Source organism: Bordetella petrii, from assembly GCF_017356245.1.
GTDB classification, from domain to species: Bacteria; Pseudomonadota; Gammaproteobacteria; order Burkholderiales; family Burkholderiaceae_B; genus Bordetella_A; species Bordetella_A petrii_D.
On sequence record NZ_JAFMZZ010000001.1, the window covers coordinates 1,169,076 to 1,224,247 of the forward strand.

General features: G+C 67.3%; 57 protein-coding genes (2 of these 57 cut by a window edge). 26 read left to right on the top strand and 31 right to left on the bottom strand.

Going from position 1 to position 55,172, the window contains the following annotated elements; translation table 11 throughout:
• Nucleotides 1-36 carry the 5' portion of an MFS transporter gene (locus J2P76_RS05665; protein WP_207405151.1) on the bottom strand. It extends 1,407 nt beyond the left edge of the window, so 36 of the gene's 1,443 nt are visible here — the first part of the coding sequence; the start codon lies at nt 34-36; the stop codon falls past the left edge of the window.
• Between the two features lie 37 nt (nt 37-73).
• Nucleotides 74-640 (bottom strand): CoxG family protein, encoded by a 567-nt coding sequence (locus J2P76_RS05670; RefSeq protein ID WP_207405153.1) that lies wholly within the window; start codon nt 638-640, stop codon nt 74-76.
• A 279-nt stretch (nt 641-919) separates the two neighbouring features.
• On the opposite strand from J2P76_RS05670, the gene J2P76_RS05675 reads away from it, so the two are divergent.
• Nucleotides 920-2,131, top strand: a complete 1,212-nt coding sequence (locus J2P76_RS05675) for an O-antigen ligase family protein (RefSeq protein WP_207405155.1) — start codon at nt 920-922, stop codon at nt 2,129-2,131.
• Between the two features lie 34 nt (nt 2,132-2,165).
• On the opposite strand, the gene J2P76_RS05680 is transcribed toward J2P76_RS05675, so the two are convergent.
• Entirely contained in the window at nt 2,166-3,065 is a 900-nt protein-coding gene (locus J2P76_RS05680; RefSeq protein ID WP_207405157.1) for an NAD-dependent epimerase/dehydratase family protein, read from the bottom strand.
• Between the two features lie 230 nt (nt 3,066-3,295).
• Between J2P76_RS05680 and J2P76_RS05685 the strand changes: the two genes are divergently transcribed.
• Genes J2P76_RS05685 through J2P76_RS05715 form a run of 7 tightly spaced genes read left to right on the top strand, consistent with a single transcriptional unit; the run spans nt 3,296 to nt 12,450 of the window.
• A complete protein-coding gene (locus J2P76_RS05685; RefSeq protein ID WP_242697303.1) occupies nt 3,296-5,218 on the top strand; it encodes an ABC transporter ATP-binding protein in 1,923 nt (640 codons plus the stop codon).
• A gap of 58 nt (nt 5,219-5,276) precedes the next feature.
• Nucleotides 5,277-6,548 (top strand): hypothetical protein, encoded by a 1,272-nt coding sequence (locus J2P76_RS05690; protein ID WP_207405160.1) that lies wholly within the window; start codon nt 5,277-5,279, stop codon nt 6,546-6,548.
• Entirely contained in the window at nt 6,541-7,797 is a 1,257-nt protein-coding gene (locus tag J2P76_RS05695) for a glycosyltransferase (protein ID WP_207405162.1), read from the top strand. The genes J2P76_RS05690 and J2P76_RS05695 overlap by 8 nt, the downstream gene beginning before the upstream one ends.
• Complete coding sequence (locus tag J2P76_RS05700) at nt 7,794-9,059, top strand: glycosyltransferase family 4 protein (protein ID WP_207405164.1); 1,266 nt, start codon at nt 7,794-7,796, stop codon at nt 9,057-9,059. Before J2P76_RS05695 ends, J2P76_RS05700 begins: the two co-directional genes overlap by 4 nt.
• Nucleotides 9,059-10,141, top strand: coding sequence for a non-hydrolyzing UDP-N-acetylglucosamine 2-epimerase (gene wecB, locus J2P76_RS05705; protein ID WP_207405166.1), 1,083 nt, complete (start codon nt 9,059-9,061; stop codon nt 10,139-10,141). The genes J2P76_RS05700 and wecB (J2P76_RS05705) overlap by 1 nt, the downstream gene beginning before the upstream one ends.
• A 31-nt stretch (nt 10,142-10,172) precedes the next feature.
• Nucleotides 10,173-11,237, top strand: coding sequence for a hypothetical protein (locus J2P76_RS05710; protein ID WP_207405168.1), 1,065 nt, complete (start codon nt 10,173-10,175; stop codon nt 11,235-11,237).
• On the top strand, nt 11,209-12,450 hold the full coding sequence (locus tag J2P76_RS05715) for a glycosyltransferase (protein WP_242697304.1): 1,242 nt from the start codon (nt 11,209-11,211) through the stop codon (nt 12,448-12,450). Before J2P76_RS05710 ends, J2P76_RS05715 begins: the two co-directional genes overlap by 29 nt.
• A 34-nt stretch (nt 12,451-12,484) precedes the next feature.
• Here J2P76_RS05715 and J2P76_RS05720 read toward each other — a convergent pair whose 3' ends face one another.
• The 10 genes from J2P76_RS05720 to J2P76_RS05765 form a co-directional block, all read right to left on the bottom strand.
• Nucleotides 12,485-14,368 carry a polysaccharide biosynthesis protein gene (locus J2P76_RS05720; RefSeq protein WP_207405170.1) on the bottom strand — a complete coding sequence of 628 codons (1,884 nt, stop codon included), beginning with the start codon at nt 14,366-14,368 and terminating at the stop codon, nt 12,485-12,487.
• A 36-nt stretch (nt 14,369-14,404) separates the two neighbouring features.
• Nucleotides 14,405-15,673 (bottom strand): hypothetical protein, encoded by a 1,269-nt coding sequence (locus tag J2P76_RS05725; protein ID WP_242697305.1) that lies wholly within the window; start codon nt 15,671-15,673, stop codon nt 14,405-14,407.
• The gene (locus J2P76_RS05730) at nt 15,648-16,349 is read right to left on the bottom strand and encodes a lipid II flippase family protein (protein ID WP_207405172.1); all 702 of its coding nucleotides are present in this window, start codon (nt 16,347-16,349) and stop codon (nt 15,648-15,650) included. Before J2P76_RS05730 ends, J2P76_RS05725 begins: the two co-directional genes overlap by 26 nt.
• Nucleotides 16,346-17,446, bottom strand: coding sequence for a glycosyltransferase (locus J2P76_RS05735; RefSeq protein ID WP_242697306.1), 1,101 nt, complete (start codon nt 17,444-17,446; stop codon nt 16,346-16,348). Before J2P76_RS05735 ends, J2P76_RS05730 begins: the two co-directional genes overlap by 4 nt.
• A gap of 229 nt (nt 17,447-17,675) precedes the next feature.
• Nucleotides 17,676-18,938 (bottom strand): glycosyltransferase family 4 protein, encoded by a 1,263-nt coding sequence (locus tag J2P76_RS05740; RefSeq protein ID WP_207405176.1) that lies wholly within the window; start codon nt 18,936-18,938, stop codon nt 17,676-17,678.
• 30 nt (nt 18,939-18,968) lie between these two features.
• Entirely contained in the window at nt 18,969-19,997 is a 1,029-nt protein-coding gene (locus J2P76_RS05745) for an MraY family glycosyltransferase (RefSeq protein ID WP_207405178.1), read from the bottom strand.
• A gap of 51 nt (nt 19,998-20,048) precedes the next feature.
• Nucleotides 20,049-21,143: a non-hydrolyzing UDP-N-acetylglucosamine 2-epimerase gene (gene wecB / locus J2P76_RS05750; protein ID WP_207405180.1), complete on the bottom strand. Its 1,095-nt coding sequence runs from the start codon at nt 21,141-21,143 to the stop codon at nt 20,049-20,051.
• A 13-nt stretch (nt 21,144-21,156) separates the two neighbouring features.
• On the bottom strand, nt 21,157-22,257 hold the full coding sequence (locus J2P76_RS05755) for a DegT/DnrJ/EryC1/StrS family aminotransferase (protein WP_207405182.1): 1,101 nt from the start codon (nt 22,255-22,257) through the stop codon (nt 21,157-21,159).
• Between the two features lie 8 nt (nt 22,258-22,265).
• Nucleotides 22,266-22,838 carry an acyltransferase gene (locus tag J2P76_RS05760; protein WP_207405184.1) on the bottom strand — a complete coding sequence of 191 codons (573 nt, stop codon included), beginning with the start codon at nt 22,836-22,838 and terminating at the stop codon, nt 22,266-22,268.
• A gap of 2 nt (nt 22,839-22,840) precedes the next feature.
• Nucleotides 22,841-23,893 (bottom strand): Gfo/Idh/MocA family protein, encoded by a 1,053-nt coding sequence (locus J2P76_RS05765; protein WP_207405185.1) that lies wholly within the window; start codon nt 23,891-23,893, stop codon nt 22,841-22,843.
• Nucleotides 23,894-24,032: 139 nt separating this feature from the next.
• Between J2P76_RS05765 and waaC the strand changes: the two genes are divergently transcribed.
• Together waaC and J2P76_RS05775 are read left to right on the top strand one after the other, a co-directional pair.
• Nucleotides 24,033-25,055: a lipopolysaccharide heptosyltransferase I gene (gene waaC / locus J2P76_RS05770; protein ID WP_207405187.1), complete on the top strand. Its 1,023-nt coding sequence runs from the start codon at nt 24,033-24,035 to the stop codon at nt 25,053-25,055.
• 47 nt (nt 25,056-25,102) lie between these two features.
• Complete coding sequence (locus J2P76_RS05775) at nt 25,103-26,404, top strand: 3-deoxy-D-manno-octulosonic acid transferase (protein WP_207405189.1); 1,302 nt, start codon at nt 25,103-25,105, stop codon at nt 26,402-26,404.
• 143 nt (nt 26,405-26,547) lie between these two features.
• On the opposite strand, the gene J2P76_RS05780 is transcribed toward J2P76_RS05775, so the two are convergent.
• From J2P76_RS05780 to J2P76_RS05790, 3 genes are read right to left on the bottom strand one after another with little or no spacing between them, the layout of a single operon-like run.
• A complete protein-coding gene (locus tag J2P76_RS05780) occupies nt 26,548-26,700 on the bottom strand; it encodes a hypothetical protein (RefSeq protein WP_207405191.1) in 153 nt (50 codons plus the stop codon).
• Nucleotides 26,701-26,710: 10 nt separating this feature from the next.
• Entirely contained in the window at nt 26,711-27,505 is a 795-nt protein-coding gene (locus J2P76_RS05785) for a type III pantothenate kinase (protein ID WP_207405193.1), read from the bottom strand.
• Nucleotides 27,502-28,362 carry a biotin--[acetyl-CoA-carboxylase] ligase gene (locus J2P76_RS05790; protein ID WP_207405195.1) on the bottom strand — a complete coding sequence of 287 codons (861 nt, stop codon included), beginning with the start codon at nt 28,360-28,362 and terminating at the stop codon, nt 27,502-27,504. The genes J2P76_RS05785 and J2P76_RS05790 overlap by 4 nt, the downstream gene beginning before the upstream one ends.
• 91 nt (nt 28,363-28,453) lie before the next feature.
• Between J2P76_RS05790 and J2P76_RS05795 the strand changes: the two genes are divergently transcribed.
• From J2P76_RS05795 to lipA, 6 genes are all read left to right on the top strand, one after another.
• Nucleotides 28,454-29,107: an alpha/beta hydrolase gene (locus tag J2P76_RS05795; protein WP_207405196.1), complete on the top strand. Its 654-nt coding sequence runs from the start codon at nt 28,454-28,456 to the stop codon at nt 29,105-29,107.
• A gap of 137 nt (nt 29,108-29,244) precedes the next feature.
• Nucleotides 29,245-30,489, top strand: a complete 1,245-nt coding sequence (locus tag J2P76_RS05800; protein ID WP_207405198.1) for a D-alanyl-D-alanine carboxypeptidase family protein — start codon at nt 29,245-29,247, stop codon at nt 30,487-30,489.
• Between the two features lie 71 nt (nt 30,490-30,560).
• Nucleotides 30,561-31,427, top strand: a complete 867-nt coding sequence (locus J2P76_RS05805; protein WP_207405201.1) for a D-amino acid aminotransferase — start codon at nt 30,561-30,563, stop codon at nt 31,425-31,427.
• A 21-nt stretch (nt 31,428-31,448) separates the two neighbouring features.
• On the top strand, nt 31,449-31,724 hold the full coding sequence (locus J2P76_RS05810) for a YbeD family protein (protein WP_207405202.1): 276 nt from the start codon (nt 31,449-31,451) through the stop codon (nt 31,722-31,724).
• A 22-nt stretch (nt 31,725-31,746) separates the two neighbouring features.
• Nucleotides 31,747-32,388 (top strand): lipoyl(octanoyl) transferase LipB, encoded by a 642-nt coding sequence (lipB, locus tag J2P76_RS05815; RefSeq protein WP_207405204.1) that lies wholly within the window; start codon nt 31,747-31,749, stop codon nt 32,386-32,388.
• 64 nt (nt 32,389-32,452) lie between these two features.
• Entirely contained in the window at nt 32,453-33,451 is a 999-nt protein-coding gene (gene lipA / locus J2P76_RS05820) for a lipoyl synthase (protein ID WP_207405206.1), read from the top strand.
• Between the two features lie 11 nt (nt 33,452-33,462).
• Here the strand turns inward: lipA and rfbC are convergent, their stop codons facing one another.
• The 4 genes from rfbC to J2P76_RS05840 are packed head-to-tail and all read right to left on the bottom strand — an operon-like array spanning nt 33,463 to nt 36,567.
• Entirely contained in the window at nt 33,463-34,008 is a 546-nt protein-coding gene (rfbC, locus tag J2P76_RS05825; protein WP_207405209.1) for a dTDP-4-dehydrorhamnose 3,5-epimerase, read from the bottom strand.
• The gene (gene rfbD, locus J2P76_RS05830; RefSeq protein ID WP_207405210.1) at nt 34,005-34,916 is read right to left on the bottom strand and encodes a dTDP-4-dehydrorhamnose reductase; all 912 of its coding nucleotides are present in this window, start codon (nt 34,914-34,916) and stop codon (nt 34,005-34,007) included. Before rfbD ends, rfbC begins: the two co-directional genes overlap by 4 nt.
• Nucleotides 34,913-35,974: a dTDP-glucose 4,6-dehydratase gene (rfbB, locus tag J2P76_RS05835; protein ID WP_207405212.1), complete on the bottom strand. Its 1,062-nt coding sequence runs from the start codon at nt 35,972-35,974 to the stop codon at nt 34,913-34,915. Before rfbB ends, rfbD begins: the two co-directional genes overlap by 4 nt.
• Nucleotides 35,975-36,006: 32 nt before the next feature.
• A complete protein-coding gene (locus tag J2P76_RS05840; protein WP_207405214.1) occupies nt 36,007-36,567 on the bottom strand; it encodes a cob(I)yrinic acid a,c-diamide adenosyltransferase in 561 nt (186 codons plus the stop codon).
• Between the two features lie 142 nt (nt 36,568-36,709).
• Between J2P76_RS05840 and J2P76_RS05845 the strand changes: the two genes are divergently transcribed.
• The 3 genes from J2P76_RS05845 (at nt 36,710) to J2P76_RS05855 (ending at nt 39,020) form a co-directional block, all read left to right on the top strand.
• The gene (locus tag J2P76_RS05845; protein WP_207405215.1) at nt 36,710-37,045 is read left to right on the top strand and encodes a copper-binding protein; all 336 of its coding nucleotides are present in this window, start codon (nt 36,710-36,712) and stop codon (nt 37,043-37,045) included.
• A 136-nt stretch (nt 37,046-37,181) separates the two neighbouring features.
• A complete protein-coding gene (locus J2P76_RS05850) occupies nt 37,182-38,153 on the top strand; it encodes a Bug family tripartite tricarboxylate transporter substrate binding protein (protein WP_207405217.1) in 972 nt (323 codons plus the stop codon).
• A gap of 57 nt (nt 38,154-38,210) precedes the next feature.
• On the top strand, nt 38,211-39,020 hold the full coding sequence (locus tag J2P76_RS05855) for an aspartate/glutamate racemase family protein (protein ID WP_207405219.1): 810 nt from the start codon (nt 38,211-38,213) through the stop codon (nt 39,018-39,020).
• Here the strand turns inward: J2P76_RS05855 and J2P76_RS05860 are convergent.
• The 6 genes from J2P76_RS05860 to J2P76_RS05885 form a co-directional block, all read right to left on the bottom strand.
• Nucleotides 38,968-39,927 carry a LysR substrate-binding domain-containing protein gene (locus tag J2P76_RS05860; protein WP_207405221.1) on the bottom strand — a complete coding sequence of 320 codons (960 nt, stop codon included), beginning with the start codon at nt 39,925-39,927 and terminating at the stop codon, nt 38,968-38,970. The genes J2P76_RS05855 and J2P76_RS05860 overlap by 53 nt on opposite strands.
• A 63-nt stretch (nt 39,928-39,990) precedes the next feature.
• Nucleotides 39,991-41,325: an ATP-dependent protease ATPase subunit HslU gene (hslU, locus tag J2P76_RS05865; RefSeq protein ID WP_207405223.1), complete on the bottom strand. Its 1,335-nt coding sequence runs from the start codon at nt 41,323-41,325 to the stop codon at nt 39,991-39,993.
• Between the two features lie 38 nt (nt 41,326-41,363).
• Nucleotides 41,364-41,903 (bottom strand): ATP-dependent protease subunit HslV, encoded by a 540-nt coding sequence (gene hslV / locus J2P76_RS05870; protein WP_207405225.1) that lies wholly within the window; start codon nt 41,901-41,903, stop codon nt 41,364-41,366.
• 164 nt (nt 41,904-42,067) lie between these two features.
• Complete coding sequence (gene dksA / locus J2P76_RS05875) at nt 42,068-42,532, bottom strand: RNA polymerase-binding protein DksA (protein WP_207405227.1); 465 nt, start codon at nt 42,530-42,532, stop codon at nt 42,068-42,070.
• 56 nt (nt 42,533-42,588) lie between these two features.
• Nucleotides 42,589-43,695 (bottom strand): CobW family GTP-binding protein, encoded by a 1,107-nt coding sequence (locus J2P76_RS05880; RefSeq protein WP_207405229.1) that lies wholly within the window; start codon nt 43,693-43,695, stop codon nt 42,589-42,591.
• A gap of 263 nt (nt 43,696-43,958) precedes the next feature.
• A complete protein-coding gene (locus tag J2P76_RS05885; protein WP_207405231.1) occupies nt 43,959-44,465 on the bottom strand; it encodes a Fur family transcriptional regulator in 507 nt (168 codons plus the stop codon).
• 154 nt (nt 44,466-44,619) lie between these two features.
• Between J2P76_RS05885 and J2P76_RS05890 the strand changes: the two genes are divergently transcribed.
• From J2P76_RS05890 to J2P76_RS05920, 7 genes are all read left to right on the top strand, one after another.
• Nucleotides 44,620-44,769 (top strand): hypothetical protein, encoded by a 150-nt coding sequence (locus tag J2P76_RS05890; protein ID WP_207405233.1) that lies wholly within the window; start codon nt 44,620-44,622, stop codon nt 44,767-44,769.
• Nucleotides 44,766-45,494: a metal ABC transporter ATP-binding protein gene (locus J2P76_RS05895; RefSeq protein ID WP_207405235.1), complete on the top strand. Its 729-nt coding sequence runs from the start codon at nt 44,766-44,768 to the stop codon at nt 45,492-45,494. Before J2P76_RS05890 ends, J2P76_RS05895 begins: the two co-directional genes overlap by 4 nt.
• Complete coding sequence (locus tag J2P76_RS05900) at nt 45,491-46,381, top strand: metal ABC transporter permease (RefSeq protein WP_207405237.1); 891 nt, start codon at nt 45,491-45,493, stop codon at nt 46,379-46,381. Before J2P76_RS05895 ends, J2P76_RS05900 begins: the two co-directional genes overlap by 4 nt.
• A gap of 87 nt (nt 46,382-46,468) precedes the next feature.
• Nucleotides 46,469-47,503, top strand: coding sequence for a metal ABC transporter solute-binding protein, Zn/Mn family (locus tag J2P76_RS05905; RefSeq protein ID WP_207405239.1), 1,035 nt, complete (start codon nt 46,469-46,471; stop codon nt 47,501-47,503).
• Between the two features lie 41 nt (nt 47,504-47,544).
• Nucleotides 47,545-48,135: a DUF1007 family protein gene (locus J2P76_RS05910; RefSeq protein ID WP_242697307.1), complete on the top strand. Its 591-nt coding sequence runs from the start codon at nt 47,545-47,547 to the stop codon at nt 48,133-48,135.
• Nucleotides 48,132-49,175, top strand: coding sequence for a nickel/cobalt transporter (locus J2P76_RS05915; RefSeq protein WP_207405243.1), 1,044 nt, complete (start codon nt 48,132-48,134; stop codon nt 49,173-49,175). Before J2P76_RS05910 ends, J2P76_RS05915 begins: the two co-directional genes overlap by 4 nt.
• Nucleotides 49,176-49,275: 100 nt before the next feature.
• The gene (locus J2P76_RS05920) at nt 49,276-51,330 is read left to right on the top strand and encodes a TonB-dependent receptor domain-containing protein (RefSeq protein WP_207405245.1); all 2,055 of its coding nucleotides are present in this window, start codon (nt 49,276-49,278) and stop codon (nt 51,328-51,330) included.
• Between the two features lie 12 nt (nt 51,331-51,342).
• Here the strand turns inward: J2P76_RS05920 and xerC are convergent, their stop codons facing one another.
• The 5 genes in view from xerC to J2P76_RS05945 are tightly spaced (at most 48 nt apart) and all read right to left on the bottom strand, a layout consistent with a single transcriptional unit that may run on beyond the window.
• Nucleotides 51,343-52,323, bottom strand: coding sequence for a tyrosine recombinase XerC (xerC, locus tag J2P76_RS05925; RefSeq protein ID WP_207405247.1), 981 nt, complete (start codon nt 52,321-52,323; stop codon nt 51,343-51,345).
• A gap of 37 nt (nt 52,324-52,360) precedes the next feature.
• Nucleotides 52,361-53,038, bottom strand: coding sequence for a DUF484 family protein (locus tag J2P76_RS05930; protein WP_207405249.1), 678 nt, complete (start codon nt 53,036-53,038; stop codon nt 52,361-52,363).
• Between the two features lie 6 nt (nt 53,039-53,044).
• Nucleotides 53,045-53,959 carry a diaminopimelate epimerase gene (dapF, locus tag J2P76_RS05935; protein WP_207405251.1) on the bottom strand — a complete coding sequence of 305 codons (915 nt, stop codon included), beginning with the start codon at nt 53,957-53,959 and terminating at the stop codon, nt 53,045-53,047.
• A 48-nt stretch (nt 53,960-54,007) separates the two neighbouring features.
• Nucleotides 54,008-54,898: a lysophospholipid acyltransferase family protein gene (locus tag J2P76_RS05940; protein WP_207405253.1), complete on the bottom strand. Its 891-nt coding sequence runs from the start codon at nt 54,896-54,898 to the stop codon at nt 54,008-54,010.
• Nucleotides 54,891-55,172, bottom strand: the 3' portion of a protein-coding gene (locus J2P76_RS05945; RefSeq protein ID WP_207405255.1) for a lysophospholipid acyltransferase family protein. 606 nt of this gene lie beyond the right edge of the window; 282 of the gene's 888 nt are visible here — the last part of the coding sequence; its start codon lies beyond the right edge, outside the window; its stop codon occupies nt 54,891-54,893. The genes J2P76_RS05940 and J2P76_RS05945 overlap by 8 nt, the downstream gene beginning before the upstream one ends.

Genomic DNA, 55,172 nt, shown 5'->3' on the forward strand with positions numbered 1-55,172 from the left:
GGAAGTGTCGGGCGCGGGCGCGGCGGGCGTCGTCATGGCGCCAAGGATATCATCGCAGGCTTAGGGATTTCACCTATTTATACAGCGCGTGATAACCCAGGATGACCAGCACCACCGCCGCCACGGCCAGCCATGACCAGCGCGACGACGCCAGCCCGTGCTCGGGCTCTTCGGGCTCGGGCGGCGGGGCGGTGCGCGGTAGCCTGGCCATGTGGTCGATGAAGGCGCCGAAGAACTTCTCGACCAGCTTGCCGCCGGCCTTCATCAGGATGGGTTCGCCCACTTTGCTCAGGGTTCCGCCCGCCATGGCGGCCACGGTGTACGCCAGCCGGGTGCCCTCGTCTTTGGGGGTAAGGGTGAGCTGGGCGGTGCCGATGGCCAGGCAGGCCGTCTGGCTCTTGCCCTCGAAGGCCAGCGAACAGCTGTGGGGCGGGTTCAGTTCGGACAGCAGCACCTCGCCTTCGTAACCGGCTTCTACACCCCCTACGCTGGCATGCAGGGAAAGCGCGTATTCGGTGGGGGTGCGGCGTTCGACTTTGACACATCCCGGCAGGCACTTTTGCAGCACCTCGGGGTCCATCAAGGCATCCCACGTTTGATGTGGGGTGGAGGGAATCCATTGGGCATCGGCTATGCGCATGGTTGTCTCCTTATGTGCTCCAGTCCATTGTGGCCCTGATGGACGCAGTTGTCACGCCAACGGGGCAAACGCGTCATTCGCGGCACTTCTGCAACACGTTAGCATTTAATAATGTGATGTATCGCAATTTAATATTTAGATACGGCTAAAATTGCGGCCGACATTAGATATTGCATGGCGGCTCTTACGCGCAGCCTGCGCACGGAGTTTTAGGTGTTCTTACGAATAAGCTGGGCCGCTATTCTGCCGCTCCTTATTGCGGTATCGCCGCCGCTGCTGATGACAGTGTCCAGCGCGGCCAGCGTCATTTTCTATACGCTGATGGTGGCCTGTGTGGTGGGGCTGGCCGGGATGGCGCGTGCGCCGTCGTGGCGCATGCCTGGCTTCTGGGACACCTGGAAGCCGCTGGGGGTGGGCATGGCCCTGGTGCTGGCGTCGGTGCTGGCCAGCCAGGCCTATCACGGCCAGTTCAGCGGCGCGGGCCTCGAACGCGCCATCCGCGCCGCCGCCATGCTGCCCATGACCTGGCTGCTGCTGTATTCGCGCCCCGCCACGCTGCGCCACATCCAGTGGGGGCTGCTGGCCGGCGCCGCCACGGCCGCGTGGCTGCTGCTGTTCCCGCCGTTCCTGGCGGGCTCGCGCCCCAATACGGCCGCGTACACGCCCTACAACGCGGTCACCTTCGGCAACCTGACGCTGTTGTTCGCGGTCATGGCATGGCTGTCGATCGGCTGGCGCCTGACGCGCTGGCAGCGCACCGAGATCGCGCTGAAGCTGGCGGTGGGCGGCCTGGCCCTGGCCGGTTTCATCGCGTCCGAGACCCGTTCGGGCTGGCTGGCCATTCCGGTTTTTCTGCTGATCGGCGTCTGTGCCTACAATCGCGTGCCCTGGTCGCGCCGGCTGGCGGCGGTGGGCGTGGCGGTGGCGGTGGGCTGCGGCATCTTCGCGGCCAATGATGCGCTGAATGATCGCGTCGAGGCCGGCGTCAAGCAATGGAAGGAATGCCAGGTGCACGAACTGCGCAATACCTCGGTCTGCGTGCGCGTGCAGCTGGCCCGTGCGGCCATTGAAATGTGGAAAACCAGCCCGCTGTTCGGCGTGGGCGAGCGGGGTTTCGAGCCCACGCTGGATGCTCTGCAGAAGCGCGGCGTGGTGTCGGCCGATGTGGCGCGGACTTACGGCGAAACCCACAACGACATGCTTTATGTGCTGGCGCAGTACGGCACCGTGGGCCTGCTGTTCGGCCTGCTGGTCATCTACCTGCTGCCGGCCTGGTATTTCGCCCGCCGCCTGGGGCACGACGACCGGGCCATCCGCACGGCGGCCGCCATGGGCCTGAGCATCTGCCTGGGGTTCGCCATTTTCGGCCTGACCGAGCTGATGTTCCGCGGCATGCGCACGGTATCGTTCTATGCCATCTGGGTCAGTGTGATGCTGGCGCTGACGTATCCGCGCCGCAACGGCGAGGCGTCGGCCCGGGCATCGGCCTGAGCGGATGCCCGCGCTTCGGGGGCGCAGCCGCCCTTCAGGCCAGGCTCAGGCGCAACGCGGCTTCGGGGCTTGCCGGCGGGGCCCAGCCCAGCGTCGTGCGGGCGCGGGCCCAGTCCACCAGCAGGGGGCGCGTCAGGCTGTCCATTTCGCGCCGCAGGCCGGCCAGCCGCGCCGCGCCGCGCAGCCAGGCGGGCGGCATCGGGAACAGCCGCGCCGGCCGGCCCAATTCGCGGCCCATGGCGCGCAGCAACTGGGGCACGGCGTAGTCGGATCCGTCGGCCGCCACGTAGATGCCATGGCCGTCCGGGTGCGCCGCGCAATGCAGCAGAAAATCGGCCAGGTTGGCCACGAACATGAACGAGCGGCGGGCATCGATGGCGCCAAAGGGCAGGGGCAGGCCGGTTTGCAGCAGCCTGCGCAGGCGTGCGAAGTTGCCGGGGCAGGCCGGGCCGTACACCATGGGCGGGCGCACAATGGCCAGCGCCTGCGGCGTGGCCGCGTACAGGGCCTGCAGGGCCTGTTCGCCCTTGACCTTCGATCGGGTATAGGGCGTGTCGGGCGCCAGCGGCGACGTTTCGGTCAGCGGCTGCGCGCTGGCGTTGCCATGCACGCCGATCGAGCTGACATGCACGAAGCGCCGCACGCCGGCCAGCCGCGCCTGTTCGGCCAGCCGCAGGGGCAGTTGGTGGTTCGCCTCGTCGAAGGCGTCATGGGCGCCGCCGGCGTCGGTGGTGTGGGCGCGGCCCGCCAGATTGATCAGGGCGTCGGCCTGCCGGAATTCGTCGGGGACAGGAGCGCCGAACGGCAGTACCGCGATGCCGCCGGATTCGAAGGGCCGGCGTGCGTACACCGCCACCTGATGTCCTTGGCCGCGGGCCTGCCGCAGCAGCGCCTGGCCGATATAGCCGCTGGCGCCGGTCATGATCAATTTCACCGGTTCTCCAGTCGATTCCTGCCGTTGGATCAACAGGAATGCATGTACTCGATCCATACCTTCACGAAGGCAGGGCGCGAAATATAGTCAAATATATGCCACCCGCGCCGGGAAGTAATCGGGCGGGCAGGTCGTCCGCAATCACATTTGTTCGGGCCGGGACAGCCGCGGAACGGCCTGAATCGGTTCGTTGTTAAGCATTTTTGCCCATGGCAGAATGAACGCCGGCCATGGCGCTGGCGCCGAATTCGAAGCAGGGCGAGACACACATAGCTGGGCGGCGGGAAGGGTCACCGATCAATTCCGCCGTAAAGCAGGGGCTGCAGGCAGCTCGATATTTTTATAGAAAAACCGAAATGAAAAAGCAGGCTCGCCGTGACGATAAAAAACAGGATTCGATTATAGGAGCGTTTCGCATCTTGTATGGCCAGATGTCTGCCCGCAGAAAGTGGCAGTTTTGGGGCCTGCTGGTGCTGATGCTGTTCGGTTCGGTGGCCGAGATGGCATCTCTGGGGATGATCGTGCCGTTCCTTGGCGCGGTGATGGGTGCCGACGGAGTATTTTGCGGTGATGGCGCCGGCCGTGTCTTTTGCGACATGAGCTTCACCACGCTGTCCCTCATGTTCGTGGGCATCGCGGTGGTTTCAACGGTGATCCGGACCTTGCTCGCCTGGGTCAACTACAAGTTCAGCTATGCGTTGGGCGCGGATATCGGCGCGGAAATCTATCGCCGGATTCTTCACCAGCCATATGCGTACCATGTGTCCTTGAATACCAGCGAGGTAATCGCCAGTATGAACAAGGCCAATACGGTCGTAAGCGGCGTAATCGCGCCATTGGTGCTGGGGGTGACGTCGCTGGCCGTGGTTGTCGCGATCATAGCCGTGCTGATGCGCATAGATGCAACGGCGGCCATCGTGGCAATGGTGTTCTTCGGCGGCCTGTACCTTGTCACGACGTATCTCGTTCGGCGCCGCCTGCGGGAAAACGGCAAGCTGATTTCCCGCAGCGAAGGGTTGCGTGTCCGGTCCGTGCAAGAGGGGCTGGGCGGAATTCGAGACGTGCTGCTCGACAGCTCGCAGTCCTTGTTCATCTCGCGCTTTGTCAGTGTCAACACCACCCAGCGTCTCGCGCTGGCCTCCAACGCTTTCCTGGGGGTCGTGCCGCGCTATGTGATCGAGTCTGTAGGCATTGCCCTGTTGGTGGGCATGGCATGGTGGGGCACAAGAAACGGAGCAGGCCTGGCGTCCCAGGTGCCGGTATTGGGCGCATTGGCCTTTGGCGCCCAGAAGCTGTTGCCCCGGATGCAGCAGCTTTACACATCCTGGGCCCAGGTCAGCGGGAATCGCGCCGTGCTGATTGACGTCATTGCGCTGCTCGAGCTGCCCATGCCGGCAAAGCCCGATGGCCTCGAAGGGAACGGCCCGCAAGTCATTCAGAACGACGGCTCTGGCGTCGTGCTGCGCAACGTTTCCTTTCGCTATCGGCCGGACAGCCCCGAAGTCCTCGGGGGCATTGACCTGCATATTCCGAAAGGCAGCCGCGTAGGCATCATCGGCAAGACGGGAAGCGGAAAAAGTACGCTGATGGACCTCATCATGGGCCTGCTGGAGCCATCGTCCGGCGTCATAGCGGTGGATGGGCGGCCTCTCGATTCGGCATCGCGCCGCGCATGGCAGGCGCGGCTGGCCCATGTTCCACAGGCAATCTACCTGGCTGATGCGTCGATTGCCGAGAACATAGCCTTCGGCGCGCCGGTCGAACAGGTCGATCGCGGCCGTGTCGAGCATGCTGCGATGCGCGCCCAGCTCGACCAGTATGTTTCCACATTGTCCGACGGCTATGACACGGTGGTCGGAGAACGCGGCGTACGGCTGTCCGGCGGGCAGAGGCAGCGCATAGGAATCGCGCGCGCGCTGTACAAGCAAGCCGACATCATCGTTTTCGACGAGGCGACCAGTGCGTTGGACACCGGCACGGAGTCCATGGTGATGGAGTCTATCGAAGCGCTGGGAAGAGACGTCACGATCCTGATGATCGCGCATCGCCTGACCACGCTGCGCGCCTGTGATCGCGTGGTGGAACTGGCCGACGGCAAAGTGCGCCGCGTGGGCTCCTATGCCGAGATCGTTGGCGCGGAGGGGGCGCCGTGATCGTCTTGCCTTGCAGGCGGCCCGGAATCTCGCCGGCATGACTCCAGTTAAAGAACACATGTCCCCGCTCGCGCAGGCACTCGATCTTTCCGAATTGCAGATGCAGCTGCTGCAAGACAAGATCGCGAGCGCGGAAATTCAATATAAGCCAGCCACTACCTGGCTGGCGCTGCGCTGGGCGCTTCGTTCGCTCGTGGCCGCAACCAGAAAGCCGGGCCGGCATGCGGGGGCGGCCCACGGCGTGTCGCTGCTTTGCGTTTCCGAGGCTTCCGCGAAAAACCAGGAATTGCGCGGCAATCTGCAGAGCCTGTTCATCGATGAGCAGCCGCTGCAAATCGAGCCGCTGGATTTCGTCGCGCCGGGATCTGTACGGGCGGCCTGGAAAGCGATTGCGGGCCTTCTGCGCCTGCGTGCAAGAAGCCTTCTGCTGCCCCGCGCAGAAAGGCAGCTGGTCGACAAGGTGTCGCTTCCGTACGTGCAGGCCGTGATTGCGTTCGATCGCCTGGCGGCGCTGCAACCGAAAAAGATCATATGGGTCGGCCATTCTTATGGCCTGCCCACGTTCTTCTTGAGCGCCTGGTTCAAATCCGCCGCGGATGTTTTTTCCTGCTATTACATCAACCGTGCCTTCGTGTCGCACCAGGACAACCTGGCTGCAAACGAAGTGATGCTGGGCAATGCATGGGCGTTGTCGGCCTACAGGCAAGCGGGGGCGCGGTTCGATGCCGAAAAAATAACGGGCTTCCACAATATCTACTTTCCCGGCATCTCTTCGGCCCGTGAAGAAGGCCGGGCGCTTCGGAAAAACAGGGTTGCCGTTTATTGCTCGGGAGCCTATGCCCGCATGGATCTGGGCGTGCATACATCCGACTATCTGAAGCGCGAACTGGAAGAAGAAACGCTATTCCTGGATGAGGTCCGATGTATGGCCATTGCCATGCCGGATGTCTCTTTCACGTTGTTCTACCATCCGTCGGTCGAAACCCGTGAAACCGCCCGGTCTCACTACCGGGAGCTGCTGGCGTTGGCCAATGTGGCGCTCAACCCGGAGGGAGTGCGTTCTTCGCAATGCCATCATCTCTATGAGCTCGGCATGTCGCGAGGCTCGAATGTGATTTTCGAGCGCCTGGAAGCCGGCCATAAAGCCCTGTTCGTGCGCCCGATTCGGCAGATAACAGACTACCGGGCATCGTCGCTGGGGCCGGTCATTTTCGACGGGCAGGCGTTGGATGCCCAAGCCCTAAAAAAATTCCTGGACATGCCGTTGAAAGAGTTTCACGCGTTGATCGAACTTCAAGAAGAAGACCCGGCAGGCTCTCAGCATGAATAAAGTGCTTCTTATTGCCTATAAATTTCCTCCCTTTGGAGGCGTGGGCGGATTTCGATGGAGCAAGCTGGCAAAGTATCTGGCCCGCCAGGGCAACGTTGTGCATGTCATTGCCTATGATTGGCCGGCGGGAGCCCCCAATTCCCTGGCTGAAGACGTGCGGCACGACAATATCAAGATCACGCGCATTCCGTCTTTCTATCCGCATCGCTTGAAATCCATGCGCTTGCCGTGGAAGCCCGTACGGGCGCTGCGGCGGTATGGCTTTCGATTTATCGACAACGTAATTTTCTTTGACGACGAGGCCCAGTACTGGGGAAGGCATTTGCTGCCCGTGGCCGACGCGCTGATCCAGAAAGAAGGCATCCGGGTGGTAGCCGCAACTGGCCATCCGTTTCAAGCCAATTATTGGGCGTCTGTCGTAAAGGCCCGCAACCCGGGCTTGCGGCTGGTGCAGGATCTGCGCGATCCCTGGCTGCTGCCCGGGCGCTACGGCGACAATGGCTGGCGCCATGCCGCAATCGAGCGTCGCATGCGGCAGGCGCTCGGCGCCGCCGACACGGTCGTTACGGTCACCAGCGGGTTGCGGGACGTGTACCAGGGGATCTGCCCGGCGGCTGACGTGAGAGTCGTCCATAACGGCTTCGATCCGGACATCTTCAAGCTCGACCGGCCCGAACCATCGATTCGCCCCGGCATCGTGCTGAGCCATATCGGCAATATTTCCAATAACCGTGACTCGGTGTGCGATCTGCTGTTTTCCGCCGTCCAGAAGCTCAATGACACGCAGCCGCTCAAACTCCGGTTTGCCGGCAGCGTGCCGGCGTCGATTCATGGAAAATACCGGTCATTATTCGATGCCGGTGTGATCGATTATCTCGGCGTGTTGCCGCAAAACGAGGCCTTGCGCGTCGTGGCGGATTCGGATTTTGCCCTTCAGTTCAACGCCGATATGTTTCCGGTGCCCTTGTCGACCAAAATATACGAGTACGCGGCCCTGAAAGTGCCGGTGATTTCGTTGAACTACGGTGGTGAGATAGATAGCCTGATCAAGCGCCATTCGTTGGGCCACTCTATCAATGTGAAAACAGAAGATGTATTGCGGCGCTTGAGCGGCATTTTGTCGTCGCCCACGCATTTCTCTTTCGATGTGGAAAATTTTTCTTATGATCTGCTGGCGCGTCAATATGCCAAAATTCTGTGGCCCGAGACGCCAGCCGGCGGGGCTGGCCATGGAGGCGAGCAACCATGAATAGCCCTTTGCGCATCGGAATGATCCTCGATACCGCCGGGCGCAAGTTCCCGCCGGACATTCGCGTAGAAAAAGAAGCCAAGGCGCTGGACCAGGCAGGCCATCAGGTTTCGATCCTGACGTCATGTGGCGATGCCGGCGCGCCGGAGCGATCCGTGCTGGAGGGCACGCGCTCGGTCACGGTGCTTCGGAAGCGCGTAAAGGCAAAGCGCGGGCGCCTGGCGCAGCTTTTCTGTGCGATGGCGATGCGGTTCCCCTGGTGGGATTCCGTGCTGCGGGATTTCATCCGGTCGGAAAAGCCCCAGGTGCTTCATGTCCATGATTTGTTGATGGTGCCTACTGTCCTGGCGGTTGCGAAGGAATTCGGCCTGCCGGTCGTCGCGGACCTGCACGAGAACCTTCCGGCGGCCCATCAGGCATACCGTCGGCAGTATTCGACATTGCTGCGCTGGTATCAAAGCCTGAAATGGAACTACGCATTAATGAAGTTCCACGAGGCCAGGGCGCTGCGCCAATGCGCCCGGATATTGATCGTCGTTCCGGAAGCGCGTGAACGGCTGGTTCAATACGGAATTGCGGAAGAGCGCATCGAAGTTGTCTCGAACACCGAAGACAGAACGACTTTTACGTTCGATCCCGCCTCGGCCGACGTTGCCATTACGGATCAGTACCGGGATTACTGGGTCGCCAGCTATATCGGCGGCATCGGGCCGCACAGAGGGCTGGACACCGTACTCGATGCGCTGCCTGAAATACTGGGCAAGATCGCCAATTTCAGGCTGCTGATCGTCGGCGCGTCCGACCGCGTGCGGCAGGCCATTGAAGCGCATGCCAGGCGGCTGCAGGTGTCGGGCGCGGTCGAAATCATCGGCTGGCAGCCGTTTTCCGTAGTCAATAGTTATGTGATGGCCAGCAATGTCTGCCTGGTTCCCCACCGCAATTTCGAGCACACTCAGACGACAGTGCCTCATAAACTGTTCCAGTACATGATTTGCGCCAAGCCGGTGCTGGTCAGCAACTGCCGGCCGCTGGCCCGCATTGTTGAAGGCAGCGGAGCCGGGCGTATATTCGAGGCCGACAACGCCCATAGCCTGGCGCAGGAAATGATCTGGATGCACGAGAACCCGGCGGCTTGCGAATCGATGGGCCGCTCGGGGCAGGAAGCCGCGCTGGGAACCTTTTCCTGGCATCACGACGCCCATCGTCTCCGCGCCATGTACGCGTCCTTCGACACTGAAACCCGCCAGTTTTATCCAAATTGATGCTGATCGATATCATTGCCGGCGCCCGGCCAAATTTCGTAAAGATTGCTCCCATCATTCACGCCCTGCGCAATGGCCAGAGCAGGCTGCGTTATCGCCTTGTCCATACGGGGCAGCATTACGATGCCAAGCTGTCTCATGATTTTTTCGTGCAGCTCAACATCCCCGAGCCGGATGTGAACCTTGGGGCGGGCTCTGGCAGCCAGGCGGTGCAAACGGCCGCCATCATGGTGGGATATGAGAATCTGCTGCGCTCCCAGCCGTCGAGGCTGTGTCTGGTGGTGGGCGATGTGACGTCCACCATGGCATGCGCCATCGTCGCGCAAAAAGCCGGAATACCTGTCGGGCATGTCGAGGGCGGGATCCGTTCGCATGACTGGTCGATGCCCGAGGAAATCAACCGGCTCGTGACCGACGCCATCACGAACTGGTTCTTCACCACCAGCCGAGTGGCCAATGACAACTTGCTCAAGGCCGGCGTGGGTGAGGAACGCATCGTGTTCGTCGGCAATACGATGATCGACACGCTGCTTGCCAATCGCCATCGATTCCAGCCGCCGTCCTTCTGGCAGGCATTGGCCCTGCAGCCCGGCGAATATCTGGTCTTGACGCTGCATCGGCCGTCGAACGTGGACGAGGTATCCACCTTGTCGGGATTGCTTCACGCCGCGGGGGCAAGCGCGCCGGACAAGACCATAGTATTTCCCGTGCATCCCCGGACGCGGCAGATTCTGGCGCAGATCTCCGGGCTTCCGGCCAATATTCACACGGTCGATCCACAGCCGTACCTGGAGTTCAATTACCTGGTCGAGCACGCCCTGGGAGTTATTACGGATTCCGGCGGCGTGACGGAAGAAACCACGGTGCTCGGAATTCCGTGCATAACTGTTCGCGACACGACGGAGCGCCCGGAAACCGTGTCCGAAGGAACCAATGAGCTGGTCGGAAACGATCTGACAAAGCTGAGCGAGGCGATCAACAGCATTGTGCGCGGCGAATGGAAAAAGGGCGGCATTCCAGAGCTTTGGGACGGCAAAGCGGCGCAGCGCATCGTATCCGCCCTGCAGACTCTGGTGGTTTGAACATTTCCGGCAAGATGGCCATTCCAGCGCAATGAAGATCGCCTATTTAACTTTTGAGTCCCCTGCCGGCAAATCCGGCGTCGGCAAGAAGATTCGAATGCAGGCTGACTATTGGCGGACGGCCGGGAACGAAGTCCGCCATTTCCTCTTGAGCCGGCCGGCCGGGCGGCCGCAGGCCGAGAATATCGAGTACCTGTTCGCCGACGAGGTGCGCGGCAAGCCTACGCTGGCGGCATGGCGGTCCAATCGGCAGATCCGGGCGACGCTGAAAAATTGGGCCCCGGATGTGCTGTATATGCGCCAGGTGCTGTGGTGGCCTGGCGCCGTCCGCGCATGCGATGTCGCACCGTTGGTGGTCGAGTTCAATTCAATTGCCCTGCATGAATATCGTCGGCGATCGATGGTGAAGTATGGGTTGGAGCTGGTTTCCCGGTCGTTCCTGCCTAGCCGCGCACAGGGCATTGTCTCGGTTACGCCGGAAATCGACCGCAGCGTCAAGGCAAGCAGGCCGTTGCGCATAGTGATCGGCAATGGATACGACATCGTAGATACCCTGCCGCGGCGTCCGCCCTGCAATGCCCGGCCGCAGTTGCTGTTTGTCGGGTCTCCGGATCAGGCCTGGCACGGCCTGGACAAACTCAGAGAATTGGCAAGCCTTATGCCGGATTGCGACTTCAATATTGTCGTGCCCGGCTTTTCTTCGGAGGGACCCGGGAATTTCATTTGCCACGGCGCGCTGTATGGCGAAGCGCTGGCCGCTCTGTACCAAAAGACGGATGCGGCTTTTGGCACTCTGGCATTGCATCGGAAAAAGATGCAGGAAGCAACGCCGCTGAAAACGCGCGAATATCTGGGCCACGGAATCCCGACAATCATCGGCTATGACGACCCCGACCTGGCAGGCGCCGCCTACTGCCTGTGCATCGGAAATTTCGAAGGCAATGCCCGCCAGTCGACAACGCAAATACGCCGCTTCCTGGACGAGTGGAGAGGCCGGACGATCGATCGTGATGACATTATTCGCCGGCTGGACTATCGTGTAAAAGAGTCCATGCGGCTAGCTTTCTTTGAACGAGCAATTGCGTATGCCGTCTAGGCGAGTGCTAATCATCAGCAATGGGTATCCAGATGCTGCGGCGAGGGAAAAGGGCTTCATTCTGCCAGACCTGAAGGCGTTTCTGGCAGCGGGATACGACGTCTCTATTGCGCCTGTCCGCTCTGTCGGGCGTCTTGATCCAGACTTGCCTCATGACGTCAACGTGGTTCTCGGCCTGGCTGCCATGTATCACCCCTGGCGCTTGACGGTTACGCTGGCCGGATTATTGCGCAAGGCGTTCTTCTGGCGGGAAGCGAAAATAGCAATACGCCATGGCAGATGGTCAGGCGTGCTCCACTTCTTGAAAGAAAGCATTCGCGCGATGAGCATGCTGCGCTTCGCGCAACCCGGCGCCTACGACGTTCTCTATACCTATTGGTTCAAGGGAGAGGCGGCGGGCATCGGGTTCCTGCCGCGCGACGGATCGATCCGCGTGACTCGGGCGCACGGCTATGACCTTTACGAAGACCGGTCCAATAACAAGGGTTATATCCCGTACCGGGAGCAGACCCTGCCGCTGCTGGACGGCGCCATTTTTTTGTCTGACCAGGCCCGCAACTATGTGGCTGAACGATATCCGGCTATTGCTACCGCGTTCATCGTCTCTCCGCTGGGCGTAACACCCGAGCCCGCCGCCGCCACGCCTCCTGCGTCAGCCGACACGATTCAACTGGTGTCCTGTTCTTATGCCAGCGCCAACAAGCGATTGCCGCTGATTGCGAAGCTGGCTATCGCGCTGGCCGAACGATCGGCGCCGAGAAACGTCAGGTGGACCCATTTTGGCTGTTCCCAGCATCAGGCCGGTGTGCGCGATCTGCACTTGCCGGCGAACCTGGTTTTCGAGTTCCACGGCGAGGTGCCCAACTCGTACATTCGCGACTGGTATCGGCACAATGCGGTGAGTTTCTTCGTCAACCTGAGCCTGTCTGAAGGGCAGCCGGTCTCCATCATGGAGGCCATGGCGTTCGGCATCCCTGTCGCGGCGACGGCGGTGGGCGGAATTCCCGAAATGCTGCGCGATGGGGCAGGCATACTGTTGCCGAAGTCCCCCGATCTGGATTCGAGCGCGCGCGAAATGCTGAGGGTTCTGGATTCAGGCGAACATTATCTTGCCATGCGGAACCATGCCCGGGATACGCAGCGCACATACTTCAATACCGTGGAAAACGGCAGGCGCCTGGTTGCCAGCATCGACAAGCTGGCGCTGCGTTAGGAGTGCCCGGGGCGGCCGCGGCCTGCCCCTGCCTTCAGTGCCTGGCAGCCGCATATTCAGGCACCAGAACGCGCAGCTGCCGCAGCGCGCCTTCCATGTCGTTGGCCTGCAGGTAGTGCTGCATGGATTGCAGGCCGGCCTCCATGTCCGACAACGGCAGGCAGTGTTCGCGCGCTTTCATGATGCGCGGGTGTTCGGTGGTTTGCGAGTCTTCGCCGATCAGCAGTTCTTCGTAGAGTTTCTCGCCCGGCCGCAGGCCGGTGATGCGTATTTCGATGTCGCCCGACGGATTGGATTCGTCGCGCAGGGTCAGGCCGTACAGGTGCACCATGCGCTCGGCCAGGTCCTGGATGCGCACGGCTTCGCCCATGTCCAGCAGGAACACCGAGCCCGATTCGCCCATGGAGCCGGCCTGCAGCACCAGTTGCGCGGCTTCGGGGATGGTCATGAAATAGCGCGTGATGTCGCGGTGCGTGAGCGTGATCGGGCCGCCGGCCAGGATCTGCTTGTGGAACAGCGGCACCACGCTGCCCGAGCTGCCCAGCACATTGCCGAAGCGCACCATCGAGAAGCGGGTGGTGGAGCCGATCTGGGCACAGCCCTGCAGCACTTGTTCGGCCAGGCGCTTCGAGGCGCCCATGACGTTGGTGGGGCGCACCGCCTTGTCGGTGGAGATGAGCACGAAATCCTGCACGCCGGCCTGGATGGCGGCGCGCGCCATGGCGCGCGTGCCGAAGGTATTGGTAAGAATGCCCTCGGCCACGTTGTGCTCGACGATGGGCACATGCTTGTAGGCCGCGGCATGGTAGACCGTTTGCACCTCGTGGCGGCGCAGCTGCAGCAGGCAGTGTTCGTAGTCGCGCACCGAGCCCAGCACGCCGATGATCTCGACCTGGCTGCCGGCCGTGTTGCGCAGGGCGGTGAGTTCCTGCTCGATGGTGTACAGCGCGGGTTCGGAGATTTCGAACAGCACCATGCGGCGCGGCTGCAGTTCCAGGATCTGGCGGCACAGTTCCGAGCCGATCGAGCCGCCGGCGCCGGTGATCATGATGGTGCGGCCGGTGACGCAGCGGCCCAGCAGCTCGGGGATGGGCGGAATGGGGTCGCGGCCGAGCAGGTCTTCGACCTGGATGTCGCGCAGCCGCGGCCCGCGGCGCGGATCGACCAGTTCGCGCAGGCTGGACACGGTACGGATGCGCAGGCGGAAGGGTTCGGCCATGTCCACCACCTGGCGGATGCGGGTGCGCGAGGCCGAAGGCATGGCGATCAGCAATTGCGTGACCTGGTACTTGGCCACCAGCCGCGCCAGCTGCGACGGCGGGTAGATGCGCAGGCCCGACATGAACAGGCGATGCTTGCGCGGATCGTCGTCGATCATGGCCACCGGCAGGTAGTGCGGGCTGGCGCGCAGCGCCGCCGCCAGCTGCGAGCCCAGCCCGCCGCCGCCGTAGATGATGACCGGGGTCTGCAGCCCGGTGGCCACTGCGCGCGTGCCGGGAAACAGCAGGCGGCGGGCGATGATGCGCACGCCCAGCAGCAGGATCAGCGCCAGCAGGGGGTAGATGATGAGCACCGCGCGCGACAGGCCCAGCGACAGGCGCAGAAAGGTGTCCACCGCGGTGACGGTAAGTACCGACACAATGACGCCGCAGGTGACCCCGACCAGCACCCGCTCGTTCATGTACCGCAGGATGTAGAAATACACGCGGAACACCGCCAGCGCCGCAATGCCGCTGGCACAGGCGATCAGCGACAGGATGGCATAGTAGTGGTTGACGTACAGAACTTCGAAGCGCGCCCACAATGCCAGGTAGAACGACGCCAGCAGCAGCACGGCGTCGAGCGTGGCCGCGAGTATTTGCTTGCACGGGCGCGGCAGGTTGACGAGAAATTGCCTCAAGGCAACGGGCATGAACATTCGAAAACGTGGACCTGGGTCGAGAGATGGCGAATTTTACCGGGATCGCCCGGCGACATCCGCGGCGCCGCCATGGTGGCTGACAGGCCTGACGGCCTGCGGCGTATTGCCGCCGGCCGCCTTGTGCCGCCACGAAGCGCGCCGGGGCAATTGTGCGAGCATGACGCCCAGCAGGAACCAGAATGGCTGGAAATACACCATGGAACTGGGCGCTATTCCGGCAATTCCGATCACCAGCAGACAGGTCCGCCCTAGCCAGTCCAGCCGCCACAGCAGCCACAGCATGAACAGCGGCCAGGCGATGCCCAGGTAGAACAGCATCTCGAACCAGAAGAAATGCGGCGATCCCCAGGGCACCAGGCCTTCGCGCGTGGGCCACATGACATTCAACTGGCCCGCGCCCATGCCCGCCACCCACTGCCACCAGGGCATTTCGCGGGCCTGGTGCACCATGTCCATGAGCAGGATCTTGCGGGACCCGGTGGATTGGTCGCCCTTGGATGCGACCAGTTCCCATTCTCCGTCGTTGAGCGTGATCTGCGGCAAGTCGCGGGTGCTGGTGCCGTCGTATTGCTGCCATAGCAGGCCGGCGCCGCTGATGGCGGCCCAGGCCAGCGCCATGGCCGCCTTGCGCCGCCATGAGCCCTGCATCAGGAAAAGCAGGTAGATCGCGCCCAGCGCCGCCATGGCCAGTATGTCGGCGCGCCGGTTCAGCACCAGGCAATACAGCCATGCCGCGGCAAACAGGCCGCTGGACAGGCGCCGCCTGGCCAGCAGCCACAGCAGATTGGCCACGACCAGCGCGGTGGCCATGTTGTTGATGTTGTCCCAGGGGCCGCCGGTCAGGGGAAAGCGCTCGCGGAAGCGTTCGGAATGCGTCAGCACGTCGAACCACGGCACCAGGGCCATCAGGAACCACAAAGCCACCAGCCAGGGCAGCCAGCGCAGGTAGGGGCTGTCATGGCGGGCCAGGTGTTCGCCCAGCAGGGCATAAGACAGGCTGATCGCCAGGATGACCGCATATTGCGCATAGCGCGGCAGATTGTCGGCCCATGCCGCCTGCAGACAGACCAGCAGCATTGCCGCCACGGCGGCGGGCAGCACGCGGCTTTGCAGGAAGCTGCGGCGTGTCTGCGCATCAAGGCAGAACGCCAGCGCGATCAGGGCCAGGCCCCAATGGAACGGCCGCAGGGGCGGCACCAGGTAGATCGACGAACCCAGCAGCATCAGCGCGCAGGCCGCGGCCAGCAGCCGCGGCGCCAGCGTGCCGCGCGGGGAATCAGGAGAAAGCAGAGCAGATGGCATAGAAGATCGCGGGCGCGGCGATGCCGACGGCCAGCAGCCGGCCCAGCAGCATGCGCTGCACGGCGGCGTAGACGCGGCCGGGGGCATGGCTGTCGACAATGCGCGCGATGCGCGGTTCCAGGATGAAAGTCAGCAGCACCGTGGCGGCGCCATTGATGATGCCGGAGAGCTGCGAGATAGTGCTGCGGTAGTCGTGGAAGACCAGCGCAAAGTAATACGACAGCAGCACCCCCAGCGCATAGCAAAGGAAGACGGCCGCGGCCAGGGGCGCGATGCTGGCCGGGGCATGATGCTGCCCGCCATCGAGCTCATCGCGCAGGTCGGCCAGCGTCATGCGCGGGCGGCCTTCGTTGCGGGTGATGAAGTTGGCCAGGCGCACGATCCAGCGGCGGCGCAGGCTGTACGCCAGCAGCGACAGCGCGGTGGCGCCGAACAACGCACCCAGGCCCATGTACAGGTAGTGCTGGCGGGGCAGGCTGCGGTCGATCAGGAAGCCCAGCATGGGCATCAGCGCCAGGTAGAAGAACCGCGTGACGGTGGTGGTGGCGTTCTGGATGGCATAGCCCGTGACCGCCTTGCCGGCCAGGCTGCCGGCCACGCGCGCGTAGTAGCTCAGGAACTCGAGCAGATGAATGGCGGAGAAGCTGGCGACCACCAGCAGCATCAGCAGGGTCATGGCGGGTCGGAACGCGTGCCGGAACCCGCCAAGCATAGCGTTTTTCGATAGGCCGCCAGCATGACGTCGAGGCTGTGGTCCCAGGTGTAGTGCTGCAGCACGTGTTCGCGGCCGCGCGCGCTCATCTGCGCGCGCAGCTCGGGGTTGAGCACCAGGTCGACGATGCGCGCCGCGGCGAAGCCCGGGTCATCTACGGGCACGATGAATCCGGATTCGTTGTCGGCCACCACTTCGGCCGGGCCGTCGGCGTCGGACACCACCACCGGCACGCCACAGGACGAGGCTTCCAGGATGGCCACGCCGAAGCTGTCCTGCCGGCTCAGCGCCACATAGACATCGAGCGTGGCCAGGGCCTCGGGCACCTTGGCATGCGGAATGAAGCCCACGAACACCACGCGCTCGTCCAGCTGCAGCTCGCGGGCCAGTTTCTTCAGTTTCTGCTTCTGGCTGCCCTTGCCATAGATGCGCAGTTCGAGCCGGCGGGCGATGTCGGGATGCGAGCGGTCGAGCTGCGACACCACGATCTGGAACGCGCGCAGCAGCGTGTCGATGCCGTACTGGGGTTCCAGGGCCTTGATCGCGCCGATGACGATGGGCGCATCGTCGGCGGGCGCGGGCCGGTTACAGGGAAAGAACTGGACGTGGTCGACGCCGAACGGCGTGATGGCGATGGGCGCGGGCTGTATGGCTTCGATGCGGCGCGCCATGGCATGGCTGGTGGACCCCACCAACGTGGCAAAGCGCAGGTTGTCGGCCACGATGCGGCGATGCAGCCTGCTTTTGTGCGGGAACTGGTAGATGTCGCTGCCCCAGGCCGACAGCAGCGTCGGCCCGAAGCCGGCCAGCCGGGCCAGCAGGCCGTAGCCGCTGGCATAGTGCGCGTTGAGCAGCTCGGGCTGGATCTGCGCCAGCGCGCGGCGCACGCGGCCCGCCGCCAGGGCATAGCCCAGCGGCGCCCGGCAGCCAAGCCGGTGCACATGCACCTGGGGCGACAGGCCGCGGCCGGGAGCATGCAGAGTCAGGACGTGGACCTCGATACCACGCTCGGCCAGGCCGTTGGCCCAGCGGATGGTATGGATGCTGTTGGCGGCGCCCAATAGCGCGACGCGGCGCGGATTGCCAGGAATAGCGTTATTTATTGAATTGCACACTGCGTGTTCAAGCCTGCTTAAGTAGCGGGTTGGCTCTGCAATGTACGGGTTTCAAGGGGAATACATGCAACGGAAGTGATTCGAGCCTGGGCAAAATGTGTCTGTGCGGCGTATGGTCATACACAGCAGCCCCAAGAGCGGCGCTTTTACTGTTTAGGCTAAAAGTAAGATTAAGTTACCCGACTTTGCCCCGTTTGTGTTGCATATCCACAATGTCCAGATAGCGCTGGGCCAGTTGCGGATAGCCATGTTTTGACACAACATAGCGGTGGCCGCGCTCGCCCATGGCTGCCAGCTCGGTGTCAGGCAGCGCCGCGAAGGCCTGCAGCGCCTGGGCCACCGAAGCGGCATCGCCGGGCTGCGCACTGTAGCCGCAATGGTGGTCGGCCACCGGGTTGTTGCCGGCCTGCACCGCGAACAGCACCGGCAGGCGCGCCAGCATGTAGTCGAACAGTTTGTTGGGGCTGACGCCGAAGCGGAACAGGGGTTCGGGCTTGAGCGAGATGTAGCCGATATCGGCCGCGCCCAGCAGGGCCGGCACTTCGCGCTTGGCGATCTGGTCGTACAGCGCGACGCAGTCTTGCAGGCCTTGCTGGCGCACCTGATCGCGCAGGTGCTGTGCGCGTTCGCCGCGGCCGACGATCAGGGCCGCGATGCGCTGCTCGCCGCGCGCACGCAGCGCCGCCATGGCCTGCACCAGCGATTCGACATGGTTGGGCACGCCCAGCGCGCCCGCATACACCACCACGCGCCGGCCCTCGGCCTTCCAGCGCCGGGCCTGCTGGATGGGCGGGTTCGAGATATCGGCGGACGGGCGCGCGGCCGTGTCCACGCCGTTCGGGATGTAGTGCCAGCGTTCGGCGGGCAGGCCTTTTTCCTGCATGTACCGGGCGGTCTCGGGCAGCAGCGACACGACCGCATCGGCATGGCGGTACGCATAGCGCTCGAGCCAGGCCGTGGCGCGCACCAGGGGATGGGACGGCGGCACGCCGGCCAGTTCGACCAGGCTCAGCGGCCACAGGTCGCGCACTTCGAATACCGAGCGGGCGCCGAACGCGCGCGCGATGCGGTGCGTGGCGGGGAATGCATACGGGTGCGGCGACGAGCCGATTACCATGTCCGGCCTGCCATAGCGCCGTTGCAGGGCGCCCTGCTGGCGCAGCAGCTGCGCCGCCAGCGCGGCCATGTTGAGCAGGCGGCCCACGCCGTTGCCCTGGTACGCCGGCGTGCGCAGGAACTCGTACGGCACGCCCTCGATGTCGCAGGCGCCGCGATGCTGGCCGGGCGTGTCCTGCAGGTGGTGGAAATCGGCCGTGATCACCACCACCCGCGCGCCGGCCTGCTGCCAGGCGTGGCCCAGTTCGTACGGGCGGCTGTAGCGCCCCACGCCGGGGCCGCCGGCATAGGGGTGTACATACCAGAGGGTGGGAGTCGTCATGCGGCTATGGCACTCGCGAATAAGGGTGGGCTAGTGTGCGGACGGGCCGGGCGCGTCTTCGCGCCCCGCGCCCAGCCAGGCGGCCAGCAGCGCCGGCACCAGCGCGCCGGCCAGGAACGCCCAGCCGGCGCGCTCGGCGGGCTGCTGCCCGGCCCACAGGAACAGGGCGCCCAGCAGCACCAGCGTGGTGGCGAAGTAGCCCGCGCTGACCGGCCAGTGCCGGCCGGCCCGGCGCGCCAGCCGTTGATAGGCATGCGAGCGGTGCGCCTGGCTGGCGCGCTGCCTGCGCAGCACGCGCGTGACCAGCGTGACGGTGGCGTCGCAGAAGAACAGGCTGAGCGGAATCAGCCACAGCAGCGGCGACGTGCCGGTGACCTGGGCCTGGTGCAGCACCAGCAGGCCCGCGACAAAGCCGCAGAAGCCGCTGCCCGCGTCGCCCATGAAAATGCGCGCCGGCGGGGCGTTGTACAGCAGGAAGCCGATGGCGGCCGCGGCAAACAGCAGGGCCGGCACGCCGGCGGCCCCGGGCGCCAGCCAGCCCCACAGCAGGCCGGCCGCCAGCGCCTGGCCGCCGGCAATGCCGTCGATGCCGTCCATGAAGTTGTAGAGGTTGGTCAGCCATACCAGGCCGAACAGCATCAGCGCGGCCCGCAGCGGCGCCGGCAGCGCCTGGCCGGCGACGGCGAGCGCCGGCAGGGGCCACAGCACGTACAGCGCGGCGGCGGCCGCCGCCACATGCACGACCAGGCGCGTGCGTGCGCTGAGCGAGCGGGCATCGTCGATGTAGCCCACGATGGCGATGGGCAGGCCGCAGCCCAGCAGCGCCACGGTGCGCGGCTCGATCAGGCCGGCCGCCCAGGCGGCCGCGGCGCCGGCGTAAAAAGCCGCCACCAGCGCCACGCCGCCGCCGCGCGCGGTGGGCTGGGTGTGCGAGCTGCGATGGTTGGGCGTGTCCAGTATGTTGCGCCGGTGCGCCCAGCCGATCATTTTCCAGGTGCCGAACGCCGACAGCGCGGCCACGGCGCACAGCAGGACGGCCAGGGTGAAAAGTTGCGTCATCGGGTTGTCCGGGACAGAAATCCGCGCCGGCCGGGCCGCGCGCGGGTAGAGTCAGGCCGATTGCGCCAGCGCGGCGGCGATGCGGGCCGCGGCATCGCCATTGCCATACGGCGCAATGGGCCGGGGCTGGGCCTGCAGGGCCAGGCCCACGGCGGATTCCAGGTCGTCTGCCGAGCGGGCGTCGACCAGGCGGTTCCAGCCGGCGTCGACCAGCTCGGTCCATTCGGTTTCGTCGCGCAGCGTCACGCAGGGCACCTGGTGGAAAAAAGCTTCTTTCTGCACGCCGCCCGAGTCGGTGGCGATCAGCATGGCGTATTTTTCCAGTTGCACCATGTCCAGGTAGCCCACCGGCTCGGTCAGGCACAGCCGGCCGCGCGCCTGTTCGATCAGGCCGAGCCGTTCCAGGATGCCGCGCGTGCGCGGATGCAACGGCCATACCACGGGGCGCCCGCCCGCCGCCACGCTGCACAGCGCTTGCACGATGGCGTGCAGGCGCTGCGGGTCGTCGGTGTTCTCGGCGCGGTGGATGGTGGCCAGCACGTAGCTGCCGGGCGCCAGGTCCAGGCGCTGCAGCGCGCCGCCCGTTTCCGAGACGCGCGCGCCATGGTGCAGCGCCACGTCGTACATGACATCGCCGACCTGCTCGATGCGCTCGGCGGCGGCACCTTCGCCCCGCAAGTGCCGGGTGGCGGTTTCGGTGGGGGTGAACAGCCAGCGCGAGATGCGGTCGGTGAGAATGCGGTTGATTTCCTCGGGCATGCGCATGTTGAACGAGCGCAGGCCCGCCTCGACGTGCGCCACCGGGATGTGCAGCTTGGCGGCCGCCAGCGCGCCGGCCAGCGTGGAGTTGGTGTCGCCATACACCATGACCGCGTCGGGCTGCTCGCGCTGCATGACTTGCTCGACGGCGATCAGCATGCGGCCGGTCATGTCGCCGTGGCTGCCGCCGTGGATGCCCAGTGTGTGGGCGGGCCTGGCCATGCCCAGTTCATCGAAGAACACATCCGACATGTTGGCGTCGAAGTGCTGGCCGGTGTGCACGACGACCTCCTCCAGGCCGGCATGGCCGGCGATGGCCGCCGAGACGACGCTGGCCTTGATGAATTGCGGGCGGGCGCCCAGGACAGTCAGGATTTTCTTGCGCATGGGCAGGCAGCGGTCAGGCGAGGGCGGCGCGCAGCGCCGCGACGATCTGGTCTTGGGTGGCGGGGTCGAGGTCGGGGTGCATGGGCAGGCTCATGACCCGGGCGGCCAGCGTGTCGGACACGGGCGTGGCGCCAGGGCCGTCGGCGAACTGGGCGTAGGCCGGCTGCGCGTGGATGGGGCGCGGATAGTGCACGGCGGTGGGGATGCCGGCTTCTTTCAGCCTGGCCTGCACGGTGTCGCGCTGCGGCACCATGACGGTGTATTGCGCCCAGACGCTGTCGCGGTCGGGCCGCACCGTGACGGTGCCCGCGCCCGCCGGCAGGTCGGCCAGCAGGCGGCTGTAGCGCGCGCCGATTTCGATGCGCTGCGCGACTTCCCATTCGAAGCGTTCGAGCTTGCCCAGCACCACCGCGCATTGCAGCGTGTCCATGCGGCCGCCCACGCCGATGCGGGTGTGGTAGTAGCGGGCCGACTGGCCGTGCACGCGGATTTCGCGGCAGGCCTGGGCGATGGCGTCGTCGTTGGTGAAAATGGCTCCGCCGTCGCCGTAGCAGCCCAGCGGCTTGCTGGGAAAGAAGCTGGTGCAGCCGATGGTGGACAGGTTGCAGCTCTTGCGGCCCTTGTAGGTGGCGCCGAAGCTCTGGGCCGCGTCTTCAATGACGGGAATGCCGTGGCGTTCGGCGATGGCGTTGACTTCGTCCATGTCGCCGCACTGGCCGTACAGCGATACCGGCATGATGGCCTTGGTGCGCGGCGTGATGCGGGCTTCGATCTGGGTGGCGTCGATGTTGCAGGTGTCGGGCTGCACGTCGACGAACACTGGCCTGGCGCCCAGCAGCACAATGACTTCCGCGGTGGCCACGAAGGTGAACGAGGTGGTGATGATCTCGTCGCCCGGCTGGATGCCCAGCGCCATCAGCGACATCAGCAGGGCCTCGGTGCCCGAGGCCACCGTGATGCAGTGGCGCGCCCCGGTGTAGGCGCACAGGGCCGCTTCCAGTTCCTTGACTTCCGGGCCCATGATGTACTGGCCGTGGTCCAGCACGGCCTGGATGCGCGTATTGATGGGGTCGCGCAGCGCCTGGTATTGTTTTTTCAGATCGATGAATTGCATGACGGGTCTCAGGCCAGCCGGCATACGCCGTTTGCCAGTATGTAGCGTTCGCCCGTATGGGGGCAGGTGGTTTCGGCGTCGCCGCTCAGGGGCAGGTCGAGCTGTTCGCCATGGCGGCTCATCCAGCCGATCTGGCGCGCCGGCACGCCGACCACCAGCGCGAAGTCGGGCACGTCTTTGTTGACCACGGCGCCGGCGCCCACGAAGGCATAGCGGCCGATGGTGGCGCCGCACACCACGGTGCAGTTGGCGCCCAGGGTGGCGCCCTGGCGCACCACGGTGTCGCGGTATTCGCTCTTGCGCTCGATGGCCGCGCGCGGGTTGTACACGTTGGTGAACACCATGCTGGGGCCGCAGAACACGTCGTCTTCGATGAAGACGTTGTCGTACACCGATACGTTGTTCTGGATTTTCACGCGGTTGCCGATGCGCACGCGGTTGCCCACGAACACGTTCTGGCCCAGCGAGCAGCCTTCGCCGATCTCGGCGCCGCCGCAGATGTGCACCCAGTGCCAGATGCGGCTGTTGGCGCCGATGCGGGCGCCCTCGTCGACGATGGCGGTGGAATGGATGGTGGTCATGGTCAGTCCAGCGGCAGCGGAATGCGCACGCCGTCGCGCGCCGAGCGGTAGATGGCGGTCAGCAGCGCCAGCGACTGCAGGCCTTCGCGCCCGTCGGTTTCCGGGTCGCATTCGCCGCGCAGGGTGCGGATGACGTTGTCGTAGTACAGCGGGTGGCCGAAACCGTAGACCGACGAGGTTTCATAGCTGGCATCGCGGATCTTGTCGTCGTCGGGGTGCGGCTCGGCGAATTTCCATTCGTCGATGCGGTTGACCGCCACGCCGCCCACCCGCACCGTGCCGTGTTCGCCCAGGATGGTGATGGAGCCTTCCAGGTTCTGCGGGTAGGTGAGCATGGTGACGTTGATGGAGCCCATGGCGCCGTGGCGCCAGCGCAGGGCCGCCACGCCGGTGTCTTCGGCTTCGATGCGGCGCGCCAGCGTGCCGGTGTAGGCGTACACGCTTTCCACCGGCCCGATCAGCCAGTCGAGCAGGTCGACGTAGTGGCTGGCCTGGTTCATGAAGGCGCCGCCGTCCCATTCCCATTTGCCGCGCCAGCGGGCGGCGTCGTAGTACTCTTGCGGGCGGGTCCAGAACACATTGACCGTCACCATATAGATGCGGCCGAAGCGGTTTTGCTCGATGGCTTTCTTCACGAGCTGCAGCGTGGCGTTGCGGCGGTTCTGCTTGACCACGAACAGGTGCACGCCGGCTTCGTCACAGGCCTTGACCATGCGCTTGCCGTCTTCCCAGCGGGTGGCCATGGGTTTTTCGCTGACCACGTGGCGGCCCGCCTGGGCCACTTCGATGGCTTGCCAGGGGTGCAGCCCGGACGGCGTGGCCAGCACCACGGCGTCGGCCGTGCTTTCGGCCAGCAGTTCACCCAGCGAGTCAAAGGGCCGCGCGCCGGTGGCTTCGTGAGCGGCTTTCAGGGCGGCCGGGTTGGTGTCGCAGATTTCCACCAGTTCGGCCCGGTCCTGGTGCTTTTCGATAGCGCCGATATGGTTCTTGGAGATGCGGCCACAGCCCACCAGGGCGAAGCGGACCTTGCGGTCGCCAATAGGGGTAGACGTCATAAGTCTTGGGTTTGTTGTAAATTGCCGGGATTCTGTGTTGTGGCCCGTCCCGGATCGGGTCAAAAGTAACAGCAATGATACCGCGAAGGCCTGTAGGGTCTTTTGCACGAATACACCCGAAGGTTCCCACTAGTAATTGATGGCAACCCGCATTCTCATCGTCCGTACCTCCTCGCTCGGCGATCTGGTGCACATGCTGCCGGCCATTTCCGATATTGCCCGCCATGTGCCCGGCGCCGTCATCGACTGGGTCGCGGAAGAGGCATTTGCCGAAATCCCCGGCTGGCACCCGGCCGTGCACGAGGTCATCAAGGTGGCCCATCGGCGCTGGCGCAAGGCTTGGTGGTCGGCCCCGGTAAAGGCCGAGCGGCGCGCCCTAGCCGAGCGGCTGCGCGCCGTGGAGTACGACGTGGTGCTCGACATGCAGGCGCTGATGAAGTCGGCCTGGCTGGTGCGGCAGACCCGCGGCGTGCGCCACGGGCTGGACTGGCGCTCGGCCCGCGAGCCGCTGGCCTCGCTGTTCTATCAAGAGCGCCACCGGGTCGAGTTCTGGCAGCCGGCGGTCATCCGCCAGCGCAAGCTGGCCGCGCTGGCCTTTGGTTACACCTATAGCGGCCCGCCCGACTTCGGCCTGCAGGCTTTCGCGCAGCAGGCCCAGGCGCAGGCCCGGGCCTGCGCGGCTTCGCTGGAAGACTGCGCCCGCCCCCACCATCACCTGAATACCGACCACGGCTACGCCATCATCATGCCGTCGGCCAGCCGCGACGACAAACTCTGGCCCGAAGACGACTGGCGCGCCGTGTTCGCCCGCGTGCGCGAGGCCGGCTGCACCCTGCGCCTGCTGGCCGGCAACCCCCAGGAAGCCGAGCGCGCCCAGGCGCTGGTGGCGGGCCTGGACGGCGTGAAGGTGCTGCCGCGCATGGACCTGACCGCCATTGCCCGCCAATTGGCGGGCGCGCGCATCATGGTGGGGCTCGACAGCGGCCTGACTCATCTTTCCGCCGCGCTGGGCCGGCCCACGGTGGGCATCTACCGGGCGTCCACGCCGGTGCGCACGCCCCTGATCGGCTCGAATTTCACCGCCAGCCTGGGCGACCGCGGCGCGCCGCCGTCGCGCGAGGCCGTGCTGGCCTCGGTGGACCAGGCCCTGGCGGCCAGCTGACATGCCCACGCCCGCCGCCCCGATATTCCGCGCGGCGGCCCGCTGATATGCGACGCCCCGCCTACACCCTGGCCCTGCGCGCGGCGGCGCCGCTGGTGTGGCTGTGGATGGCGCGGCGCGCCAGGCGCGCAGGCGGCCAATGGGGCATTTTCTCGGCGGCGCGCTTCGGGCGGCCCGATCCGGCCGAGCCGGCGCCGTTCGCCCGGGCGCCAGTGTGGGTGCACGCGGTCAGCCTGGGCGAGACCCGCGCCGCCCAGCCGCTGGTGCAGGCGCTGCTGGAACGCGGCCTGCCTGTCCTGCTGACCCACACTACCGCCACCGGCCGCGCCGAGGGGGCGCGCCTGTTCGAGGCCGCCATCGCCGCCGGCCAGCTGCGCCAGACCTGGCTGCCCTATGATTTTCCCGGCGCCGTGCAGGGCTTTCTGCAGCACCACACGCCGCGCTGCGGCCTGCTGATCGAGCGCGAGGTATGGCCCAACCTGCTGGCGCAGGCGCGCCGGCAGGGGGTGCGCATGGCGCTGGTCAGCGCGCGGTTCTCGGAATCGTCGCTGCGCCAGGCCGGATGGATGGGCGAGGCCCTGCGCGATGCGCTGGCCGGCCTGGATGCGGTGCTGGCGCAGACGCCGGAAGACGCCCGGCGCCTGGAGCAGGCCGGCGCGCGCCATGTGCAGGTGACCGGCAACCTGAAATTCGACCTGGCCCTGCCGGCCAGCCAGGTACGGGCCGGGCGGGCCTGGCGCCGGGCGCTGGGGCGGCCGGTGGTGGCCGTGGCCAGCACGCGCGAGGGCGAAGACGCCATGTTCGCGCAGGCCATGCGCGCCCGTGCCGGCAGCGGCCGGCCGGTGCTGTATGTGCTGATCCCCCGGCATCCGCAGCGTTTCGACGCTGCCGCGGCGCAGCTGCGCGAGGCCGGGCTGTCGTGCGTGCGGCGTTCGCGGGCCGGCGCGCCGGCCGAGGCGCTGCCGCCGGTGAGCGGCGAGACCGATGTGGTGCTGGGCGACACGCTGGGCGAGATGGCTTTCTACTACGCTGCCGCCGATGTGGCCATTGTGGCGGGCAGTTTCGCGCCGCTGGGCGGGCAGAACCTGATCGAAGCCTGCGCCGCCGGCGTGCCGGTGGTGGTGGGGCCGCACACCTTCAATTTCAAGCAGGCTGCGCAGGACGCCATCGCGGCGGGCGCCGTGTTGCGCGCCGCCGACGTCCCGGCGGCGCTGGACGCGGCCCTGGCGCTGCTGGACGACGACGAGCGCCGGCTGGCCATGGGCCGCGCGGCACGGGACTGGTCGGCCACCCACGCCGGCGCCACCGAGCGCACCTTGCAGGCGCTGGACGAGTGGCTGGAAACCTAGGCCGTACAGGTGTGTACAGGTGTCAGGCTCCGCCAGGTGCCTGACACCGTTGTGAGCCGCAGCCGTCTCAGTCGTACGGTGTCCGAGACCCTGCGGGAGTCGGACACCTGGCAGCAAGGCGCCCTCACAGCACCTGGCAGCGCTTACCGTTCGAGTTTCACCTTGTCGGCATTGAGCTCTTGCTTGAGCGCGGCGGTGTCGCGGCCGGCGTCGTCGGGGCGGCTGCCCAGCCAGCCCTGGCCCAGGGCGTAGACCCACAGATTGGCCAGCACGATCAGCACGAAAAGCACACGCATCGCAGCACGCTCAAAGGGATTGCGGGTCGGGCTGGGCGGCCAGCAGCGCCAGGCCGTCCAGCACCGGGCGGTCCAGGTAGGCCGGCACGGGCGGCGCGCCGTGGTCGGCGGCGGCCTGGGCCAGCAGCCGTTCGGTTTCTTGTTGTACCTCGGGCCAGCCGCCGCCGGCTACATAAATATCGGCCGCGCAGCCGTAGTGCCGGCAGGCCGCCAGCCATTGGCGCACCACGGCGCCGGCCTGGGCGGCCGCGATGCCCGAGGCGATGGCCTGGTGGGTGTCGACCGGGAAATCTGCCACCGGCCCGTCGGCCAGCGGCAGATTGGCGGTGCCGCGCGCCAGCGAACTGCGCATCAGCGCCGGCCCGGGCAGGATCAGGCCCCCGGCGAAGGCATCGTCGGGCCCCACCGTGTCGATGGTGGTGGCCGTGCCGAACGAGGCCAGCACGAAAGGCGGGTGCGCCCGCGGCAGGCGGCTGCGCACGCCCAGCAGGGACACCAGGCGGTCGGCGCCCAGCTGGGCCGGTTGTGTATAGCAGTTGCGCAGCCCCAGCAGCTGCGGGCGCGAGGTAATCCAGTGCACCGGACAGCCATGGCCCGCCAGAGCGGCGCGTATGCCCTCGCCGCGTTCGGCGCCGGCCACGTTCACGCCCAGCGCCAGCACGGGCTTGCGCGCCAGGGTGCCCAGCCAGTCTCCCAGGGCATGGGGATCGAGGTTGTCGAAGGCGATGGCGGCCGGCTCGCGCGTGGCGCCGTCCAGCCAGCCGACTTTCAGGCGGCTGTTGCCGGAGTCGATCAGCAAGATCATGTCTGGTTTCCGGGCGGGGCGCCCGCCGGGCGGATCGAGATTTCGCCCACCGACACGGGTATCCGTTCGGCGCCGGTGTGCACGTACAGGCGGCCCTGGTCATCCAGGCCCTGCGCGGTGCCGCTGAACAGCACGGCGCCCTGGTCCACGACGTTGACCGCGCGGCCGGCCAGGGCGTCCACCGCGTCGAAGCGGGGCCGGAAGGACGCGAAACCCTGCGTTTCGAGCTGCCGCACCGCGTCGCGCCAGGCATTGGCGGCGGCGCACACGATGTCGGCGGCGCTGGCCGGCGCACTGCCGGATTGTTCGACCACGCAGGTCCAGTCGGCCACCGAACGCCCCAGCGCCTGCGACAGGGTATCGGCGTCGCGCAGGTTTACGCCCATGCCGATGACGACGGTGTAGCCGCCCGGCACGGCCGGATCGCGGGTGGATTCGACCAGCACGCCGGCCAGCTTGGCGTCGTGCCACTGCACGTCGTTGGGCCACTTGACGCACAGCCCCGGGGCGCCGCCCGCCAGCGAGCGCAGCGCCTCGCAGGCGGCCAGGCCGGCCAGCGGCGACAGCGCCGGCAGGCGGTTGGCCGGCATGCGCACGGGGTAGGCGCACGAAAACATCAATGCCGCGCCCGAGCGGTTCTGCCAGGGGCGTCCGGCCCGGCCCCGGCCGGTTTGCTGCAAGTGCGTGCCCAGCAGCCACGACCCGCCGCCGGCGCGCGCGCGCGCCAGCAGGTCGGCATTGGTGGACCCGGTGCTGGCCGTCCAGCCGATGGACTGGAAGCCATCGAGCCGCGCGGACAGCTCGCGCGCCAGCGCCTCGGGCGCGGGCAGGTCGGTGTGGCGGACATCAGTAAACATGGCGGCGATTGTAGGGCACCGCGCCGCGGCGGGTCACGGCGGGGGTTGATTGGTAACATGCAGGCTTGCCCGCTTTCCTTTGCGCTTGTCCATGCCCGCACGCACCGAAACCCAGTCCTTCACCGGCGAAGCCGGCCTCATCGATTGCGCCATCGACTGGCCGGCCGATTCTCCGCGCGGCTGGGCGCTGGTGCTGCACCCGCATTCACTGCAGGGCGGCGCCCGCGACAACAAGGTCGTGACCACTATTGCGCGCGCCTGCGTGCAGCACGGGCTGGCGGCGGTGCGCCCCGATTTCCGCGGCGTGGGCAAGTCCGAAGGCCAGTTCGACAAGGCCCGCGGCGAAACCCGCGACATGCTGGCGCTGGTGGCGCAAATGCGCCAGCGGTATCCCGAGCTGGCCGCCGCGCCCTGGGTGCTGGGCGGGTTTTCGTTCGGCACCGCGGTGGCCGCGCAAACCTACGCCGGCCTGGTCCAGGCCGGCGATGCGGCATTGCCCGCGGCGCTGATGCTGATGGGTGCTGCGGTGCAGCGCTTCCAGGAACACGACATCGACGTGCCGGCCGACACGCTGATGGTGCATGGCGAACACGACGAGGTGGTGCCGCTGTCCGAAACACTGGACTGGGCGCGTCCGCGCGATGTGCCGGTGGTGGTGGTGCCGGGCGCCTCGCATTTCTTCCACGGCAAGCTGCTGGTGCTGCGCGCGCTGGTGCAGGCGCGGCTGAAAGTGGCGCTGGACTGAGGCCCGCCGGGGTAGCATCGCGTTACCGGTCTGGCGCGGCCAGGAACGTTATCGCATCCGCGCAGTCCCACCCCCTGCCTATAATGATGCAGCTTTTTGCCCGCCGGGCGGCCTTTGATCGTGGACTACTCTCGCCGATGAAAAAAAATCGTTCCCTTCCGTCTTCTGTTGCGTTTTCTCGCCGTGCGTTGGCCGGCGCCGTACTGTCGGCGCTGATGGCGGCATCCGCGCCCGCCTGGGCGCAGCAGCAGCCGGCAGCGCCGGCGGCCAGCACCGCGCCCGCTCCGGCGGCCACGACGCCAGTGGCGGAATTGTCGTCGGTGCCCGCGCCCACCATCGCGGCGCGCGCCTGGATCACCGTCGATGTCAGCAGCGGCCAGGTGCTGGCGGCGGCCAACCCCGACATGCAGATCGAGCCGGCCTCGCTGACCAAGATCATGACGGCCTACGTGGTGTTCAATGCGCTGAAAGAAAAGCGCATCACTCTCGAGCAGCAGGTGCCGGTGTCCGAGCACGCGTGGCGCACCGGCGGCTCGCGCATGTTCATCGAGCCGCGCAAACCCGTCACGGTCGACGAGCTCATCCAGGGCATGATCGTACAGTCGGGCAATGACGCCTCGGTGGCGCTGGCCGAAGCCGTGGGCGGCAGCGAATCCGCCTTCGCCGCGCTGATGAACCAGGAAGCCGAGCGCCTGGGCTTGAAGCACACGCATTTCATGAACGCCACCGGGCTGCCCGACCCGCAGCACGTCACCACCGTGGCCGACCTGGCGGTCCTGTCGGCCGCGCTGATCAACGACCACCCCGACTACTACCACTACTACAAGCAGAAAGAGTTCAGCTACAACAAGATCACGCAGCCCAACCGCAACCGCCTGCTGTGGGCCGACCCTTCGGTCGACGGCATGAAAACCGGCCACACCGACGCGGCCGGCTACTGCCTGGTGTCCACCGCGCTGCGCGGCGACCGCCGCGTGCTGACCGTGCTGGCCGGCGCCGACAGCGAGGCCACCCGCGCCGAAGAAAGCCTGAAGCTGCTGAACTGGAGCTTCCAGAACTTCGACACCGTCAAGCTGTACGACAAGAGCCAGCCCGGGCTGGAAGTGCGCGTCTGGGAAGGCACGGTCGAAACCGTCAAGCTGGGCCCGCCCAAGCCGGTGTCGCTGACCGTGCCGCGCGGCAAGTCCGGCGACATCAAGCCGGTGGCGCAGCGCACCGATCCCCTGGTGGCCCCGCTGTCCAAGGGCCAGCAGGTCGGCACGCTGCAGCTTACCCTCGACGGCAAGGTGCTGCGCACCGAGCCGCTGGTGGTGCAAGACAACGTTGAACGGGCCGGCTTCTTCGGCCGCCTGGTCGACATGGTCAAGCGCAAGTTCCAGTAAATTACGCATCCGCTTCACGCACTCATATTCCGGGGCGGCGGCGCCGCCCCTTTCCTACTCAGGAGCCATCCATGATTCCGGGCATGCCGGGCGACAGCCAGGTGTATATCAACGGTGAATTCACACGGGCCGACCAGGCCAAGATCTCGGTGCTGGACCGGGGGTTCATTTTCGGCGACGGCATCTACGAAGTCGTGCCGGTGTACAACGGCAAGCCGTTCCGCATGGCCGAGCACCTCGACCGCCTCGACCGCAGCCTGAAGGCGCTGAGCATCGCCCAGCCCATGGCGCGCGCCGAATGGATCGAGCTCATCGGCGAACTGGCGCGCCGTTCGGCCACGCCCACCTGCATCGTCTACCTGCAGGTGACGCGCGGCGTCTACAAGCGCGACCACGCCTTTCCCAAAGAAGCCGTTCGCCCCACGGTGTTCGGCATGGCCACCGTGTTCAACCCGCCCTCGGCGGCGCAGCGCGAGCAGGGCATCAGCCTGATCAGCATTCCCGACGAACGCTGGCTGCATTGCGAGATCAAGTCGGTGTCGCTGCTGGGCAATGTGCTGGCCCGGCAGCAGGCGGTCGAGGCCGGCGCCGACGAAGTCGCGCAGTTCCGCGACGGCTTCCTGACCGAAGGCTCGTCCAGCAATATCTGGGTGGTGTCGGGCGGCAAGCTGCTGGCCCCGCCCAAGAACAACCTCATTCTCGAAGGCATCCGCTACGGCCTGATGGGCGAGCTGGCGGCCGAGGCCGGCGTGGCCTTCGAGGCGCGCCGCCTGTCGCAAGAAGAAGTGGCCGCCGCCGACGAACTGCTGGTCACTTCGGCCACCAAGGAAATCCTGCCGGCCACCCGCTACGACGGCAAGCCGGTCGGCAGCGGCAAGCCCGGCCCCGTTTATGCCCGGCTGCGGGCGGGGTATGATGCCCGTATCGCCGCCCTGTAGGCCGTCGCGGCCGGTTTTGCCATGCATCCCATCCCGCCCGAAGAATCGCTGATCGAGTACCCGTCCGACTTTCCCATCAAGGTCATGGGCAAGCAGCACCCCGATTTCGCCCAGACCATGACCGACGTGGTGCTGCAATTCGATCCGGGCTTCGATCCCGCCAAGGTCGAGATGCGGCCCAGCAAGGGCGGCAACTACATGGGCCTGACGTTCACCGTGCGCGCCACTTCGCGCGAGCAGCTCGACAACCTGTATCGCGCGCTGCACGGGCACCCCATGGTGTCCATCGTCCTGTAGGGCGGCCAGCCAGGCGCATGCCATGATCAAGTGGCTGACCCGGCCGGCCGACTACGCGCCGGTATGGCAAGACATGCGGGCCTTCACGGCCGGGCGCGGCGCGGCCACGCCCGACGAGGTCTGGCTGTGCGAGCACGCGCCGGTGTACACGCTGGGCCAGGCCGGCAAGCCCGAGCACCTGCTGAACCCCGGCGCCATCCCCGTGGTGATGTGCGACCGCGGCGGGCAGGTTACCTATCACGGGCCGGGGCAGGTGGTGGCCTATACCCTGTTCGACCTGCGCCGCGCCGGCCTGTTCGTGCGCGAATACGTGCGCCTGCTCGAAGACGCGGCCATCGGCACGCTGGCCGATTTCGGCGTCGCGGGCGCCTGCCGCAAGCCCGGCGCGCCGGGCGTTTACGTGCCGCAAGGCGCGGCGGGCGAACTGGCCAAGATCGCCGCGCTGGGCATCAAGATCCGCAACGGCTACGCCTACCATGGCGTGGCGCTGAACGTCGACATGGACCTGTCGCCGTTCCTGGGCATCAACCCGTGCGGCTACGAAGGCCTGGTTACTGTAGACATGGCTGCATGCGGCGCGCGGCGCCCGTTGGTCGACGTGGGCCAGCGCCTGGCCGAGCGCCTGCTGGCCGCCATGCCGGGGCCGGCCGGCGCAACGCGCTAAAATGCCCTTTTCTCCCGGACCGTGCCGCCGGGTTTCGCGGGCGCGGCCATCACGAAGGTGACGAATGTCCACGCTCGAGCCCTCTCTTTCCTCGAACGACCCGCAATCCGCCGCGCCGTCCGCCTACGACGCCACGCAGAAGCAGAAGTCGCAAGCCAAGACCGCGCGCATCCCCATCAAGATCGTGCCGGCCGAGCGCCTGAAAAAACCCGAATGGATCCGCGTCAAGGCCGCCGCGCCGGGTTCGCGCTTCTACGACATCAAGCGGATTTTGCGCGAGCACAACCTGCACACCGTCTGTGAAGAGGCCTCGTGCCCCAACATCGGCGAATGCTTCGGCAAGGGCACGGCCACCTTCATGATCATGGGCGACAAGTGCACCCGCCGCTGCCCGTTCTGCGACGTGGGCCACGGCCGCCCCGATCCGCTCGACGCCAGCGAACCCGAAAACCTGGCCCGCACCATCGCCGCCCTGAAGCTGTCGTACGTGGTCATCACCTCGGTCGACCGCGACGACCTGCGCGACGGCGGCGCCGCCCACTTCGTCGATTGCATCTCGCGCATCCGCGAGCTGTCGCCCAGCACCCGCATCGAAGTGCTGGTGCCCGACTTCCGCGGCCGCCTGGAACGCGCCCTGGCCATCCTGAACGCCGGGCCGCCCGACGTCATGAACCACAACCTGGAAACCGTGCCGCGCCTGTACAAGCAGGCGCGTCCGGGCTCCGACTACGCGCATTCGCTGAAGCTGCTGGCCGAGTTCAAGCAGCTGCACCCCGAAGTGCCCACCAAGTCGGGCCTGATGCTGGGCCTGGGCGAAACCGACGACGAAATCCTGCAGGTCATGCGCGACATGCGCGAGCACGGCGTCGACATGCTGACCATCGGCCAGTATCTGCAGCCGTCCGAGCACCACCTGCCGGTGCTGCGCTACGTGCACCCCGACACCTTCGCGATGTTCGAGCGCGAAGCCTACGCCATGGGGTTCTCGCACGCCGCGGTGGGCGCCATGGTGCGCTCGTCGTACCACGCCGACCAGCAGGCGCACGCGGCCGGAGTCAACTGAGCGGTTTCAGATCAGGCATACGTGTCCGCATCCCGCAGCGCCACGCCGCGGCGGTCTTTTGCGGACACGATCGCTTCGCCCAGTTCCGGCCATGCGATGCCGATATCCGGATCGTTCCAGCGCACGCAGCGCTCGTGCGCAGGCGCGTAGTAATCGGTGGCCTTGTACAGGGTCTCGGCCACGTCCGACAGCACCATGAAGCCGTGCGCGAAGCCTTCGGGCACCCAGAGCTGGCGCTTGTTTTCGGCCGACAGCAGGGCGCCGGCCCATTGCCCGAAGGTGGGCGAGGCGCGGCGCAGATCCACCGCCACGTCGAAGACTTCACCCGCCACCACGCGCACCAGCTTGGCCTGCGGCTGGCGTATCTGGTAATGCAGCCCGCGCACGACGCCGCGCACCGAACGCGATTGATTGTCCTGCACGAAGGCGGGCGCGCGCCCCAGCGCCGCCTGCAGGCGCGCCGCGTTGTAGCTTTCGAAGAAGTAGCCGCGCGCATCGCTGAAGACGTCGGGTTCGATCAACACGACATCGGGAATGGCCAGGGGCGTGATTTTCATGGTGTGTCCGGCAGGGCGCCGGACCCGCGCCGGGCCAGGCAGTCGATGGTGCGGTCCAGGTGCACGGTCCAGTCGGGCAGGTCCAGCCCCAGCGCGCCGGCCAGGCGCTGCGTGTCCAGCCGCGAGTTGCGCGGGCGCGGCGCGGGCAGGGGGTAGTCGTCGGTGCCGATGGCGTGGATGCGCTCGGGCCGCAGGCGCAGCGCCATGCCCTGTTGCCGGGCGCGCCGCACGCTGCGGCAGGCCAGGTCGTGCCAGCTGGCGCTGCCGGCCGCGCTAAGGTGATACAGGCCCTCGGGCAGGCTTTGGCGGCGGTGCGCGGCCAGTGCCAGGGCGGTAACGTCGGCCACCAGTTCGGCCGACGTCGGCGCGCCGACCTGATCGGCCACCACGCGCAGTTCGTCGCGCTGCCGCGCCAACTGCAGGACGGTCTTGACGAAATTGCGGCCGTGCGCGGCGTAGATCCAGCTGGTGCGCAGCACCAGGGCGCGGCAGCCGCTGGCCTCGATGGCCTGCTCGCCCGCCAGCTTCGAGCGGCCGTATTCGTTCAGCGGGTTGGGGGCGTCGGTTTCCAGGTAGGGGGCCGGCTTGGCGCCGTCGAATACATAATCGGTGGAATAGTGCACCAGCAGCGCGCCGCTCTGGCGTGCCTGCGCGGCCAGCACGGCCACGGCTTCAGCATTGGCGCGCCGGGCCGGGGCGGGGTCTTGCTGCGCCGGGTCGACCGCCGTCCAGGCCGCCGCGTTCACGATCAGGTCGGGGGCCTGCGCCCGCAGCAGCGCCCGCAGGCCGTCCAGATCGTCCAGGTCGGCCTGGGCGCGCGTGGGCGCGGTGATGCGGCCCAGCGGTAGCAGGGTGCGGCACAAGGCATTGCCGATCTGGCCCGTGGCGCCCAGCAGCAGGATCTTCATGGCGCGTACTGCGTCTGCAGCCAATGGCGATAGGCGCCGCCCGCCACGCCGGCCACCCATTGCGGATGGTCCAGGTACCACTGCACGGTGGCGCGCAGGCCGGCGTCGAACGCATGGCTTGGCCGCCAGCCGAGCTGCCGGTGGATTTTGCCGGCGTCGATGGCGTAGCGCCGGTCGTGGCCGGGGCGGTCGTGCACGAAGGTGATCTGTTCGCCATGGGCGCGCCCGTCGCCGCGTGGCCGCCAGGTATCGAGCAGCGCGCACACGGCCTGGGCCACCTGCAGGTTGCTGCGTTCCTGGCCGGCGCCGATATGATAGACCTGGCCGGGCTCGCCGGCTTCGAGCACCCGCCGCAAGCCCGCGCAGTGGTCGTCCACGTACAGCCAGTCGCGCACGTGCGAGCCGTCGCCGTACAGGGGCAGCGGCCGGCCCGCCAGGGCCTGGTGGATCAGCAGCGGAATCAGCTTTTCGGGAAACTGGCGCGGGCCGTAATTGTTGGGGCAGTGCGTAGTCAGCACCGGCAGGCCGTAGGTGTGGCGGTAGGCGCGCACCAGGTGGTCGCCCGCGGCCTTGCTGGCCGAATAGGGGTTGTTGGGCCGGTACGGATCGCCTTCGGCGAACGGCGGGGCCTGCGGCTCGAGCGAGCCGTAGACCTCGTCGGTGGATACCTGCACGTAGCGAAAACCCGCGCGCGCCGGCCCGTCCAGCGCCTGCCAATAGGCGCGCACCGCTTCCAGCAGCTGGAAAGTGCCCGTGACATTGGTGTGGATGAAGGCATCGGGCCCGCGGATGGCGCGGTCGACATGCGATTCGGCAGCGAAATTCAGCACCGCGCGCGGCTGGTGGGTTTGCAGCAGCGTGGCCACCAGGCCGCTGTCGGCGATATCGCCCTGCACCAGCAGGTGGCGGGCATCGCCTTTCAGGCTGTCCAGGTTGCCGGCATGGCCGGCGTAGGTCAGTTTGTCCAGGTTGATGACGGGTTCATCGGTATGGCCCAGCCAGGCCAGCACGAAGTTCGAACCGATGAAGCCGGCGCCGCCGGTGACGAGGATGCTCATGGAATACGCTGGCGGGCAGCCTTGATGGCAGCCTAGGGCTGCACCCGGGAATGCCGGCTGGTCCAGAAGACATCGCCGGCGCCCTGCGCGCCATTCAGGTGGCGGGCCAGCACGAACATCAGGTCGGACAGGCGGTTCAGGTATTGGCGCACCGGGGCGTTGAGGGGTTCGTCGCGGCCCAGCGCCACCACCGAGCGTTCGGCCCGGCGCGCCACCGTGCGCGCCAGGTGGGCCAGCGCCGCGGCGCGGCAGCCGCCCGGCAGAATGAATTCGCGCAGCGGCGGCAGCGCGCCGTTGTAGTGGGCCAGGCGCTCGTCCAGAAAGGCCAGCTGGCTGGCATCCAGCGTGGTGTGGCCCGGAATGCACAGCTCGGCGCCCAGGTCGAACAGATCGTTCTGGATGACGCCCAGATCGGCCTGCACGGCGTCGGGCAGTGTTTCGGCGCGCAACAGGCCGATGACGCTGTTCAGCTCGTCTACCTCGCCCAGCGCGGCGATGCGCGGCGTGTCTTTGCCGGTGCGGCTGCCGTCGCCCAGGCCGGTGGTGCCATCGTCGCCGGTGCGGGTGGCCACGGCGGAAAGTCGGTTGCCCATGCGCGGATGCCCTCGGGTCGTGGTTGCGTGAAGAAACAAAGCCTTAGTGTAGTGCCAGCGCCGGCTGGCGCGAACGCGCTATCCTGTGCATGTCTGCGCGGCGCCGGCATTGCCGGGCGCGGCGCGCTCAAGGAGCAATGCAATGCAGCATGCGCACAAAGCGGCGGCCGGCCTGCTGGCGGCGGCCGTACTGGCCGGCGGGGCCGGCCTGCCCGCGCCCGCCCGGGCGGCCAGCCAGGAAGCGCCCGCCACCGCCACCGCCACCGCCACCGCCAGCGGCGAAGTGCGCCGGGTGGACGCGGCCGGCGGCAAGGTCACCATCAAGCACGACAAGATCACGGCCCTGGACCTGCCCGCCATGACGCTGGTGTATCGGGCCGATCCGGCCCTGCTGGCCGGCATCAGGCCAGGCGACAAGGTGCGTTTCACCGCCACCCGCCAGGACGGCCGCTACGTGGTCACCGACATCAGCAAATAGGCGCGCGGCGGGCCGGCCGCCCGCCAGTTTTCAACAATCCTGAATAAGCCATTCGGCCGGGCACGGTGTTCCCGCGGCGGGGACGCGCGCACAATCTCGCCTGTCATCCATATCTACAACAAGACAGGAGCGAGACATGAAGAAGACCTGGAAACCCTGGCTCGCGGCGGGGCTGCTGTCGCTGGCCGGCGCCGCCCAGGCGGCCGGCTACCCCGAACGGCCGCTGCACCTGCTGGTGGGCTTTCCCGCCGGCGGCGCATCGGACGTGGCGGCGCGCGCCATGGCGGCCAAGATGGAAACCCTGCTGGGCCAGCCGGTGGTGGTCGAGAACAAGCCCGGCGCCGCCAGCAATATCGCGTCCGACGCGGTGGCCAAGGCCAGGCCCGACGGCTACACCCTGCTGTTCGGCACGATTTCGCTGTCGATCAACGGCAGCCTGTACAAAAGCCTGCCGTACGATCCGGTGCGCGACCTGACGCCGGTATCGCAGCTGTCGTCCGCGCCGTTCCTGCTGGTGGTGAACCCCAAGTCGCCGATCCATTCCGTGGCCGACCTGATCGACACCGCCAAGCATGCCCAGAAGGGCCATGAACCCGATTACGCCACGGCCGGCAACGGATCGGGCTCGCACCTGTTCATGGAGCTGTTCTGCGCCCGCGCCGGCATCCAGCTGTCGCACGTGCCGTACCGGGGCGCGGCGCCGGCCATGGCCGACGTGCTGGGCGGCCAGGTGCCGCTGACCTTCGACAACATCATCACCACGCTGCCGCTGATCAAAAGCGGCAAGCTGCGCGCGCTGGCTGTCAGCAGCGCGCAGCGCTCGCCGGCCGCCCCCGACATTCCCTCGCTGGCCGAGCTGGGGGTGAAAGACTACGACGCCACTTCGTGGTTCGGCCTGTTCGTGCCGGCCGGCACGCCGCCGGACATTATCGGCAAGCTGGGCAAGGTCGCGGTGCAGGCCGTCAACACCCCTGAAGTCAGCGCCACCTTGCGCAAAGTGGGCGCCGAGCCGGTGGGCTCGACGCCGCAGCAGTTCGCGGCCTTTTTCAAAGAAGAGGTCGACAAGTGGGCCGAGGTGGTGCAGCGCGCCCACGTGCAGATCGACTGAGCGGGCGGCCCTGGCGGGACGCTTCCGGCATTTTTCCCCAACCTGTCTACGGCAATCATGCGAATCTGGCATCAAAGCTTCACCGTCCTGAACGACCTGGGGGCGTACCACCAGGCCCTGCAACAGCATTTCGCGCGCGTGGCGCGCCCCGATACGCAGATCGACCTGCACGGCATGCATCCGGGCACGTACCGGTCGCACTATCCGGGCACGGACATCCGCCATGCGTCGCTGCAATACGTGCATGCGCTGCAGTTCATGACGGCGGCCGTGCAGGCGCAGCGAGAAGGCTATGACGTGTACGCCATCAGCACGCTGCCCGAGCCGGCGTTGCGCGAGGTGCGCGGCATGGTCGACATCCCGGTGGTGGGCTATGGCGAATCGGCCATGCTGACGGCCTGCATGCTGGGCCGCAAGTTCGGCGTGCTGGTCTTCATTGACGATCTCAACGAACTGATCGCCGAGAACGCGCGCGGCCATGGCCTGGCATCGCGCTTTGCCGGCGCCATGCCGGTGGGTTTCACGTTCCAGGACGTGCTGGACGGGTTCGACGATGCTTCCGGGCTGATCGAGCGCTTCCGCGCCGCGGCGCGCCGCCTGATCGCCCAGGGGGCCGACGTGATCATTCCCGGCGAGGCGCCCATGAACGTGCTGCTGGCGCGCAACGGGGTGGCCGAGGTCGACGGCGTGCCGGTGCTGGATTCGCTGGCCAGCTGGATCAAGCAGGCCGAAGCCCTGGGCGACCTGCGCCGCCTGTGCGGCATTCAGGCTTCGCGCAGGGGCTTCTACAACACGCCGCCCGACCTGGACCGCGTCACCGAGGTTTTTTCGTTCTACGGCCTGGACCGACTGGGATCATCGTCTTGACGGGCGGACGGCGGCGCGCATCGAAGATTTCCAGCAGGAAATCGATGAACGCCCGCACCTTCGGCGCGGTGTAGCGCGTTTTCACCGTGACCGCGTAGAACGTGCGCACCGTGGTCGTCCATTCGGGGTACAGCCGCGCCAGCCTGCCCTGGTCGATCAGGTCGGCCACGAAGATGTCCAGCACATAGATCAGCCCGGCGCCGCGCACTGCGGCCTGGATCAGCGATTCGGTGTTGTTGAAGTGCAGGATGCCGCCGGGCTGCACCACGGCCTGCTCTTTGCCGCGCGTGAATATCCACGGGTTGGGCGTCTGGCGCGTGCCCTGCAGCAGGCCCAGGCAGCGCGCCGGGTTCAGGTCGCGCGGCGTGGGGGCGGCGGCCAGCGCCGCGGCCACCGTGTCGGGGGCGCCGCACGCCACATAATGGGCTTCGTAGATGGGGCGGCCGACCAGGTCGGCGTCTTCGACGCGGTCCATGCGCACGGCCACGTCGGTGGCGCGCTCGATCAGGTTGTGCGGCTCGTTGGTCAGCGTCATCGATACCGACAGGCCGGGGTGGCGCCGCGTCAGCTCGACCAGCGCCGGGCACAGCAGGCTCTGGCCGATGGCGAACGGCGCCTCGACGCGCAGCGGGCCCGCGATGTCGGCCGCACTGCCCTGCACGTCGGCCTCGGCCTGCAGCACGGCGTTCAGCACTTCCAGGCAGCGCGGCAGGAACAGGCGGCCTTCTTCGGTCAGGTGCAGGTGGCGCGTATTGCGCTGGATCAGCGTGACGCCCAGGTGTTGTTCCAGGTTGCGCACGCACGAGGTGACCGTGGCATTGGCGACGTTCAGCGATTCGGCGGCGCGCGAAAAGCTGCCGCATTCCATCACGCGCGCGAACACCTGCATTGCCCAGAGTTTGTCCACGGGCTCCCCTTTGGTTCCCTGCCGGCCGGCCGCGGCAAGACGCCCCGGCCGGCAGGCGGGCCGCTACAGCACGTAGCGCGCCAGGTCCTGGCTGCTGGCCGCTTCCGACAGCTGCGCGTCGACGTAGGCGGCGTCGATGGTGACGGTCTTGCCGCTGCTGGCGGTGGCGTCGAACGACAGTTCTTCCAGCAGTTTTTCCATGACCGTGTACAGGCGCCGCGCGCCGATATTCTCGGTGCGCTCGTTCACGGAAAACGCCAATTCGGCCAGGCGCTCGATGCCGTCGGGCTTGAAGTCCAGCTGCACGTCTTCGGTGGCCAGCAGCGCCGAGTACTGCTTGATCAGCGACGCATCGGTGTCGGACAGGATGCGCACGAAGTCTTGCGCCGTCAGGGATTCAAGCTCGACGCGGATGGGAAAGCGCCCCTGCAGTTCGGGGATCAGGTCGGACGGCCGCGACAAATGGAACGCGCCCGAGGCGATGAACAGGATGTGGTCGGTGCGCACCATGCCGTAGCGGGTGTTGACCGTGGTGCCTTCCACCAGCGGCAGCAGGTCGCGCTGCACGCCCTGGCGCGACACGTCGGCGCCGCCGCTTTCCTGGCGCGCGGCGATCTTGTCGATTTCGTCGAGGAACACGATGCCGTTCTGCTCGACGTTGGCGATGGCGACGGTGCGCAGATCGTCTTCGTTGATGCGCTTGGCGGCCTCTTCTTCGACGATCAGCTTGAAGGCTTCTTTTACCTTCATTTTCTTGGGCTTTTTCTTGTCGCGCGCCAGCCCGGCGAACATGCCGCGCAGCTGCTCGGCCATTTCTTCCATGCCGGGCGGGGTCATGACGTCCATCTGCGGCACGGGCTGGGCGATTTCGATCTCGATTTCCAGATCGTCGCACTTGCCCTCGCGCAGCCGCTTGCGGAAGGTCTGGCGGGCATTGCTGTCTTCGCCGCGCTCGGGTTCGCCCGAGGCGCCGCGCGCCGGCGGCACCAGGGCGTCCAGGATGCGGTCTTCGGCGGCGTCTTCGGCCTGGGTGCGGACCCGGCGCATTTCGAGTTCGCGCGTCTGCTTGATGGAGTATTCGGTCAGGTCGCGGATGATGGTGTCGACATCGCGCCCCACGTAGCCCACCTCGGTGAACTTGGTGGCCTCGATCTTGATGAAGGGCGCGTTGGCCAGCTTGGCCAGGCGGCGGGCGATTTCGGTCTTGCCCACGCCGGTGGGCCCGATCATCAGGATGTTCTTGGGGTGGATTTCATGGCGCAGGGGCTCTTCGACCTGCTGGCGCCGCCAGCGGTTGCGCAGGGCCACGGCCACCGCGCGCTTGGCGCGGTTCTGGCCGATGATGTACTTGTCGAGTTCGGAGACGATTTCCCCGGGGGTCATGGTGGATGCGGACATGTGCGGAATCCTTGCTGCGGCCGGCCTGAGGCGGCTGCTTACTCGCCCAGCGTTTCGATGACGTGGTTCTGGTTGGTGTAGATGCAGATGTCGCCGGCGATTTCCAGCGACTGCTTGACGATGTCTTGCGGCGACAGTTCGGTGTTGCGCAGCAGCGCCAGCGCGGCCGACTGGGCATAGGCGCCGCCCGAGCCGATGGCCGCCAGGCCGTGCTCGGGCTCGAGCACGTCGCCGTTGCCGGTAAGCACCAGGGTGTGTTCGGCGTCGGCCACGATCAGCATGGCCTCCAGGCGGCGCAGCACGCGGTCGGTGCGCCAGTCGCGCGTCAGTTCGACGGCGGCGCGCATCAGGTGGCCCTGGTGCTTTTCGAGCTTGGCCTCGAAGCGTTCCTGCAGGGTGAAGGCGTCGGCCGTGGCGCCGGCGAAGCCGGCCAGGATCTTGTCGTGGTACAGGCGGCGGATTTTGCGGGCCGTGCCCTTGATGACAATGTTGCCCAGGGTGACCTGGCCATCGCCGCCCAGCGCGACCTGGTTGCCGCGGCGCACGCAGACGATGGTGGTGGCGTGAAATTGTTCCATGCGTTCCTTCCTTTGAAGGCCCTAGTTGAGGGCAAAGCGCCGGTTTTCAAGCTGCCGCGCGGCGGCCCGCAATAATCATTATCCTCTGCACCGGGCAAATAAAAAGGGCCGCTGCGGAAATCCGGCGCGGCCCTGGCAAGGCGAATGATCAAGCGGGGACGGAATCAGTCCCCGTACAGTTTCTGGCGCATTTCACGGCGTTCCTGGGCTTCCAGCGACAGGGTGGCGGTGGGGCGGGCCAGCAGGCGGGGGATGCCGATGGGTTCGCCGGTTTCTTCGCACCAGCCGTATTCGCCGCTGTCGATGCGGGCAATGGACTGTTGCACTTTTTTCAGCAGCTTGCGCTCGCGGTCGCGGGTGCGCAGTTCGAGGGCATGCTCTTCTTCGATGGTGGCGCGGTCGGCGGGATCGGGCACGAATTGCGTTTCGCGCAGGTGCTCGGTGGTTTCGCCGGCATTGGCCAGGATGTCTTGTTCGAGTTGCTTGAGCCGTTCTTTGAAGAACGCCAGCTGGCGATCGTTCATGTAGTCCGATTCGGGCATGGCCAGCAATTCTTGTTCGCTGGGCAGATCAATCGCCGTATCGCTCGTCGACTTGCTTGATTTTTTGGTTGCTGCCTTGGTAGCCATGAAAACACTCCACTATGAATCGATCCTGGCGCGACGCGCGCGTCGGGATTGCGGCGTCAGCCCGCCAGGCACTGCTCCAAGCCCCGGGTGAAAATTTCCTGGGGCAGCTTGCGTCCGATGAAGACCATCTTGGTGGATGGCTTTTCGGCCGCGGTCCACGGCTTGCCGGGTTCGGCACCCATCATCATGTGCACGCCCTGGAAGAGCATGCGGCGATTGATGCCTTTCATGTACAGGATGCCTTTGTAGCGCATCAGGTCGGGACCATAAACCTGTACCACGCCGCCCAGGAATTCTTCCAGCCGTGCGGGATCGAACGGCTTGTTGGAGCGGAAGACGAACGCGCCGATTTCGTCGTCGTGGTGGTGATGATGGTGATGATGTTCGTGGTGGCAATGATCCCCGCATTCGCCTTCGTGGTCATGATCGTGGTCGTGCCCGTGATCATGGCCGTGGGCGTGGCTGTGCGCCGCGTCGGGGTGTTCGTCGGCCAGGAAATCCGGGTCGATGTCGAGAATGGAATTCAGGTTGAAGCCGCTGATGTCGATGATGGACTTCAGGTCGGCGTCGCCGAAGTTCACCGGCGAGATCGGGGCGCGCGGGTTGATGCGCACCAGGCGCGCGCGCAGCGCTTCGTAGTCGGCCTCGTTGACCAGGTCTTTCTTTGACACCAGGATGCGGTCGGCGAACCCGACCTGCTTCTGGGCTTCGGGCTGCGCGTCGAGCGTGGCCATGCCGTGCTTGGCGTCGACCACCGTGACGACCGCATCCAGGCGGTAGTACTCGGCGATTTCGTCGTCCATGAAGAACGTCTGGCACACCGGGCCGGGGTTGGCCATGCCGGTGGTTTCGAGGATGACGCGCTCGAAATTCAGCTGCCCCGCCTGGCGCTTGGCGCGCAGGTCGGTCAGGGTGCGCATCAGGTCGCCGCGCACGGTGCAGCACACGCAGCCGTTGCTGAGCTCGATGATTTCTTCTTCGCTGTCTTGCACCAGCAGATCGTTGTCGATGCTTTCCGGCCCGAATTCGTTTTCGATGACCGCGACGCGGCGACCGTGGAATTCGGTGAGGATGCGCTTGAGCAGGGTGGTCTTGCCCGCACCGAGAAAGCCGGTGAGGATGGTGACGGGAACCATTTTGTCCAAACTGCGCTGGGTATTCATGGCAAGGCGGCAAGCTGAATGCCTGGGGCGCACGGGGCGCCGCTCGGGCGTGGACTACAGGCGGCCACTGCTGCGGCCGGACGCAGGATTACAGCACAGTCGGGGCGGGGGGGCAAACCCCGGGCCTACCCCAGCAGGAATTTCCGGAGAAGCCGGAAAAACAGCACCGTAATCCGATAGATACGGTTATATGGGGATGGATTACGACATATCAAGATACGCCGGTCGGGCGCGCAGCCGCAATACGGGCGCACACCCGCAATTCAGTGGGCGTGGCCGTGCGGGTGATGGCCCGCGGCGGCGGACTTCTGCTGGCACTGCGGGCACAGCGCGCGGATTTCGGTTTCGTGGGTGGCCAGTGCAAAGCCGGTGCGGGCCACGCGTTCGGCCAGTTGCCGGCTCATGGCCGGGTCGCTGACTTCGGCGACGGCGCCGCAGCCGGTGCACACCACCAGCAGGTCGTGCGGCGCGCCGGCCGCGTCGTGGCAGGCCGTCCAGGCATTGACGGCATCCAGCCGGTGGATCAGGCCTTCGTCCATCAGGAAATCGAGGGCGCGGTACACGGTGGGGGGCGCGGCGCCCGGGTGCACGGCGCGCATGGCGTCGAGCAATTCGTAGGCTTTCAGGCTGCGGCCGTGGCGCAGCAGCAATTCCAGCACCTTGCGGCGAATCGGCGTCAGCCGGCGGCCGCGCTGCGCGCACAGCGATTCGGCGATGCTGAGCTGGTCGCCGACAGGGTCGGGGCGTGAGGGGCGGGACGAAGTGGACATCGGGATCCGGACGGCCGGGCAGGGGCGATTCCGCGAAGGTATCAGAAAACGTCGCCGGCAGGGGGCGGGCGAGGTTCTGCCGTGTTTGTTATGATATAACATATCTTGATCAACGGCCGGGCTTCCGCGCGGCTGGATTCTATTTCGTGCCCGTATGTCTCATATTGTTTCGGCGATAAGCGCCCGCCCCGGCCGTTCGGCCCTGCGCGCTTCGGCGGGGGCCCGGCTGGGCGCCGCATTGGCCGCCGTGCTGGCGCTGTGGGCCCTGACCGGCTGGGCGCTGGGCTGGTGGGGGCCGGCATGACGGGCCGGCCCGAATCCGCTTCAGAGATCGACTTGCACGGCGTGGCCTTCGGCTGGCGCGGCCGCGCGGCGGTGCGGGCCGTATCGGGCAGTTTCACGCGCGGCTCGATGACGGCGGTGGCCGGGCCGAACGGCGCCGGCAAATCGACCCTGATCAAGGGCATCATGGGGCTGCTGCGGCCCCTGTCCGGCAGCGTGCACATTGCCGGCGCCGGGCGCCGCCGCCTGGCCTGGCTGCCGCAGGCGGCCGAGCTGGACCGCACGTTTCCCATCACGGTGCTGGACATGGTGGCCCTGGGCGCCTGGCGCCGCGTGGGGCCCTGGCGGCGCTTCGGCGCGGCCGAAACCGCCAGGACGTGGCAGGCGCTCGAGGCGGTCGGGCTGGCCGCAGAAGCCGGCCGGCTGGTGGGGACTCTGTCGGGCGGGCAGATGCAGCGGGCGCTGTTCGCCCGCCTGTTGCTGCAGGACGCGCAAGTCTTGCTGCTGGACGAGCCGCTTGCCGCGGTGGACAGCCACACCGCCGACACCTTGATGCAGCTGCTGTGCGCCTGGCACCGGGAAGGGCGCACGGTGGTGGCCGTGCTGCACGACCTGGCGCTGGTGCGCCGGTACTTCGGGCAGACCCTGCTGCTGGCCGGCCGGCAGGTGGCCTGGGGCCCCACGGCCGAAGTGCTGACCCCCGCCAACCTGGCCGCCGCGCGCGGCGCGCGCGAGGAATGGGCATGAGCCCGCTGGATTGGGTGGTGGCTCCGTTCGCCGACTACGGCTTCATGCGCCGCGCCCTGGCCGGCACGTCGGCCGCGGCGCTGGGCGCGGCGCCGCTGGGCGTGTTCCTGGTATTGCGGCGCATGAGCCTGATGGGCGATGCCATGTCGCACGCGATCCTGCCCGGCGTGGCGGCGGGCTTCCTGCTGTCCGGCCTGTCGCTGGGCGCCATGCTGCTGGGCGGCCTGGCCACCGGGCTGGCGGTGGCGCTGCTGGCGGGCCTGGTGGCGCGCCTGACGCCGCTGCGCGAAGACGCCAGCTTCGCCGCGTTCTACCTGATATCGCTGGGCCTGGGCGTGCTGCTGGTGTCGGTGCGCGGCTCGAACATGGATCTGCTGCACGTACTGTTCGGCACCGTGCTGGGCCTGGACGACGCGGCCCTGCTGCTGGTCACCGGCGCTGCCAGCGCCACGCTGCTGGCCATGGCGGCGCTGTACCGGCTGCTGGCGGCCGAATGCCTGGACCCGGGCTTCCTGCGCGCCAGCGGCGGAGGCGGCACGCTGGCGCACATGGCCTTCCTGGTGCTGGTGGTGGTGAATCTGGTGGCGGGCTTCCAGGTGCTGGGCACCCTGATGGTGGTGGGCATGATGATGCTGCCGGCCGCGGCGGCGCGCTTCTGGGTGTCGGCGGTGGCGGCCCAGATCGCGCTGGCGGCGGCGCTGGGCGTGGCTGCCGGCGTGGCCGGCCTGCTGGTGTCGTATCACTGCAATCTGCCCGCCTCGCCCGCCATCATTCTGGCGGCCGGTGCGGCCTACCTGGCGTCCGTCGCCTGCGGCCCGCAGGGCGGGCTGCTGCATAACCTGGCCAGGCACGGGCGAAGGCAGGTGTCAGGCTCAGCAGGTGTCTGACACCGATCTATTGAGGCAGCCGTTGCACACATCGGTGTCAGGCACCTATGGAGCCTGACACCTGAGCCAACAAAAAGGAGCAGGACCATGCATGGATTTTTTGCCGCGCAGTCGCGGCGCCGCATACTGATGATGCTGACCCTGGGCGCGGCCTGCGTGTCCGCGCCCATGGCGGCGCGCGCCGCCGAGCCCATGCGGGTGGTAGCCACCTTTTCGGTGCTGGGCGACATGGCCCGCGAGATCGGCGGGCCGGATGTCGACGTGGCCACACTGGTAGGCCCCGACGGCGATGCGCATGAATACGAACCCACGCCGCAGGCCGCGCGGCAGGTGGCCGGCGCGGCCGTGCTGATCGAGAATGGCCTGGGTTTCGAGACCTGGCTGCCGCGCCTGGTGAAGGCGGCCGGCTTCGGCGGACGCGCCGTGGTGGCCTCGCAGGGCATCGTGCCGCGCAAGCTGGCCGCGCAAGAGCGCGAACCCGGCCATGATCATGACCACGACCACGACCACGGCCACGAGCACGAGCATGACCACGAGCATGGCCACGAGCATGGCCACGGCCACGACGCCGCGGGCCATCACCATCACGGCGACCTGGACCCGCATGCCTGGCAAAGCCTGGCCAACGGCGCGGTGTATGCCCGCAACATCGCCGCGGGCCTGGCCGCCGCCGATCCGGAACATGCCGCCGCCTATCGCCAGCGGGCCCAGGCCTATATCGCGCGCATCGACGCCCTGGACGCGCAGCTCCGCAAGACCTTCGCCGGCATTCCGGCAGCGCGCCGGCAGGTCGTGACCTCGCACGACGCCTTCGGCTATTTTGGCGACGCCTACGGCGTGCGCTTCATTGCGGTGGCCGGGTTTTCCACCGACGCCGAGCCGTCGGCCGCCGATATGGCGCGCATCATCGAGCAGGTCCGGCGCGAGCACGTGCCGGCCGTGTTCGTCGAGAACATCACCAGCCCGGCGCTGGTGCGGCAGATTGCGCGCGAAACCGGCGCGCGCGTGGGTGGTACGCTTTATTCCGATGCGCTGGCTCCGCCCGGAAAGCCGGCCGCCACCTACCTGGGAATGTTTGAATGGAACGCGCGCCAGCTTTCCGCTGCCTTGCAGCCGCAATAATCATGGCCTGCGCCGCGCCGGCTGCGCGAGCCCACCCGCACATGTGGATCGATGCCCGCGCCCGCATCGCATTCGACGGGCAAGGCCGCATCGCCGCCATCCAGCAGGAGTGGCAGTTCGATGAAATGTTCGGCGCCTATACCACCCAGGGCCTGGAAAAAGGCCCCGACGGCAGCCTGCCGGCCGCGACCTTGCAGGGCATGGCGCGCGACTGGATGAGCGCGCTGGGCGAACCGGTGTCGCACTATTTCACGCGCGTGGCGCTCAATGGCAAGACCCTGGCCTTTGCCGCGCCGCGCGACGCCGCGGTGCGCTGGAATCCGCAAGACCAGCGCCTGACCCTGTCGTTCACGCTGCCGCTGGCCGAGCCGGTGGCGCCGGGCCGGCAGGGGCTGCGGGTCGATATCTACGACCCCACCTATTTCGTGGCCTATGCCTTCGACGCGCCGGGCGCCGTGGCGCTGGCCGGCGCGCCCGCGGGCTGCACCCAGGCCTACCAGCCGCCGCGCGAACTCGACTGGCAGACCATGCAGCAGCTGGCGGCCATTCCCGCCGACCCCGACGCCCTGCCCGAAGAGCTGTTCGCCATCACCAAGGGCTTGACCCACCGCATCGAGGTGGCGTGCCGATGAGGCTTGCGTGCTGGCTGCTGTTGTTGCCGTTGCTGTTGCTGCCGCAGACGGCCTGGGCGCAGGGCGCGCATCCCTTCGGCGTGCCCGAGAGCGGCGGCGGCCTGGCCGGCCCGGACTGGCTGGCCGCGCTGTTCGGCCAGGTGTCGGCCTGGCAGACCCATTTCTATCGGCAGCTGACCGGCGCCGTGCGCGCCTGGCAGGCCGACGGCGCGGCCGCCTGGGGCCTGCTGGGCCTGTCGTTCGCGTACGGCGTGTTCCATGCGCTGGGCCCGGGCCATGGCAAGGCGGTCATCGCCTCGTACGTGCTGGCCAATCGCCAGACGGCGCGCAATGGCGCGCTGCTGGCCTTGCTGTCGGCGCTGCTGCAGGCGCTGGTGGCGATTGCCCTGGTCACGGTGCTGGCATGGCTGCTCAATGCCACGGCCCCGGCCATGAACCGCGCCACGCGCTGGCTGGAAACGGCTTCATACGCACTGATCGTGGCCCTGGGGGCATGGCTGGTGTGGCAGAAAGCCGTGCGGCCATGGCTGCGCCGCGCCCGTCATGCCGATGGCGGCCACGGGCACGGCGCGCACGCCCACGAACACGCGCAGGCCCATCAGCACGCGCACGCGCATCAGCACGAACCCGGGCATGCCGATGCGCACCATCACGCCGCCTGCGGCTGCGGCCACGCACATGCCCCGGCCGCCGAGCAGGTGGCCGGCCCGCTGGAATGGCGCAAGGCTGTCTCGGCCATCCTGGCCATGGGCCTGCGCCCCTGCAGCGGCGCCCTGATCGTGCTGGTGTTCGCCCTGTCGCAGGGCTTTTTCGCGGCCGGCATCGCCGCGGCCCTGGCCATGGGGCTGGGCACCGGCCTGACGGTGGCGGCGCTGGCTGTCCTGGCGGTGCTGGCGGGCGGAGCCGCCACGCGCTTCGGCGCGCGCCTGTCGGCCCGATGGGCCGCCCGCCTGCGCGCGCTGCTCGAAGCCGCCGCGGCGCTGTGCATTCTGTTGCTGGGCCTGTTGCTGCTGGGTGGACAGGTGGCGGGACCGAACTGAGCCTGTCACGCCGGCTATCCGCAAATCGAGGGTGCGCCCTGAATTGATATGTTATATCATTTGCTAGTTTTGAAATGATATAACATTCATGGGACGGGAAATGCAGATCAGACCGCTACCGCTGGCCGCGGCACTTTCACTGGGGCTGGCCCCCGCGGCGCAGGCACAACAGGCCGATATGGCCCAGGCGCAGCAGGCGCCCACGCTGGCGCCTATCACCGTGTCGGCCAGCCCGCTGGGCCTGGACCCGGACAGCATGGCGCTGCCGGCCCTGGTGCTGGAAGGCGACGCCTTGATCGAACGCCGCCAGGACACCCTGGGCGATACCCTGGACGGCATGCCCGGCATCCATGCGGACACGTTCGGGGGCGGCGCCAGCCGGCCCGTGATCCGCGGCCAGACCGCGCCGCGCGTGAAGGTGCTGTCCGACGGCTCGGAGCTGATGGATGCCTCGAACATTTCCCCCGACCACGCGGTTACCACCGAGCCGCTGCTGGCCGACCGCATCGAAGTGCTGCGCGGCCCCGCCACGCTGCTGTACGGCGGCGGCGCGATCGGCGGCGTGGTCAATGTGCTGGACCGCAAGATTCCCACCGCGGTGCCTGAAAAGGGCGTAGAGGCCGAAGCCGAGGTGCGCGGCGCCACCGGCACCGGCGAACGCGCGGGCACCGTGGGCATCACGGCGGGCACGGGCGAGTTCGCCGTGCGCGTCGAAGGCCTGAAGCGCCGCTCCGACGACTACAACGTGCCCGACTGGCCCGGCGGCGAACTGGAGGGTTCGTACAGCAAGTCTTCGCAAGGCACGGTGGGCCTGTCGTGGATAACGCCGCGCGGCTACGTGGGCGTGGCCTACACCTACCTGGAAAGCGAGTACGGCCTGCCCGGGCACAATCACGAGTACGAAGGCTGCCATCCGCACGGCACGCACCTGCATTGCGGCGGCGACCACGACCATGGCGGCCATGACGACCACGACCACGAGCACGAAGAGGAAGACCCGCCCTATGTGAAGCTGCGCAGCAACCGGGTCGACCTGCGCGCGGAATACACCGAGCCGTTCGCGGGCTTCGAGAAAATCCGCTTTCGCGGCGGGCTGACCGACTACCAGCACCAGGAAATCGAAGGCGGTGAAGTGGGCACCACCTTCAAGAACCGCGGCTACGACGCGCGCCTGGAACTCGAGCACAAGCCCCTGTACGGGTGGCGCGGCGTGGTGGGCATCCAGAACGCCTTCAGCGATTTCAGCGCCGACGGCGAAGAAGCGTTCCTGCCGCGCAGCGATACCCGTTCCACGGGCATCTTCCTGCTGGAAGAATACAAGCTGGCCGACTGGCGCTTCGAGCTCGGCGCGCGCCAGGACTGGCAGCGCATTTCGCCCGAAGGCGACCACCCGCGCTCGAACCAGTCGGGCACGTCGCTGTCGGCTTCGGCCATCTGGGACTTCGCGCCCCAGTATTCCATCGCGCTGTCGTTGTCGCGCTCGCAGCGCCTGCCTTCGGCGCAAGAGCTGTATGCCGATGGCGTGCACCTGGCCACCAATACGTATGAAATCGGCAATCCCGACCTGGGCAAAGAGACGTCGCGCAATATCGACCTGACGCTGCGCAAGCACGAGGGCGACACCACCTTCAGCCTGAGCGCGTTCCACAACAAGGTGAAGAATTACATCTACGCCAACACGCTGGACCAGTTCGAAGACTTCCGCCTGATCGAATACACGCAGCGCGATGCCGAGTTCACCGGGCTGGAAGGCGAGCTGCGCCACCAGTTCACCAAGGTGTTTTCGGCCGCCGTGTTCGGCGACTATGTGCGCGGCAAGCTGACGGGCGGCGGCGGCAATCTGCCGCGCATTCCGGCCGCGCGGCTGGGCGTGCGGGCCGACGCCAAGTGGCGCCAGTGGTCGGGCGGCGTCGAATACGCCCACGTGTTCCGCCAGGACGATATCGCCTCGTATGAATCCAGCACGCCCGGCTATGACATGGTCAACGCCGTGGTCAGCTACCGCGGCGGACTGGGCGCGGACGCCGGCTACGAGATTTACGTGCGCGGCACCAACTTGCTGGACAAGCTGGCCTACAACCACGCGTCGTTCATTTCCAAAGTGGCGCCCCTGCCGGGCCGCAGCGTGCTGCTGGGCGTGCGCGTAACGTACTGAGCGCGGCCCGCGCTACGATTTGCGCCCGGCGCGCGGGTGCGCCTGGTCGTAGGCCTTGGCCAGGTGCTGGAAGTCGAGCCGGGTGTAGATCTGCGTGGTCGAGATGTTGGCGTGGCCCAGCATTTCCTGCACGGCCCGCAAGTCTTGCGCCGACTGCAGCACGTGGCTGGCGAAGCTGTGGCGCAGGACGTGCGGGTGCACATGGGCCGGCAGGCCGGCGGCCCGCGCCAGCCTGGCCAGCTGCAGCTGCACCACGCGCGGCGCGATGCGCCGGCCGCGCGCGCCCACAAACAGCGCCGCGGCATCGGCAGGGGGCGCCGCGGCCGCGGCCAGCCGGGGGCGCGCTTCGATCCAGCGCCCCAGGGCGGCCAGCGCGGCCTGGCCCACCGGCACCGTGCGCCGCTTGCCGCCCTTGCCCAGCACCACGACTTCGGCATCGGCCAGGTTCAGCCAACTGCGCGATTCGTAGCCGGCCGCGCGCTCGTAGCGCAGGTCCAGCCCCACCAGTTCGGACAGGCGCAGGCCGCTGGAATACAGCAGCTCGAACATGGCGCGGTCGCGCAGGCCGGCCGGGTCGGTGGCCAGCCGGGCGGTGGCATGGTCGAGCAGCGCCTGCGCCTGTTCCACCGACAGCGCCTTGGGCAGGCCGCGCGCGGCCTTGGGGGCGCGCACGCCGGTCACCGGGTTGCCGGCCAGCCCGGCGCTGGGCGCCCACCATTGATAAAAGCCGCGCCAGGCCGCCAGCGTGCGCGCCAGGCTGCGCGGCCCCAGGCCCTGCGCGTGCAGGCGCGCCATGAACTGGCGGATGTGGCCGTTGGATAGTTGTTCGAGCGGCAGATGCGCCGCCTGCGCCAGCACGGCCAGCTGGCGCAGGTCGCGCCGGTAGGCGTCCAGGGTGTGCGGGGAATAGCGCCGATGGGCCCGCAGGTGCTGCAGCCAGGCATCCAGGGCCTGCGGCAGCGTGTCGGGCGGGGTCGGGTCGGCGGGGCTCATGGGGATGGAAGGCAGCTTGCCGGCGGCCGCCGCCGCCCTAGTCTTGCGCGGCGGGCGCGGCCAGCCGGCGCAGCGTGGCCGATGCCAGGCGGCCGATGGCCTCGAGGAACACCGTGCCCATTTCGGGGCTGAAGCGGTCGGGGTCGTCGGAACCCAGCACCAGCAGGCCGACGCTGGGCTGGTCGGGGTCCAGCCGCAGCGGCACCAGGGCCAGCGACTGCGGCTTGGCGTCGAGCCAGCCGGCGGCTTCGAATTCGGTGTCGGGGCCGCAATAGGGCGCTTTCAGGCTGTCGGCGAAGGCCCGCACGTCGGCCGATACCGGCTCGCCGTAGCCCGAGGGCGGCTGGCCGGCCAGGTTCCACAGGCGCAGCGCCACGTGGTTCAAGTCGAACTGCTGGGCCAGGCCCAGGGCGATTTCGCCGGGCAGGTGCTGCGGCTCGGGTTCGCCCAGCAGGCGGCAGCACCACTGCGACACGCGTTCGCCGATGGCCTCGTTGGAATCGGCGTGGTGGGCCAGTTCGTTCAGGCGCCATTCGAGTTCGCGGTTGCGTTCGCGCAGCGTGAGAATCTGCCGCTCGCCCAGCGAAATGGCGCGCGCGCCGTGCGGATGCGGCACCTGCAGGGTGGCGAAGACCTCGGCGTGCTGGTCGAAGAAGTCGGGATTGTTCTGCAGGAAATCCGCGACGTCCTGGGCGGTGAAAGCAGTATCGGTCATGAGTGGCTAGCGGCCGAGGGCCATGGAAAAAACCAGTTTGTCGATGTCGACCTGGCCTGTGAAGACAGAAGTTGCCGGGCCGGTCATGCGCAGGCGTTCGCCGTTCCAGTCGACGGTAAGCGTGCCGCCGCGCGTGTGCACGCGCACGGGCGAGTCGAGCAGGCCGCGCCGGATGCCGGCAGCCACCGCGGCGCAGGCGCCGGTGCCGCAGGCCAGGGTCTCGCCGGCGCCGCGCTCGTACACGCGCAGGCGGATGGCGTGGCGGTCGAGCACTTGCATGAAGCCGGCGTTCACGCGCCGCGCAAAGCGCGGGTGGCGTTCGACCAGCGGGCCGACGGCCGCCACCGGCGCGGTGTCGACGTCGTCGACCTGCTGCACGGCATGCGGATTGGAAATGGCCACCGCCGAGACCTGCACACTGCGCGGCAGGCCGGCGGGCGCGTCGGGCAGGTCGAGCTGCCACAGGGTGTCGTCGCCCTGCGCCGTAGAGGCCAGCCCCGCGGTGTCGAACGGCAGGGCAGCGGGATCGAAGCGCGTGGCGCCCATGTCGACGGTGACTTGTTCGTCGTCGCCTTCGTCCAGCACCAGGATGCCGGTGGCGATTTCGGCGCGCAGCGGATTGCGGCTGGACAGGCGCTGTTCGTGCACGAAGCGCACGAAGCAGCGCGCGCCGTTGCCGCAGTGCTCGACCTCGGAGCCGTCGGCGTTGAAGATGCGGTAGCGGAAGTCGGCGTCGGGGTGGGTGGCGGGTTCGACCAGCAGGATCTGGTCGGCGCCGACGCCGAAATGCCGGTCGGCCAGGGCGCGCGCGCGCTCGGGCGTCATGGCGATGGCTTGGCGCACGCCGTCGAGCACGACGAAGTCGTTGCCGGCGCCATGCATTTTGGTGAAGTTCCAGATCATCAGTCGATTATCGCCCATTACGGCGCGGCGGTGGCGGGGGCGCGGCTTGCCGGCGGCCCCTTGATGCTAATAGAACTTGGCTTCGCCCAGCGGGCGCGTCTTGAAGCGCCGGTGCACCCAGTAATACTGGCTGGGGCAGCGCCGCACCCAGGACTCGATCTCGCGGTTCAGGCGCGCGGTGGCGTCTTCCAGCGAGCCTTCGCCGGGGAAGTCTTCCAGGGCCGGCAGCACGTCGACGTGGTAGCGGCCGGTGGCCGGGTCCCAGAAGTCGATGACGGGCAGCACGGCGGCGTCCCATTTGCGGGCCAGCTGGGCGGTGGCGAGCAGCGTGGCGGCGGGCACGCCGAAAAACGGCACGAACACCGCGCCGCTGCGGCCGAAGTCCATGTCGGGCAGGTAGTACACGGGGCGCGGCGCCCGCAGGTGGCGGATCAGTTCGCGCACGCCGTCTTTGCGGCTGACCAGGAAGACCTCGTTGAAGCGCGCCCGGCCGTCGCGCACGATGGCGTCGACCGATGGATCGCTTTGCGGGGTGTACATGGTGGCGCTGCTGGGCACTTCCATGGTCAGGCGGGTGGCCGCGGCATCCAGCGCCACGAAATGCGGCGCCAGCAAAAGCACTGGGCGGCCCTGCGCGATCAGCGCGTTGATGCGGTCGGCGCCGTTCTGCGTGACCAGGTCGCGCACCGCGTCGGGGGTGCCGTACCACAGCACGCCGCGATCGACGATGGTTTGCGCCAGGGCGCGGAAGTGTTCGCGCAGCCAGCGTTCGCGCACGGCCTCGGGCTGGTCGGGAAAGCACAGCCGCAGGTTCAGGCGCACGATGCGCGCGCGCGAGCGGGCCAGCCTCGGGGTCAGCCAGCCCAGCGCCGCGCCGATGCGCTGGCGCGTGGCCGGTCGCATGCGGCCGAACCATGCAAACAGCGCGGCCAGGGCGCGCGTCTTGAAATCAGTCATGGGCAGGGGCGTCGGAAGGTGCGGAAGCAGGCATGGGCGGCGCCGGCGGAGCGCCGCGCGGGGTCTTGTAGCGGTTGTAGCTCCACAGATACTGATGCGGAATGCGCCGGATCAATTGTTCCATGGTGGCATTGAACAGCGCGGCCTGGGCCTGCGGACCGGCCGGCAGGGGCTCGGGCACGCGCATGAAATGCACGCGCCAGCCGCGTCCGCGCGGCAGGCGCTCGCCCGCCACCAGAATAACGGCCACCTGTGTCTGCGCCGCCAGCTTGCC

Coding starts and splice junctions, on each gene's coding strand:
- J2P76_RS05785 (WP_207405193.1), bottom strand. CDS start 27,505: ATGATCTTGCTGATCGACTCCGGCAACAGCCGCCTGAAAGTCGGCTGG.
- J2P76_RS05725 (WP_242697305.1), bottom strand. CDS start 15,673: ATGCCATCTGCTCTGCTTTCTCCTGATTCCCCGCGCGGCACGCTGGCG.
- J2P76_RS05890 (WP_207405233.1), top strand. CDS start 44,620: ATGTCTCATATTGTTTCGGCGATAAGCGCCCGCCCCGGCCGTTCGGCC.
- waaC (WP_207405187.1), top strand. CDS start 24,033: ATGGCAACCCGCATTCTCATCGTCCGTACCTCCTCGCTCGGCGATCTG.
- J2P76_RS05840 (WP_207405214.1), bottom strand. CDS start 36,567: ATGGGCAACCGACTTTCCGCCGTGGCCACCCGCACCGGCGACGATGGC.
- J2P76_RS05800 (WP_207405198.1), top strand. CDS start 29,245: ATGAAAAAAAATCGTTCCCTTCCGTCTTCTGTTGCGTTTTCTCGCCGT.
- J2P76_RS05760 (WP_207405184.1), bottom strand. CDS start 22,838: ATGACCACCATCCATTCCACCGCCATCGTCGACGAGGGCGCCCGCATC.
- dksA (WP_207405227.1), bottom strand. CDS start 42,532: ATGGCTACCAAGGCAGCAACCAAAAAATCAAGCAAGTCGACGAGCGAT.
- J2P76_RS05805 (WP_207405201.1), top strand. CDS start 30,561: ATGATTCCGGGCATGCCGGGCGACAGCCAGGTGTATATCAACGGTGAA.
- J2P76_RS05740 (WP_207405176.1), bottom strand. CDS start 18,938: ATGACGACTCCCACCCTCTGGTATGTACACCCCTATGCCGGCGGCCCC.
- J2P76_RS05920 (WP_207405245.1), top strand. CDS start 49,276: ATGCAGATCAGACCGCTACCGCTGGCCGCGGCACTTTCACTGGGGCTG.
- rfbB (WP_207405212.1), bottom strand. CDS start 35,974: ATGAGCATCCTCGTCACCGGCGGCGCCGGCTTCATCGGTTCGAACTTC.
- J2P76_RS05745 (WP_207405178.1), bottom strand. CDS start 19,997: ATGACGCAACTTTTCACCCTGGCCGTCCTGCTGTGCGCCGTGGCCGCG.
- lipA (WP_207405206.1), top strand. CDS start 32,453: ATGTCCACGCTCGAGCCCTCTCTTTCCTCGAACGACCCGCAATCCGCC.
- J2P76_RS05775 (WP_207405189.1), top strand. CDS start 25,103: ATGCGACGCCCCGCCTACACCCTGGCCCTGCGCGCGGCGGCGCCGCTG.
- J2P76_RS05885 (WP_207405231.1), bottom strand. CDS start 44,465: ATGTCCACTTCGTCCCGCCCCTCACGCCCCGACCCTGTCGGCGACCAG.
- J2P76_RS05675 (WP_207405155.1), top strand. CDS start 920: ATGACAGTGTCCAGCGCGGCCAGCGTCATTTTCTATACGCTGATGGTG.
- J2P76_RS05845 (WP_207405215.1), top strand. CDS start 36,710: ATGCAGCATGCGCACAAAGCGGCGGCCGGCCTGCTGGCGGCGGCCGTA.
- lipB (WP_207405204.1), top strand. CDS start 31,747: ATGATCAAGTGGCTGACCCGGCCGGCCGACTACGCGCCGGTATGGCAA.
- J2P76_RS05755 (WP_207405182.1), bottom strand. CDS start 22,257: ATGCAATTCATCGATCTGAAAAAACAATACCAGGCGCTGCGCGACCCC.
- J2P76_RS05895 (WP_207405235.1), top strand. CDS start 44,766: ATGACGGGCCGGCCCGAATCCGCTTCAGAGATCGACTTGCACGGCGTG.
- J2P76_RS05795 (WP_207405196.1), top strand. CDS start 28,454: ATGCCCGCACGCACCGAAACCCAGTCCTTCACCGGCGAAGCCGGCCTC.
- hslV (WP_207405225.1), bottom strand. CDS start 41,903: ATGGAACAATTTCACGCCACCACCATCGTCTGCGTGCGCCGCGGCAAC.
- J2P76_RS05765 (WP_207405185.1), bottom strand. CDS start 23,893: ATGACGTCTACCCCTATTGGCGACCGCAAGGTCCGCTTCGCCCTGGTG.
- J2P76_RS05685 (WP_242697303.1), top strand. CDS start 3,296: ATGGCGCTGGCGCCGAATTCGAAGCAGGGCGAGACACACATAGCTGGG.
- dapF (WP_207405251.1), bottom strand. CDS start 53,959: ATGGGCGATAATCGACTGATGATCTGGAACTTCACCAAAATGCATGGC.
- rfbC (WP_207405209.1), bottom strand. CDS start 34,008: ATGAAAATCACGCCCCTGGCCATTCCCGATGTCGTGTTGATCGAACCC.
- hslU (WP_207405223.1), bottom strand. CDS start 41,325: ATGTCCGCATCCACCATGACCCCCGGGGAAATCGTCTCCGAACTCGAC.
- wecB (WP_207405180.1), bottom strand. CDS start 21,143: ATGCGCAAGAAAATCCTGACTGTCCTGGGCGCCCGCCCGCAATTCATC.
- J2P76_RS05915 (WP_207405243.1), top strand. CDS start 48,132: ATGAGGCTTGCGTGCTGGCTGCTGTTGTTGCCGTTGCTGTTGCTGCCG.
- J2P76_RS05730 (WP_207405172.1), bottom strand. CDS start 16,349: ATGACCCTGCTGATGCTGCTGGTGGTCGCCAGCTTCTCCGCCATTCAT.
- J2P76_RS05905 (WP_207405239.1), top strand. CDS start 46,469: ATGCATGGATTTTTTGCCGCGCAGTCGCGGCGCCGCATACTGATGATG.
- wecB (WP_207405166.1), top strand. CDS start 9,059: ATGCTGATCGATATCATTGCCGGCGCCCGGCCAAATTTCGTAAAGATT.
- rfbD (WP_207405210.1), bottom strand. CDS start 34,916: ATGAAGATCCTGCTGCTGGGCGCCACGGGCCAGATCGGCAATGCCTTG.
- J2P76_RS05880 (WP_207405229.1), bottom strand. CDS start 43,695: ATGAATACCCAGCGCAGTTTGGACAAAATGGTTCCCGTCACCATCCTC.
- J2P76_RS05695 (WP_207405162.1), top strand. CDS start 6,541: ATGAATAAAGTGCTTCTTATTGCCTATAAATTTCCTCCCTTTGGAGGC.
- xerC (WP_207405247.1), bottom strand. CDS start 52,323: ATGAGCCCCGCCGACCCGACCCCGCCCGACACGCTGCCGCAGGCCCTG.
- J2P76_RS05710 (WP_207405168.1), top strand. CDS start 10,173: ATGAAGATCGCCTATTTAACTTTTGAGTCCCCTGCCGGCAAATCCGGC.
- J2P76_RS05855 (WP_207405219.1), top strand. CDS start 38,211: ATGCGAATCTGGCATCAAAGCTTCACCGTCCTGAACGACCTGGGGGCG.
- J2P76_RS05670 (WP_207405153.1), bottom strand. CDS start 640: ATGCGCATAGCCGATGCCCAATGGATTCCCTCCACCCCACATCAAACG.
- J2P76_RS05850 (WP_207405217.1), top strand. CDS start 37,182: ATGAAGAAGACCTGGAAACCCTGGCTCGCGGCGGGGCTGCTGTCGCTG.
- J2P76_RS05930 (WP_207405249.1), bottom strand. CDS start 53,038: ATGACCGATACTGCTTTCACCGCCCAGGACGTCGCGGATTTCCTGCAG.
- J2P76_RS05940 (WP_207405253.1), bottom strand. CDS start 54,898: ATGACTGATTTCAAGACGCGCGCCCTGGCCGCGCTGTTTGCATGGTTC.
- J2P76_RS05700 (WP_207405164.1), top strand. CDS start 7,794: ATGAATAGCCCTTTGCGCATCGGAATGATCCTCGATACCGCCGGGCGC.
- J2P76_RS05720 (WP_207405170.1), bottom strand. CDS start 14,368: ATGTTCATGCCCGTTGCCTTGAGGCAATTTCTCGTCAACCTGCCGCGC.
- J2P76_RS05900 (WP_207405237.1), top strand. CDS start 45,491: ATGAGCCCGCTGGATTGGGTGGTGGCTCCGTTCGCCGACTACGGCTTC.
- J2P76_RS05810 (WP_207405202.1), top strand. CDS start 31,449: ATGCATCCCATCCCGCCCGAAGAATCGCTGATCGAGTACCCGTCCGAC.
- J2P76_RS05780 (WP_207405191.1), bottom strand. CDS start 26,700: ATGCGTGTGCTTTTCGTGCTGATCGTGCTGGCCAATCTGTGGGTCTAC.
- J2P76_RS05790 (WP_207405195.1), bottom strand. CDS start 28,362: ATGTTTACTGATGTCCGCCACACCGACCTGCCCGCGCCCGAGGCGCTG.
- J2P76_RS05690 (WP_207405160.1), top strand. CDS start 5,277: ATGTCCCCGCTCGCGCAGGCACTCGATCTTTCCGAATTGCAGATGCAG.
- J2P76_RS05910 (WP_242697307.1), top strand. CDS start 47,545: ATGTGGATCGATGCCCGCGCCCGCATCGCATTCGACGGGCAAGGCCGC.